At 48.1% G+C, this 57,671-nt stretch carries 64 protein-coding genes and 1 riboswitch (1 of these 65 running past the window's edge); of the genes, 9 read left to right on the plus strand and 55 right to left on the minus strand.

What is annotated here, in order from left to right:
* Nucleotides 1–127: 127 nt before the first annotated feature.
* From mglC to PLA01S_RS18960, 9 genes are all read right to left on the minus strand, one after another.
* On the minus strand, nt 128–1,147 hold the full coding sequence (gene mglC, locus PLA01S_RS18920; protein WP_127593530.1) for a galactose/methyl galactoside ABC transporter permease MglC: 1,020 nt from the start codon (nt 1,145–1,147) through the stop codon (nt 128–130).
* On the minus strand, nt 1,125–2,681 hold the full coding sequence (locus tag PLA01S_RS18925; RefSeq protein WP_127593531.1) for a sugar ABC transporter ATP-binding protein: 1,557 nt from the start codon (nt 2,679–2,681) through the stop codon (nt 1,125–1,127). The genes mglC and PLA01S_RS18925 overlap by 23 nt, the downstream gene beginning before the upstream one ends.
* Before the next feature lie 96 nt (nt 2,682–2,777).
* Entirely contained in the window at nt 2,778–3,803 is a 1,026-nt protein-coding gene (locus tag PLA01S_RS18930; protein WP_371860435.1) for a galactose ABC transporter substrate-binding protein, read from the minus strand.
* A 199-nt stretch (nt 3,804–4,002) separates the two neighbouring features.
* Nucleotides 4,003–5,004 carry a substrate-binding domain-containing protein gene (locus tag PLA01S_RS18935; protein WP_127593533.1) on the minus strand — a complete coding sequence of 334 codons (1,002 nt, stop codon included), beginning with the start codon at nt 5,002–5,004 and terminating at the stop codon, nt 4,003–4,005.
* Nucleotides 4,997–6,826 carry a cache domain-containing sensor histidine kinase gene (locus PLA01S_RS18940; protein ID WP_127593534.1) on the minus strand — a complete coding sequence of 610 codons (1,830 nt, stop codon included), beginning with the start codon at nt 6,824–6,826 and terminating at the stop codon, nt 4,997–4,999. The genes PLA01S_RS18935 and PLA01S_RS18940 overlap by 8 nt, the downstream gene beginning before the upstream one ends.
* Before the next feature lie 5 nt (nt 6,827–6,831).
* Entirely contained in the window at nt 6,832–8,466 is a 1,635-nt protein-coding gene (locus PLA01S_RS18945) for a response regulator (RefSeq protein WP_127593535.1), read from the minus strand.
* Between the two features lie 197 nt (nt 8,467–8,663).
* Nucleotides 8,664–10,022 carry an MATE family efflux transporter gene (locus tag PLA01S_RS18950; RefSeq protein ID WP_127593536.1) on the minus strand — a complete coding sequence of 453 codons (1,359 nt, stop codon included), beginning with the start codon at nt 10,020–10,022 and terminating at the stop codon, nt 8,664–8,666.
* A gap of 321 nt (nt 10,023–10,343) precedes the next feature.
* A complete protein-coding gene (purT, locus tag PLA01S_RS18955) occupies nt 10,344–11,504 on the minus strand; it encodes a phosphoribosylglycinamide formyltransferase 2 (protein WP_127593537.1) in 1,161 nt (386 codons plus the stop codon).
* 82 nt (nt 11,505–11,586) lie between these two features.
* A riboswitch (ZMP/ZTP riboswitch) is annotated at nt 11,587–11,667 on the minus strand.
* 62 nt (nt 11,668–11,729) lie between these two features.
* Entirely contained in the window at nt 11,730–12,605 is an 876-nt protein-coding gene (locus PLA01S_RS18960; RefSeq protein WP_127593538.1) for a LysR family transcriptional regulator, read from the minus strand.
* Nucleotides 12,606–12,716: 111 nt separating this feature from the next.
* Between PLA01S_RS18960 and dapA the strand changes: the two genes are divergently transcribed.
* The 3 genes from dapA to PLA01S_RS18975 all read left to right on the plus strand — a co-directional run bounded on the left by dapA (nt 12,717) and on the right by PLA01S_RS18975 (nt 15,782).
* Entirely contained in the window at nt 12,717–13,616 is a 900-nt protein-coding gene (gene dapA, locus PLA01S_RS18965) for a 4-hydroxy-tetrahydrodipicolinate synthase (protein ID WP_127593539.1), read from the plus strand.
* 243 nt (nt 13,617–13,859) lie between these two features.
* Nucleotides 13,860–15,302: a PAS domain-containing sensor histidine kinase gene (locus PLA01S_RS18970; RefSeq protein WP_127593540.1), complete on the plus strand. Its 1,443-nt coding sequence runs from the start codon at nt 13,860–13,862 to the stop codon at nt 15,300–15,302.
* Nucleotides 15,303–15,329: 27 nt separating this feature from the next.
* The gene (locus tag PLA01S_RS18975) at nt 15,330–15,782 is read left to right on the plus strand and encodes a hypothetical protein (RefSeq protein ID WP_127593541.1); all 453 of its coding nucleotides are present in this window, start codon (nt 15,330–15,332) and stop codon (nt 15,780–15,782) included.
* 30 nt (nt 15,783–15,812) lie between these two features.
* On the opposite strand, the gene PLA01S_RS18980 is transcribed toward PLA01S_RS18975, so the two are convergent.
* From PLA01S_RS18980 to PLA01S_RS18995, 4 genes are all read right to left on the minus strand, one after another.
* Complete coding sequence (locus tag PLA01S_RS18980; RefSeq protein ID WP_127593542.1) at nt 15,813–16,445, minus strand: YdcF family protein; 633 nt, start codon at nt 16,443–16,445, stop codon at nt 15,813–15,815.
* A 255-nt stretch (nt 16,446–16,700) separates the two neighbouring features.
* A complete protein-coding gene (locus PLA01S_RS18985) occupies nt 16,701–17,222 on the minus strand; it encodes a GNAT family N-acetyltransferase (protein WP_127593543.1) in 522 nt (173 codons plus the stop codon).
* A gap of 174 nt (nt 17,223–17,396) precedes the next feature.
* Nucleotides 17,397–17,879 (minus strand): DinB family protein, encoded by a 483-nt coding sequence (locus PLA01S_RS18990; RefSeq protein ID WP_127593544.1) that lies wholly within the window; start codon nt 17,877–17,879, stop codon nt 17,397–17,399.
* Between the two features lie 129 nt (nt 17,880–18,008).
* Nucleotides 18,009–18,923 (minus strand): LysR family transcriptional regulator, encoded by a 915-nt coding sequence (locus tag PLA01S_RS18995; RefSeq protein WP_127593545.1) that lies wholly within the window; start codon nt 18,921–18,923, stop codon nt 18,009–18,011.
* Nucleotides 18,924–19,259: 336 nt separating this feature from the next.
* Between PLA01S_RS18995 and PLA01S_RS19000 the strand changes: the two genes are divergently transcribed.
* The gene (locus tag PLA01S_RS19000) at nt 19,260–20,339 is read left to right on the plus strand and encodes a peptidase (RefSeq protein WP_246059661.1); all 1,080 of its coding nucleotides are present in this window, start codon (nt 19,260–19,262) and stop codon (nt 20,337–20,339) included.
* Nucleotides 20,336–20,467 carry a hypothetical protein gene (locus tag PLA01S_RS32845; protein ID WP_272868155.1) on the plus strand — a complete coding sequence of 44 codons (132 nt, stop codon included), beginning with the start codon at nt 20,336–20,338 and terminating at the stop codon, nt 20,465–20,467. The genes PLA01S_RS19000 and PLA01S_RS32845 overlap by 4 nt, the downstream gene beginning before the upstream one ends.
* A 120-nt stretch (nt 20,468–20,587) precedes the next feature.
* On the opposite strand, the gene PLA01S_RS19005 is transcribed toward PLA01S_RS32845, so the two are convergent.
* Both PLA01S_RS19005 and PLA01S_RS19010 read right to left on the minus strand, forming a co-directional pair.
* Complete coding sequence (locus PLA01S_RS19005) at nt 20,588–21,307, minus strand: YebC/PmpR family DNA-binding transcriptional regulator (protein ID WP_127593546.1); 720 nt, start codon at nt 21,305–21,307, stop codon at nt 20,588–20,590.
* Nucleotides 21,308–21,444: 137 nt separating this feature from the next.
* Nucleotides 21,445–21,585 (minus strand): zinc-binding dehydrogenase, encoded by a 141-nt coding sequence (locus PLA01S_RS19010; RefSeq protein ID WP_272868156.1) that lies wholly within the window; start codon nt 21,583–21,585, stop codon nt 21,445–21,447.
* Between the two features lie 164 nt (nt 21,586–21,749).
* On the opposite strand from PLA01S_RS19010, the gene PLA01S_RS19015 reads away from it, so the two are divergent.
* Nucleotides 21,750–22,958 carry an MFS transporter gene (locus tag PLA01S_RS19015; protein WP_246059689.1) on the plus strand — a complete coding sequence of 403 codons (1,209 nt, stop codon included), beginning with the start codon at nt 21,750–21,752 and terminating at the stop codon, nt 22,956–22,958.
* 62 nt (nt 22,959–23,020) lie between these two features.
* Here the strand turns inward: PLA01S_RS19015 and cysI are convergent, their stop codons facing one another.
* Together cysI and PLA01S_RS19025 are read right to left on the minus strand one after the other, a co-directional pair.
* Nucleotides 23,021–24,745 (minus strand): assimilatory sulfite reductase (NADPH) hemoprotein subunit, encoded by a 1,725-nt coding sequence (gene cysI, locus PLA01S_RS19020; protein ID WP_127593549.1) that lies wholly within the window; start codon nt 24,743–24,745, stop codon nt 23,021–23,023.
* Nucleotides 24,746–24,781: 36 nt separating this feature from the next.
* Nucleotides 24,782–26,620: an assimilatory sulfite reductase (NADPH) flavoprotein subunit gene (locus PLA01S_RS19025; RefSeq protein WP_127593550.1), complete on the minus strand. Its 1,839-nt coding sequence runs from the start codon at nt 26,618–26,620 to the stop codon at nt 24,782–24,784.
* Between the two features lie 244 nt (nt 26,621–26,864).
* On the opposite strand from PLA01S_RS19025, the gene cdaS reads away from it, so the two are divergent.
* Nucleotides 26,865–27,482 carry a sporulation-specific diadenylate cyclase CdaS gene (cdaS, locus tag PLA01S_RS19030; protein WP_127593551.1) on the plus strand — a complete coding sequence of 206 codons (618 nt, stop codon included), beginning with the start codon at nt 26,865–26,867 and terminating at the stop codon, nt 27,480–27,482.
* Nucleotides 27,483–27,587: 105 nt separating this feature from the next.
* On the plus strand, nt 27,588–28,190 hold the full coding sequence (locus PLA01S_RS19035; protein ID WP_127593552.1) for a dihydrofolate reductase family protein: 603 nt from the start codon (nt 27,588–27,590) through the stop codon (nt 28,188–28,190).
* Between the two features lie 77 nt (nt 28,191–28,267).
* Here the strand turns inward: PLA01S_RS19035 and bshB2 are convergent, their stop codons facing one another.
* The 9 genes from bshB2 to PLA01S_RS19080 form a co-directional block, all read right to left on the minus strand.
* Nucleotides 28,268–28,924, minus strand: a complete 657-nt coding sequence (bshB2, locus tag PLA01S_RS19040) for a bacillithiol biosynthesis deacetylase BshB2 (protein WP_127593553.1) — start codon at nt 28,922–28,924, stop codon at nt 28,268–28,270.
* A 22-nt stretch (nt 28,925–28,946) separates the two neighbouring features.
* Nucleotides 28,947–29,291 carry a YojF family protein gene (locus tag PLA01S_RS19045; RefSeq protein WP_100537696.1) on the minus strand — a complete coding sequence of 115 codons (345 nt, stop codon included), beginning with the start codon at nt 29,289–29,291 and terminating at the stop codon, nt 28,947–28,949.
* Nucleotides 29,292–29,392: 101 nt separating this feature from the next.
* Entirely contained in the window at nt 29,393–29,884 is a 492-nt protein-coding gene (locus PLA01S_RS19050; RefSeq protein WP_127593554.1) for a 2-thiouracil desulfurase family protein, read from the minus strand.
* A 185-nt stretch (nt 29,885–30,069) separates the two neighbouring features.
* On the minus strand, nt 30,070–30,864 hold the full coding sequence (locus PLA01S_RS19055) for a helix-turn-helix transcriptional regulator (RefSeq protein WP_127593555.1): 795 nt from the start codon (nt 30,862–30,864) through the stop codon (nt 30,070–30,072).
* A gap of 188 nt (nt 30,865–31,052) precedes the next feature.
* Nucleotides 31,053–32,141, minus strand: coding sequence for a Gfo/Idh/MocA family protein (locus tag PLA01S_RS19060; protein WP_127593556.1), 1,089 nt, complete (start codon nt 32,139–32,141; stop codon nt 31,053–31,055).
* Nucleotides 32,142–32,155: 14 nt separating this feature from the next.
* Complete coding sequence (locus PLA01S_RS19065; RefSeq protein WP_100537698.1) at nt 32,156–33,103, minus strand: AraC family transcriptional regulator; 948 nt, start codon at nt 33,101–33,103, stop codon at nt 32,156–32,158.
* A gap of 22 nt (nt 33,104–33,125) precedes the next feature.
* Complete coding sequence (locus PLA01S_RS19070) at nt 33,126–34,127, minus strand: Gfo/Idh/MocA family protein (RefSeq protein WP_127593557.1); 1,002 nt, start codon at nt 34,125–34,127, stop codon at nt 33,126–33,128.
* Nucleotides 34,128–34,284: 157 nt separating this feature from the next.
* The gene (locus PLA01S_RS19075; RefSeq protein WP_127593558.1) at nt 34,285–34,809 is read right to left on the minus strand and encodes a YfiT family bacillithiol transferase; all 525 of its coding nucleotides are present in this window, start codon (nt 34,807–34,809) and stop codon (nt 34,285–34,287) included.
* A 59-nt stretch (nt 34,810–34,868) separates the two neighbouring features.
* Nucleotides 34,869–35,849: an aldo/keto reductase gene (locus PLA01S_RS19080; protein ID WP_127593559.1), complete on the minus strand. Its 981-nt coding sequence runs from the start codon at nt 35,847–35,849 to the stop codon at nt 34,869–34,871.
* A gap of 114 nt (nt 35,850–35,963) precedes the next feature.
* On the opposite strand from PLA01S_RS19080, the gene pdxR reads away from it, so the two are divergent.
* Nucleotides 35,964–37,388, plus strand: a complete 1,425-nt coding sequence (gene pdxR, locus PLA01S_RS19085) for a MocR-like pyridoxine biosynthesis transcription factor PdxR (RefSeq protein WP_127593560.1) — start codon at nt 35,964–35,966, stop codon at nt 37,386–37,388.
* A 111-nt stretch (nt 37,389–37,499) separates the two neighbouring features.
* Here the strand turns inward: pdxR and PLA01S_RS19090 are convergent, their stop codons facing one another.
* The 29 genes from PLA01S_RS19090 to PLA01S_RS19230 form a co-directional block, all read right to left on the minus strand.
* Nucleotides 37,500–38,408: a hypothetical protein gene (locus PLA01S_RS19090; RefSeq protein WP_127593561.1), complete on the minus strand. Its 909-nt coding sequence runs from the start codon at nt 38,406–38,408 to the stop codon at nt 37,500–37,502.
* A complete protein-coding gene (locus tag PLA01S_RS19095) occupies nt 38,405–38,770 on the minus strand; it encodes a glyoxalase superfamily protein (protein WP_127593562.1) in 366 nt (121 codons plus the stop codon). The genes PLA01S_RS19090 and PLA01S_RS19095 overlap by 4 nt, the downstream gene beginning before the upstream one ends.
* 172 nt (nt 38,771–38,942) lie before the next feature.
* A complete protein-coding gene (locus PLA01S_RS19100; protein WP_127593563.1) occupies nt 38,943–39,578 on the minus strand; it encodes a DedA family protein in 636 nt (211 codons plus the stop codon).
* Nucleotides 39,579–39,596: 18 nt separating this feature from the next.
* Complete coding sequence (locus PLA01S_RS19105; protein WP_127593564.1) at nt 39,597–40,838, minus strand: MGDG synthase family glycosyltransferase; 1,242 nt, start codon at nt 40,836–40,838, stop codon at nt 39,597–39,599.
* Nucleotides 40,839–40,860: 22 nt separating this feature from the next.
* Nucleotides 40,861–41,397 carry a phosphatase PAP2 family protein gene (locus tag PLA01S_RS19110; RefSeq protein ID WP_127593565.1) on the minus strand — a complete coding sequence of 179 codons (537 nt, stop codon included), beginning with the start codon at nt 41,395–41,397 and terminating at the stop codon, nt 40,861–40,863.
* A complete protein-coding gene (locus PLA01S_RS19115; protein WP_100537708.1) occupies nt 41,398–42,015 on the minus strand; it encodes a YqaA family protein in 618 nt (205 codons plus the stop codon).
* Nucleotides 42,016–42,347: 332 nt separating this feature from the next.
* On the minus strand, nt 42,348–42,995 hold the full coding sequence (locus PLA01S_RS19120) for an HAD family hydrolase (protein WP_127593566.1): 648 nt from the start codon (nt 42,993–42,995) through the stop codon (nt 42,348–42,350).
* Between the two features lie 142 nt (nt 42,996–43,137).
* Nucleotides 43,138–43,836 carry a YjjG family noncanonical pyrimidine nucleotidase gene (locus PLA01S_RS19130; RefSeq protein ID WP_127593567.1) on the minus strand — a complete coding sequence of 233 codons (699 nt, stop codon included), beginning with the start codon at nt 43,834–43,836 and terminating at the stop codon, nt 43,138–43,140.
* Nucleotides 43,837–43,863: 27 nt separating this feature from the next.
* A complete protein-coding gene (locus PLA01S_RS19135; RefSeq protein ID WP_127593568.1) occupies nt 43,864–44,097 on the minus strand; it encodes a hypothetical protein in 234 nt (77 codons plus the stop codon).
* 9 nt (nt 44,098–44,106) lie between these two features.
* Nucleotides 44,107–44,691 carry a GNAT family N-acetyltransferase gene (locus PLA01S_RS19140; protein WP_246059665.1) on the minus strand — a complete coding sequence of 195 codons (585 nt, stop codon included), beginning with the start codon at nt 44,689–44,691 and terminating at the stop codon, nt 44,107–44,109.
* A 25-nt stretch (nt 44,692–44,716) separates the two neighbouring features.
* Nucleotides 44,717–45,373, minus strand: a complete 657-nt coding sequence (locus PLA01S_RS19145) for an HAD family hydrolase (protein WP_127593569.1) — start codon at nt 45,371–45,373, stop codon at nt 44,717–44,719.
* A 53-nt stretch (nt 45,374–45,426) separates the two neighbouring features.
* Nucleotides 45,427–45,906: a GNAT family N-acetyltransferase gene (locus PLA01S_RS19150; protein ID WP_127593570.1), complete on the minus strand. Its 480-nt coding sequence runs from the start codon at nt 45,904–45,906 to the stop codon at nt 45,427–45,429.
* A 3-nt stretch (nt 45,907–45,909) separates the two neighbouring features.
* Nucleotides 45,910–46,623 carry a class I SAM-dependent DNA methyltransferase gene (locus PLA01S_RS19155; protein ID WP_164817469.1) on the minus strand — a complete coding sequence of 238 codons (714 nt, stop codon included), beginning with the start codon at nt 46,621–46,623 and terminating at the stop codon, nt 45,910–45,912.
* Nucleotides 46,624–46,842: 219 nt separating this feature from the next.
* Nucleotides 46,843–47,589: a GNAT family N-acetyltransferase gene (locus PLA01S_RS19160; RefSeq protein ID WP_127593572.1), complete on the minus strand. Its 747-nt coding sequence runs from the start codon at nt 47,587–47,589 to the stop codon at nt 46,843–46,845.
* A gap of 11 nt (nt 47,590–47,600) precedes the next feature.
* Entirely contained in the window at nt 47,601–48,158 is a 558-nt protein-coding gene (locus tag PLA01S_RS19165) for a GNAT family N-acetyltransferase (RefSeq protein ID WP_127593573.1), read from the minus strand.
* A gap of 35 nt (nt 48,159–48,193) precedes the next feature.
* Entirely contained in the window at nt 48,194–48,730 is a 537-nt protein-coding gene (locus tag PLA01S_RS19170; protein WP_164817470.1) for a ribonuclease FAU-1 family protein, read from the minus strand.
* Between the two features lies 1 nt (nt 48,731).
* The gene (locus PLA01S_RS19175; RefSeq protein WP_127593575.1) at nt 48,732–49,376 is read right to left on the minus strand and encodes a hypothetical protein; all 645 of its coding nucleotides are present in this window, start codon (nt 49,374–49,376) and stop codon (nt 48,732–48,734) included.
* 133 nt (nt 49,377–49,509) lie between these two features.
* Entirely contained in the window at nt 49,510–50,055 is a 546-nt protein-coding gene (locus PLA01S_RS19180; protein WP_127593576.1) for a GNAT family N-acetyltransferase, read from the minus strand.
* Nucleotides 50,056–50,103: 48 nt separating this feature from the next.
* Entirely contained in the window at nt 50,104–50,445 is a 342-nt protein-coding gene (locus PLA01S_RS19185; RefSeq protein ID WP_127593577.1) for a DUF3139 domain-containing protein, read from the minus strand.
* Nucleotides 50,446–50,462: 17 nt separating this feature from the next.
* Nucleotides 50,463–51,092 (minus strand): P-loop NTPase family protein, encoded by a 630-nt coding sequence (locus PLA01S_RS19190; RefSeq protein ID WP_127593578.1) that lies wholly within the window; start codon nt 51,090–51,092, stop codon nt 50,463–50,465.
* A 4-nt stretch (nt 51,093–51,096) separates the two neighbouring features.
* A complete protein-coding gene (locus PLA01S_RS32850; protein WP_272868157.1) occupies nt 51,097–51,222 on the minus strand; it encodes a hypothetical protein in 126 nt (41 codons plus the stop codon).
* Between the two features lie 272 nt (nt 51,223–51,494).
* Nucleotides 51,495–51,896 carry a NusG domain II-containing protein gene (locus tag PLA01S_RS19195; RefSeq protein WP_127593678.1) on the minus strand — a complete coding sequence of 134 codons (402 nt, stop codon included), beginning with the start codon at nt 51,894–51,896 and terminating at the stop codon, nt 51,495–51,497.
* 144 nt (nt 51,897–52,040) lie between these two features.
* Nucleotides 52,041–52,511, minus strand: coding sequence for a hypothetical protein (locus PLA01S_RS19200; RefSeq protein ID WP_127593579.1), 471 nt, complete (start codon nt 52,509–52,511; stop codon nt 52,041–52,043).
* 14 nt (nt 52,512–52,525) lie between these two features.
* On the minus strand, nt 52,526–53,065 hold the full coding sequence (locus PLA01S_RS19205) for a thioredoxin domain-containing protein (RefSeq protein ID WP_127593580.1): 540 nt from the start codon (nt 53,063–53,065) through the stop codon (nt 52,526–52,528).
* 10 nt (nt 53,066–53,075) lie between these two features.
* Nucleotides 53,076–53,603, minus strand: a complete 528-nt coding sequence (locus PLA01S_RS19210; RefSeq protein ID WP_127593581.1) for a MauE/DoxX family redox-associated membrane protein — start codon at nt 53,601–53,603, stop codon at nt 53,076–53,078.
* 22 nt (nt 53,604–53,625) lie between these two features.
* Nucleotides 53,626–54,261 (minus strand): hypothetical protein, encoded by a 636-nt coding sequence (locus PLA01S_RS19215; protein ID WP_246059691.1) that lies wholly within the window; start codon nt 54,259–54,261, stop codon nt 53,626–53,628.
* Between the two features lie 210 nt (nt 54,262–54,471).
* Nucleotides 54,472–55,923 (minus strand): carbon starvation CstA family protein, encoded by a 1,452-nt coding sequence (locus PLA01S_RS19220; RefSeq protein ID WP_127593583.1) that lies wholly within the window; start codon nt 55,921–55,923, stop codon nt 54,472–54,474.
* 195 nt (nt 55,924–56,118) lie between these two features.
* Nucleotides 56,119–56,856 carry a LytR/AlgR family response regulator transcription factor gene (locus tag PLA01S_RS19225; RefSeq protein ID WP_127593584.1) on the minus strand — a complete coding sequence of 246 codons (738 nt, stop codon included), beginning with the start codon at nt 56,854–56,856 and terminating at the stop codon, nt 56,119–56,121.
* Nucleotides 56,857–56,875: 19 nt separating this feature from the next.
* On the minus strand, nt 56,876–57,671 hold the final stretch of the coding sequence (locus PLA01S_RS19230) for a sensor histidine kinase (RefSeq protein ID WP_127593585.1). Its footprint extends 956 nt past the window's final position; 796 of the gene's 1,752 nt are visible here — the last part of the coding sequence; its start codon lies off the right edge, out of view; the stop codon is at nt 56,876–56,878.

Here is a 57,671-nt window from a genome sequence, read left to right on the forward strand (position 1 = left end):
GAAGACAGACCGCGCTTAGAGGAAGTTTTTCTTGCGATTATTGAATTGTTCAGCTCCGCTGAAAACTAATAAATTCTATAATCTATTACAAAAGCCGCAGGATATATTCCAGCGGCTTCTTTTCCTTTTATTTTTTTGCCATGTATTTACGAATGTCAAATGCAACCGCTGCTACGATAATAAGCCCTTTAATGATCAATTGCCAGTATGGGCTGACGCCGATAAAGGTTAATCCGTAATTGATGACACCGAAGATAAGCACACCGGCCATCACGCCCGGCACCGTGCCGATGCCTCCCGCAGTGGATACCCCGCCAACCACGCATGCGGCAATCGCATCCAGTTCATACATGTTGCCGTAGTTATTCGTCGCCCCCCCGGTTCTCGCAGCCTCCAGCACACCGGCGATGCCGTACAACGCACCCGAAATAGCGTAGATCGCTATGAGATTACGGGCTACATTAATCCCCGATACATGCGCCGCTTGCACGTTGCCGCCGATAGCATACATATTTTTGCCGAGCCGGGTTTTGTTGAATATCACCCAGCAGATGAACGCAACAAAGACGGCGATAATGACGATGTAGGGGAGAGAATATCCGCCGCCGAAGTCGATGTAGCCGCTGCCCCACACGGTAAAGTCCGGTCTCAACCCGCCAATCGGCTGGGATTGGTTCGGCTCCATATCAAAATAGATGGAATTGACGCCGTAAATGCCGACCATCGTACCGAGCGTCGCTATGAATGGCGGCACATGCAGTTTAGCTACAATGAAACCATTGATTAAACCAACGATAAGCCCCGCTAATATACCGATAAGGATCGGCAATACAACCGATACTTGGGGCAGGTCCGGGAAGAAGCGGTTTGCGTATACTTCCGTTTGCAGCATGGAAGCCGATACGACCGCCGTTAAACCGACAACGCGTCCTGCGGAGAGGTCAACCCCACCGGTGATCAGAATAAATGCCGCGCCAAGCGCGATAATTAATCGGGTGGAGGATTGCTGCAAAATATCCCGCAGCGTGGAGAAGGCCAGAAAGTTTGGGTCTGCGACGGCAATCCCGATAACAAGCAATATCAATACTACGAATATGGCGCGCTGCGCCAAATAATCTTTTACCTTACCGATGGTTTGCGTATTCATCGACTTCCCCTCCCGAATCAGCTGACCGCTGCTGTGCGGCAAGCCGCATGATTTCCTCTTCGCTTGCTTCCTGCCCTGCGAGTATTCCCGTCAGCCGTCCTTCGCTCATCACCATGATTCGGTCGGACATTCCGAGCAGCTCGGGCATTTCGGAAGAAATCATAATAATGCTCTTTCCTTGCTTGGCTAACTCTGTAATGATCGAATAAATCTCGAACTTGGCGCCGACATCGATTCCACGGGTCGGTTCATCCAGCAGAAGGATTTCAGGCTCAGTCAGAAGCCATCTCGCCAGCAGCACCTTCTGCTGGTTGCCGCCCGACAGGTTCCGAATCTGGGTATGGACTGAGGGAGTTTTGGTTCTCAGCTGCTCCACGTTCGTTCGCGCATCCTCGATTCCTCTGCGTTCATTTAACAGGAACGCGAAGTTCTGATACCTTCGAAGATTGGCAATGACGGTATTCTCATAGACCGAGAGAACCGGAAATATGCCGGTCACTCTGCGCTCTTCCGTCAGCAGCGCCATATTATTTTTCTTGGCATCCGAGGGTGATTTGATCTTTACTGGCTTCCCGTTTATCGATATGGTTCCGGAAGCCACTGGACGAAGCCCGAATATAGCTTCAACCAATTCCGTTCGCTGTGCGCCGACAAGGCCGCCAATGCCCAGAATCTCTCCCCGTCTTAGCTCGAAGGACACATTCTGAAACGATTTCGGATTCGTGGAGCTTAATTGGTGGACCTGCATCCGGGTTTCGCCGGGAACGTTCGTCCGTTCCGGATAGCGCTCCGTCAAGTCCCGCCCCACCATGCGGGTGATAATCAAATCGGTTGTCAGCTCGCCGGCTTGCCATGTGCCCACATACTTCCCATCGCGCATGATCGTCACGTCATCGGATATGCGCAAAATCTCTTCCATTTTGTGCGAGATGTAGACGATGGACACGCCTTGCGAACGCAGCCTGTTCATCATGCTGAACAGATGCTCCACTTCATTGCCTGTCAGCGATGAGGTCGGTTCGTCCATGACAATGACCTTGGAGCGATAGGATACCGCTTTGACGATTTCCAGCGATTGGATTTTGGACACAGAGAGCGCACCTGTTCTTGCCCTGGGATCCATATCGATATCGAGCTCGCGGAACAGGCGGAGCGTATCTTCTGCCATCTGTTTCTCATTCACGAATTTCAAAGGCCAGAAGCCCGTCACCGGAAATCTTCCCAGCCATATATTCTCCATCACGTTGCGGTGCGGCACGGGATGAAGTTCCTGATGGATCATGGAAATTCCGTGATTCAGTGCATCCTTGGAGCTGTTGATGGTTACCTTGCTGCCGTTCAAATAAATATCGCCTTCATCAGGCTTGTATATGCCGAATAAACATTTCATCAATGTTGATTTACCTGCCCCGTTCTCACCCATAAGAGCATGAACGGTGCCTGGTCTCACCTTAAATGTTACGTCGCTTAGCGCCTGAACACCGGGAAACGCCTTCGATATATTCCGCATCTCCAGCACATACGGTTCCGTCACCTTGGGGGATACCTCCTTCGCTGGCCGAGTCGAAAAGAGCCGAATATAAAGGGACAACGCTACGAATAGCCGCTGCCCCTTCCTATAACCCTGCTATTATTTCGCGTCGGCGATGTTGTCCTTCGTTATTTTTTTGTAAGCGATCCATACGTATTTGCCGTCGGTAATATCAAATCCGGTGTTGTCCTTGTTTGGCGTTTCTCCTTTGGATAGTGCTGCGGCGATCGCGACGGAAGCTTTGCCCTGGCTCTTGGCATCATTAAGCACGGTGCCGAGAAGCGTTCCGTCTTCCAGTGCCTGAATGGCCGGAGCTGTCGCATCTACGCCCACAACCGGCATATATTTGTCGCCGCTGAAGTAACCCGCTGCTTTCAATGCTTCAATGGCACCGAGCGCCATATCGTCATTGTTGGCCAGAACCGCTTCAATCTTGTCACCATGGGATGCAAGGAAGGCCTGCATCTTCTCCTGTCCCTTCACGCGGTCCCACATGGCGGTATCCACCGCAAGCGCTTCGACCTCGATCCCGGCATCTTGAATCGCCTGCACGGAGAATTTGGTTCGCAGCTCGGCATCCTGATGTCCCGGCTCGCCCTGCAGCAATACATACTGCAGCTTGCCATCCCCGTTCTTATCCGCCTTCGGATTGGCCTTCCAATAATCGACGATAAGCTGACCCGAAATCGTTCCGGATTCCTCGGCTTTCGCCCCTACGTAATACACCTTATCCCATTTGTTCATATCTTCCGCGATCGGCTCCCGGTTCAAGAAGACCACCGGCGTATTCGCAGTTTTAGCCTTATCGATAATGACGCCGGCGGCCGTCCGATCCACCGGGTTGATGATCATGGAGCTGTATTTCTTCGAAATAAACAGATCGATTTTCTCATTTTGGGTGGGCTGCGCATTTTGGCTATCCACGATATCCAGTTTGGCTACGCCATTCGCTGCATCGGTCATCGCGTTCCGAACGCCCGTCATGAACGTATCGTCGAACTTGTAAATCGCCACCCCGACTTGAGGTGTGCTGCCGCTCGCCGCTTCACCTTCCTTGCTTTCGCTGCCGGTTGAACTGCTCCCGCCGTTATTGCATGCCGCCGTGATCAGCATCATGCCGGCCATAAGGATTAACAGCCATTTTTTCTTCACCTGGGTTGACCTCCCTGTTTCATTCGAATTTTCAGTGACGGGTTCGGCAATTTATATGCCATATCTCACTGTCTACCGCCATTATGCCGCAATGCTTCTGACATTCGAATTCAAAATCCTCATGCTTTCTAGCAAAATTCTCATCACTTTGCCTCTAAGGGTCGGGACTTCGTTACTTCACAAATGGAAACAGCACCTTCTGATTATCCATCCAGAACATATTGTCAGCATCAATCACCTTGGTCTCAAGCACAATCGGCTTGTCATATTTCGAACCATCCAAGACCTTCACGGCCTGTTCTACTCCCAGATAACCCGTGCTGAACCCGTTCTGCACAACCAGCTTATGAAGGATGCCATCCTGCAGAAGCTGAAGCTGCTCCAGATCGCTTCCGAAGGTGACAATCTTGATCTTCCCCTGAACTTTCCTTCTCGCGACTTCTTTGGCCGCTCCCAAGGAGGCCTGAATATCGAGTGCCAGAATCCCGTCGACGGATCCCCGGTCCAGCAGCTGCTTGGCCGCCTGCCAGCATGCATCTTCGCGTTTGCCGCACGCAGCTCCGTCCGTTAATTGAATCCCGCTCATTTCCGACAATACGCTTTTGGCGCCCTCTTCGCGGGCAATTAAGTCGGGATCCTCCCTGTCGGATCGAAGTATGGCGACAACACCCCGACCTTCAAGCAACTCGGCCAGCTGCTCCCCCGCCTTGCGTCCGGCCACCTCATTATTGATGGCAATGGCGGAGAGGACGCCTGTCGTCATTCGTTGATCATTCAAAGCAATGACGGGCACCTCAGCTGCTGATGCTTGATCACCTAATTTCTGCAGTACAGCTTCGGATGCCGGATCGATCAAAATCGCGGAGGAGCCTTTCTCCAGCACCTTCAATGCTGCTTGCAACTGCTCCGCTTCATCGTCACTTGGCTCCAGGGAGATATAATCAAGCGCCAATCCGTATTCCTTGGCAGCTGCCTCGGCGCCTAATCGGATGGCATCACCCTGCTCTTCGGCGTGTATGGGCGCTACGAGGGCAATATGCCGAAATTCGGGCTCATTCTCATCCTTGGTTGGGCCTGATGAACACGAGGTTAAGAGGATCAAGGATAGGATAAGTACAACGAGATAGCCCTTGGGTACAGCCGGTATCCGTACCACACGATGAATTCTAATCATTCTCCAGCCCCTCCTCCATGTCGTGAATGACCGGAATCCGTATGCGAACGGTAGTGCCCACTTCGAGCTCACTCTCAAACTCCAGACCGAAACGATGCCCATAATACAATTGGATGCGGTCATGAACATTTCGAACGGCCACGCCGGAGCCTGCCGTATTGATAAATGGAGCCGGATTATGACGCAGCGCTTCAACCTCTAATATCCTTTCAACCATCGCGGGAGACATCCCGACTCCATTGTCCGTCACCGTCATCTCCAATAGGTCGCCTTTGATAGCAGCCGTTATGTGAATATGTCCCTGATCCACCATATACTCAATGCCATGTACGATGGCATTCTCGATTAAGGGCTGCAGCACCAGCTTTAGCGTGTAACAAGACTGCGCCGCTTCATCCGCTTCGATCATAAAATCGAATTTCTGTTTATACCTCATCTGTTGGATGGTCAAATAATGCCTTGCATGTTCCAGCTCTTCACGGACGCTTATGGATGTCTTCCCTTTGCTCAAGCTCAAACGAAACAGCTTTGACAAGGAAGTAATCATCGTAATGACCTCCTCCTTCTTGCTCATGCCCACCATACGGACAACCGAATTCAACGTGTTATATAAAAAATGCGGGTTGATCTGAGCCTGCAAAGCTTCCAGCTCGTATCTACGCTTCGATTCCTGCTCTTTCACAATCTGTTTCATGAGCTGCCTGATCTTATCCAGCATCAGATTGAACCGGCTGGACAGCTGTACTACTTCCAGTGGCCCCCGCATCGGGAGCTTCACATTAAAATCGCCACGTTCCACCGCCTTCATCGTTCTGCCCATCCGGCGGATGGGGCGGGTGAGCATGGCCGAGAGAATCAGGGAAACCACGATGGCAAGCACCAGAACAATCGCCACGACCTGAATCAGATAACGATTGACCTCTTCTCTTGTCGTCATGATTTCATCCAAATAAGAAACCCCAACGATTTTCCATCCTATGTTGACGACCGATTTCACCGTATTCAGCCGCTTGACTCCATCCGATTCATCAATGTAGCTGTCCGAGGAAGTAAGCGCCCGCTCTACGCTCTCATTCCGAAGTCCCATGTAAATTAACTGCTGCTGGGGATGGTATACGATGTTTCCCGCTCCTTCATCGATGATGTACGCATACCCCCGCTTACCCAGGCTAATACGGCTGCTTAGCTCATCGATTTTCTTGAAGTTGATATCCACCAGCAAAATGACATAGGTCGGCTCCCCGTTATGAACAACCGTAATTCCTTTGCTCATCGTAACCACCCATTCAAATGTATGGTCGTACAAATTCTGCACATGCGGCAGTGAGAAGCTCAGATGGTTGGAGACTCTCATGGCCGAGTGAAACCAGCTCTGCTCCGTCACCCGGGCGCTGGGTTTAACCGGAATGGCCGGGTGGTTCCTCAGCATATCGCCTTGTTCATTAAATAAAGCGATGGAGACGATGTCATCCCGACTTCGCATGATGGTGTTCAGCTGTTGAGTGACCTGATCATCGTCCCATTGCCCGTCCGCGAGCATGTTTTCCTCAATGGCCCGATACAGCTGTGCCATCCCGTCCACATAATCCTCGAGATTATAGCTTACCTGATCTACAATTTGCTGGGCATTCAGAAATACGCTCTGCTCAGCCGATCGCGAGAATTTATTGAACAACAGAACAGCTACCACGATCACGATAAGCAGAATAAATGCCGAGAAGGACCACATGATGATCGATTGAATGCTGTGTGCGCGTACCCGCCTAACCCATCGCTGAATGGTTGGTTTAATTGAGCCCCGCTTGGCATACGTGATTTTCAACCGTTCTACCTCCTTGCTTGTGTCCGGTATTCCTTGGGTGAGATGCCTACCTGCTTCTTGAAGCAAAAGCTGAAATAATTCGGATCGGCATATCCGACACGCTCCGCGATTTCGAAAGCTTTAAGATCCGATGATCGAAGAAGCTCTTTGGCCGTTTCCATCCGAAGCTGCATCAAATACTGCACGTAAGTCATTTTAACTTCTCTTTTGAACACAGCGCTAAAATAACCTGTACTGATATGAAGCTGCATACACAGCTTCTGCAGCGATAGCTCCGAATCTCCGTAATGCTCCCGGGTATATTGGAGTGCCTTCTCCACGATGTCTTTGTACGCATGCTGCCTGGAGCTGGCGATATGCTTGCGTATAGTCAAACTAATGTCCAGAAGCCAAGCTTTAGCCTCCTGCAATCCGGAAAACTTGAAGATCTCCGCATGCAGCTGAAATCCTGCGCCGAACAATGCCTCTATCTCAATCCCGGATTCTTTGGCCGATCGCAATACAGCCGTTACAACCTCCAGAAGGTATACCTGAACGTCCTGAATGGTACAGGAGGCACCGATCAGTTCATCAAATATGTGCGAGATTGCTTCAGTCACTTCCTCTTCGGTTCCGAGCTTTAGACTGCGGATCAGCGCTTGCTCCTTTAGTTCATCCAGACGGACCCCTTCCGGTCTCGGACGCTCGACATCATCAATGAAGATGACTTTCTCGGCACCAAGAATCAATCGGTAGTCGAGCGCCAGCAGCGCACCCTGATAGGAAAGCTTAAGGTCAGACAGATTCCGCACCATGGAGCCCACGCCAATCGTAACCGGAAGCTTCAAATAATGAAGAATGCTTTTTAACAAGCGCTCAAGAGTCATCGACAGCTCGCTAAACCACGCTTCGTTTTCGCTCTCGTCATTCGTAATCAACAGCACAATGCTGTCCTGATATATGAATACGCTTACAAAAAATTCGGGATCCAGAAGCTCCTTAGCAATGTTCAGCATGGCATGCAGCATTAAATCCAAGTCTCCCGAATGGCGAAGGGAAGTTGAGGACGTATGCTCCTTATCTACAGAAGCGGGATATAATGCCATAACGGCAGCCAGGTAACTCCCCCCATTCAAAGACAAACCGTAATTTCGAGTCTTCTCCTCAATGATCGAGCGGGGCAATTTCCGGGTTAGCAGGGATGCAAGAAAGGATTCCCGAAGCAAAGGCAGACTCGTGCGGTAATGCTCCTTCAACTGGCGCACATCCTCTCGCTCCGCAACCTCCATATCAATCTTGTCTTTGATCTTCCCCAATAGCTCCATGAAGCTTTCGGCAGAGAATGGCTTAAGCAAATACTCGTCCACGCTGAGCGTAATCGCTTGACGGGCATAATCAAATTCATCGTATCCGGTTAAGATCACGATTTTGCACAGCGGCTGAAACTCTCTGAGCCAAGAGGCCAGCTGGAGCCCATCCTGAAACGGCATACTGATATCGGTAATGACAACATCCGGCTCCAATCGCTCCGCAAGCTCCACGGCCTCTCTCCCGTTCTCCGCCGTTCCCTCGATCGTGAATCCGCAGGCTCCCCACTGGATTTCCTGCACGAGTCCCTCTCTTACGTCGGCTTCGTCGTCCACTAACAGCACTTTATACAAGGCAACCCCTCCTGTTCTATTCTGTCAAATTAGTTAAAAGAATCTAATGTGATCTTACCGCGGCGCATCCAAATTTGGAATGTATCATTTTCACGCTTTTTAAAAGAAAAAAAAGAACGAATGCATGGCTCTTGAGCAACAGAGTGATTTCTGTTCTTTAAGTCATGATTCGTTCTGAATTCGATTGTGTAAAGTCCTTACGCCTGAACCGGTATGGAGAGGGGTTTAGCAGGCGTGCTTAATCTTTTAATGCTCAGGTAGTAGGCAATACCGAGCGGAATGACGGCTCCGAGCCAAGCCAAGGGATTCGCCAGGCTTGCGCCGAGGAACCCGATCTGCGCGGTCAGGAAGATGGCAGCCAATACCCGCATGATCAGTTCCATGATGCCGGCTACGGTTGGGATAAAGCTCTGTCCCAGCCCCTGCAGCGTGAAACGGTAGATGAACAACAGCGACAGAAGCAAATAGGTGCTACCGTTCGATAAGAAATACAGCCTGCTAAGGGACAGCAATTCTTCCTGTCCTTGACCGACAAAGAGGCTGACGGCTGCAGGACCCGCGAATATAACCAGCAAGCCCACGGCGATGCTGAATGATCCCGAGACCCAAATGCATTGTTTAACTCCGAGCTTAATTCGGTCTATGCGATTCGCTCCGAAGTTCTGGGCGGCAAAAGTCGCCATCGTAATGCCAAAGGAACTCATGGGCTGCGTAGCGAGCATGTCAATCTTCTGAGCCGCAGTATATGCGGCTACGGCTGTTGCCCCGAGACCGTTAAGCGTAATCTGTAAGATGATGGCTCCGATCGCAATGATAGAGGCTTGGAAGCCCATCGGGAAACCGACCCACATATGCTGGCGTATAAATTTCCAATCGATGGACCAATCGGCATTCTTGAACTGCAGAAGCGGAACCTTTTTATGAATGTATAATAAGCAGAGCAGACAGGAGAACAGCTGCGAGACCACCGTGGCCAGCCCTGCTCCGGCTACGCCCATCTTGAATACGAGAATAAATAACAGATCAAGAACAATGTTCAGAATACTTGCGACCACCAGGAAGAGAAGCGGCGTCCGGCTGTCCCCGAGCGCTCTAAGCAGGTTAGCCAGCAAGTTGAACAGAACGGCTGCGCCAACGCCCCAGTTAATGACGATTAAATACGAATAAGCATCATCCAAAATTTCTGCCGGCGTGTTCATCATGACGAGGACGGGCCTCGTAAATATGACACTCACAATGGTGAGGAAAACCGTGAATACAAGACTAATCCATATACTCGTTCCCACGCTTTTGCGAACGCCCGCGATATCCTTGGCGCCAAAGCGCTGGGCCGTTATGATGGACAAACCTGCCGTCAAGCCTTGGGCAAAGCCAATGACAAAAAACAAAATACTGCCCGTCGAGCCAACAGCCGCAAGAGCGTTCACACCAATGGTCCGCCCCACGATAAGGGTATCCGCCATATTATAAAATTGTTGAAAAATATTTCCGATCAAAAGCGGGATCGTAAACATGATAATCAGCTTGATCGGACTTCCTTGCGTCATGTCTCTCATGTAGATTCTCCTATGCCGTCATAAACGTTCCTCTATATATTTATTTGGTATGATAATGCTTTAAACCGTACCTATAAAGCATCGCATTGAAAACATTATAATGGGTGAGTGTCGTTTGTATTCTTGTGTATCTTATCATGAAAGAACATAAATTTCTGCATATTTATCATCAAAACTTAAACGAAAACAAGACATGATGATCAGGACGGTTCATACCCGTTCTAATCCATGAATTAACGTCAATGAAAAAAGATCAACCGGTTCATCGGTTGATCTTTTTTTATATGATTATGGAAGCACCACCCTAAGAATCGAGAATGATTATGCTTCTTCAACAGCAAGCTTATCCAAAGCCTGCTTCGCACGCGAACGCGCTTCCTCTACTGCGCCGGCGGTTGATAACGCAACTGCGACCCGTCTTCCGACCTTGGTCACCGGTTTCCCAAAAATACGCAGCTGCGTATTCGGAATAGCCAGTGCTTGCTCGGCGCCGGTAATTGTGTAATTCTCCAGCTCTCGCGCCGCTTTCAGCGGACGGCTGGCTCCCGGCGTTATCAATTCGATCTCCGGGATCGGAAACCCTAGAATGGCACGGATGTGAAGTGCAAATTCAGATAAATTTTGCGTGACCAGCGTAACCAATCCGGTATCGTGCGGTCGCGGAGATACCTCGCTAAAATACACTTTATCCTCCGCCAGGAACAATTCAACACCAAACAATCCATAACCGCCAAGCTCGTCGGTAATCGTCCTTGCAATATACTTAGCTTCCTCGATCTGCTCTTCCGACATGCTGTGCGGCTGCCAGGATTCGATGTAATCCCCGCTCTCCTGAATATGCCCGATCGGCGCACAGAAGTTTGTTCCATTGACGGAGCGGACGGTCAGAAGCGTGATCTCCGATTGGAACGTAATGAATTCTTCAATGATCACTCTTCCGTTCTGCACACGGCCGCCTTCCATGGCGATGTTCCAGCAGGGCTCAATATCCCCTTCGGAGCGACATACACTCTGGCCTTTGCCAGAGGAACTCATCAGAGGTTTAATCACGCACGGGAACCCCATGTCCAAGACAGCCTGTTTAAATTCCTCATACGTATCGGCAAATCGATAGTCTGCAGTAGGAAGTCCCAACGCCTCTGAAGCTAACCGGCGAATCCCTTCACGGTCCATCGTAAGCTTCGCAGCTCTGGCAGTAGGTATAACCCGATACCCCTCTTTCTCCAGCTTAACCAGCTCCGAGGTAGCCAGTGCCTCGATTTCGGGCACGATCAGGTCCGGTTTCTCCTGCTCAATAATTGCGCGCAATTTCTCCCCATCCAGCATATCGATGACATGGCTATGATCGGCAACATGCATGGCAGGAGCGTCGGCATAACGATCGACGGCTACGGTTTCAACCCCCAGTCTCTGGGCCTCAATGATGACTTCTTTCCCCAGTTCTCCCGAACCTAGCAGCAGTATTTTCTTCGTTTTTAACATCGTTGTTTTATCCCCTTTTCGTAGTTTCAGAGACTTATAAAAGCAGAAAATAATAAAAGAGGTAAGGGAAATAAACTCCCCTTACCTCTGCCCAGGCGTACGGCCGTCGTCATCTATGTGCTCCCTCATGGTCCCCCATGCTACGCCAGTCACACATAAACCTATACATTGTTATTTAAATCATACTGAATCTTTCCGTTAATTGCAATATCACCCAAGGCGACATTAGGATTTAGACTTCAGCATATCGATTGCATCCTTCAGCGATTGTGAAAGCCACTTCTTGGGGTGAATGACCAACTGAATGTCCAAACGAATGTCAGAATGCGCAAAAGGAAGAATCACAAGCTCACCACGCTTGATTTCCTCCTCTGCTACCATCCTCGGCAATAATGAGATACCCGTACCGGACATCACATATCTCTTGATTGCCTCGGGATTGCCCAATTCCAGTCCTATTCGCATTGGAACTCCGCTGGCACGCAGCACCTTTTCCAACATCATGCGGTAATTACAACTATCCTCGGGCATAATCCATTCGGCATCAGCCAGATGTTCTAGCTCTATGACAGGTTCAACATGAAGCGGATGATCCGGATGGGCAATCAGCAGGAGGGGCTCTTCCCGAACGGGGATCCAATTCAAGGAGGAATCCTCCGGTTTTTCATCCAAAATAAGACCGAGATCGTACTCGCCCTCTCTCACCTTACTGATGATGTTATCTTCACGATCCGGTTGTAAACGGATGACAAGATCCTCATGCCTTAGTTTCAGTTGGTGAATGACGGACGGAAGAAAATAAGCGGCCAACGAGTCTATCGTTCCGATCGATAAGGTGCCTCCACCTTGCTTGGTCAGCTTTTCCTTCGACTGCTGAAACAGATCCAGCATTTGAACGGCATACTTGAACAGCTCCTCACCCGACTTCGTCAGGCGTAAGCCTCTGCCATACCGCTCAAACAGCTTGACGCCGTATTCCTTCTCCAGCTTCTGAATTTGGGTGGTTACGCTGGATTGGGCATAACCCAACTCATCCGCCGCTTTTGTAAAGCTCTGGCGAATCGCAACCTCCCTGAAGGTTTGCAGGTAGATAAGTTCCATCACTCTCTCCTTATCAATAATATTGATAATAACTATCTATTATTATAGATAACACCGATCTTAATTCCCATGATAAAGTATAGCCATCACTCATGAATTGGAGGAAAGATTATGCTGACTCAGCAAGAACTGCATGGCATTTATGTTCCTGTGATCACTCCCTTTTCACAGGATTACGAACTGGATCGTCCCTCTTATCAGCGTTATTTAAAGAATTTGTTATCCTATGATATTCAGGGATTGGTCATCAACGGAACGACCGGTGAAGCGCCGACCGTAGCTTGGGAGGAAGTCGTGCAGGTTGTGGAGGAAACGCGTGGGAGTCTGGACGGACGGCTATTGCCGCTCATCATAGGTACCGGTACGAATGATACGGTGTCCAGTATGAAGCGAACGGAACTGGCAGGTCATATCGGTGCTGATGCGGTATTGGTGGTCACGCCGTATTACAGTCGCCCTTCGATCGATGGTATCCTGCAGCATTTCCGAAAGGTGGCCGAGGTCGGGATCCCGGTCATTCTGTACGAGGTTCCTTCGCGTACTGGAATCCGGTTACCGGTTGATGCCATAAGAAGAATCATGGAGATCCCCGGGGTGATCGGGGTGAAAGACAGCACCGCGAGTACGGAGCTTACGAGAAGTTTATCCCAATACGATACAAAGCCCGTTCTATGCGGCAACGATGTCCTCTTTCATGAGATGCTGTGTCATGGAGCTTCTGGGGGAATTCTGGCATCGGCCAATGTGAATACCGAGGCTCTCATTCGGGTATTTCAATTAGCTGCCCTGGGAGATTACTCTCGATCCGAAATGGAGTTTGAAGTCCTGCTTCCCTACATTCATAAGCTGTTCGAAGAATCCAATCCCGCTCCGCTAAAATGGCTGCTTGCCCAGCAAGGCCTGATCTCATCGGATACCCTTCGTCTGCCTATGGGGCCCATTACGGAAAAGCTTAAGCTATCTTTAGATCACGCAATTCAACAACTGACAAACACCGACTTCTCGGTGTAACCTGCTTTCTCCTCGAGAACGGCTAGGCGTACTCGCTGCCTTGCCATTCTTAAGCTGAAAGATTCATGTTATGGGGCATGCACACTTTCAATTCAAGACAAATGTGATGGATGATGCAGATTTTTATGCGAAAGTATGAAATTCCTGCTTAGATCTATCGCTTTAAAGGATTGATGAATGATTTCGACCCACTTATAATATGGGTACATTCAATCCTCCCAGAATTTTGAAAGGAGATTTGCAGTGCTGCCCTATTCCAGCCCTAATCATGATTTTGCCTTTGAACAATCTGTAATCGGAATGGCAATGGTATCGCTTGAAGGAACGATTCTCAAGGTCAATTCGGCACTATGTGATCTATTGGGATACACACAGCAGGAGTTAACTGCCGGGGCGCCGCAAGAAGAAAACAGCTTCCGCGAGTTACTGAATCGAGTGGTTCAGAACGCAAGAGCTGCGCATGGCCTTCAGCAATCCGTAACCCCGTTTGAATATGCTTATCGCCATCCGTCCGATCGCGAGTTATACCTTCATGCACGTTGCAGCGTTGAGCAGGATCCGGAGCGGGGTCCCAAGGGATATTTGGTACAATTCGAGGATCGAACGCTGCTGAGACAGCTCATGAAACAGCTGGAGCAGAAGGAAGAGAAGCTCAACGAGAAGGAACATTCTTTTCTGCAGCTGCTGGAAGGACTTCCCCTCTCCGTACTCATCACAAAAAAAGGCATTGTCCACTATGTTAATCCTGCCGGGCTCAGACTTGTTAACGCTACGCATCCCCGTGACGTCCTTGGAATTTCAACCGATGTGATCGTCGACGCATCGTACCATAACGCATTGATGAAACGCAGGGCAAAATATGCGGAGAGCGGAGAGATCGGAAGCGTCGATTATTTGATACGCTGTCTGGACGGGCAAGAGAAAATGGTCAACGGGTTCACGTTCATCATCAATTATGATGGCGAGAAAGCAGCGGTCGGGATCTTCAGAGATATCACAGAACAGCAGATGGAAGAGGATCGCGTGATGCAATCCGAGAAGCTGACCACCGCCGGTCAGTTGGCCGCCGGCATTGCCCATGAAATTCGAAATCCATTAACTTCGATTAATGGATTCGTGAAGTTGCTGCGATCAGCGGAACGCAGCAACGAGCTCTATTTTGAAATCATTGAATCGGAGCTCAAACGCATCGAGCTCATTGTCAATGAACTTCTGGTACTTTCGAAACCGCAGGGCGTTCACGTCAGCGGACCCATCGACGTGTATGCCATTATGGAACAGATCATTACGCTTATGAAGGTTCAAGCAGCCCTCAAAAATATCGAGATCATCCCTCATTATCCGAGGGTACCGGTCTTCGTCCAGGGTGAAGTCAACCAGCTCAAGCAAGTATTCATCAATCTGCTGAAAAATGCCATGGAAGCGATGAATCAAGGCGGCACCATTACCCTGGACATTCTGCACAACGCTCAAGAGGTTCAAATTATCGTGCAGGATGAAGGGGTTGGAATGACGCAGGAGCAAATCCAATCCCTGGGGCAGCCTTTTGTTACAACCAAAGACACCGGGACGGGACTCGGACTGATGATTACCAAGAACATTATTCATAATCATGGCGGAACGATGAACGTAGAGAGCATACCTGATCATGGGACAACCTTTACGATCCATTTACCGGCTTTATAACGCATACATATTATCGGAGGCAAAGGCATGGACAATCAGGAACCAAAAACACATAAACAATTTGCGATGGACTGCTTCAATCAAGTATGGGATATCTTGGAGAACAAACAGCGTACACCGGAAGACGAAGAAAACATGATTCACATATGTCACAGCTCCTTCTGGCACTGGACACAGGTTGAAGATCATACTCAGCGCAACCTTTCCATTGGATATTGGCAGCTCTCCAGAGTGTATGCGGTAGTGGGGCAAGGCGATCAAGCACTGCGTTATGCCAAGCGCTGCGTCATTGTCGGATCCTCGGCAAGCCTCGAGCCATTCTATATAGGTTACGGGTATGAAGCGGAAGCCCGAGCCTATCTGGTCCTGGGAAACAAGGAGCAAGCTATGGCGTCCAAAGAAAACGCGATAAGGTATCTCGATAAGGTCACCGACAAGGAGAGCCATCAGATGCTTGCGAACGATCTCCAGAATCTGTAATCGGACACGGCCTTCCTCTGGGCAGACCCTTTATCGGAATGGTGCAACCAATTGATAACCGATATAATAAAAGACTTCTCTGATTAAAAAAGGGACTTTGCTTCTCAGGCTCTGGTACGCGCCCCGGGATGCGGGTGAAGGATTGGCTTTAAGCCCCATATCTTCTGCCATCATCATCGCCCGTTTCATATGCAGCGGGTCACTTACGATGAGATAGGAGGACAGCCCTGCTGTATCCCCTATCTCATTGGCATAATGCAGATTCTGCTCGGTGATCGTCGAAGTCGTCTCGACAAGGATATCGCTCTCTGGAACACCGTGCTCGATGGCATACTGCTTAGCAACTACCGATTCGGCAAGTTTATCCTCCGAACTTCGTCCCCCGGTAAATATCAACTTGTCTACGTACTGACGGTCATACAACCATAGTGCATGATCGATGCGGCCCTGAAAAACAGGCGAAGGCTCCCCCTCCCATACAGCAGCCCCCAGCACTATGGCTGCATCAGACGGGATATTTACTGTTCTTTGCGCGTAGTTCCAAATGGTGATGCTCACATATAGCGTATAAATTAGCAGGATTCCAATGAGTCCCGCCAAGACTTGTATCACGGTACGCTTTCTTCTGCCACGAGCTTCCCTTGCCGGCATATTTCGCGTCATGCTGCACCTCCAGCGCCCAATCTTAAATCTGTTTTGCGCATCCATTCTATCATTTTTAGCAAAGAAAGCCTGCTGCTCCTTTATTGAGCGTCAGGCTTCATATGTACGTTCGGGACTTTCATTTTTCAGCTTCAGGATGAAGGTCCCGCCACCTTCATCAACTTCCCTTAATTCAAAGATTTCAGAAAAAATAAAACCCAATGCATCTCATTGTTATAAGAGATACATTGGGCACAGCATATTATAACAACAAAACTATGAAATTGTACGCCATTCAGACTTCAGCATCGCATAGAAATACTCATCCCACCAAATATCTCCACGAGGGATACACTGTTGGAAATAGCCTTCTCTCCTCATGCCCAGCTTCTCCATCACCCGGTACGAAGGTGCATTCTCAGGCTGGCATGTCGCAATGATCCGATGCAACCCTAATACCTCGAAACCGTGCTGAAGCAAAGCTCTGGCGGCTTCCGTGGCGTACCCCCTACGGTGATAGGTCGAATTAAACACCCAGCCGATTTCATACGTATGTTCACCGAACCATGGATGAAACACCATGTGACCAATCACATGCTGTTCTGCCTGCAGCATAACCGCATAGTGATGGGCTGCATCCCCCTTGTTCTGCGCAAGAAATTGTTTTACTGTTTCTTCCGTATACACAGGTTCGGGCATGTAATGCATCACCTTAGGATCGGATGTATATTGAAGAACATCATGCCAATCACCTGGTTGAAACTCACGAATCATTAATCTTTCTGTAACGATATCCATTTGCCTGACTCCTCTTCAAGTTGTATTCAAGTGTTCTCTTCACGCCGCACACTTCAATACAGAGGCAAATGCGATTCGCCGTATATACAGATCTAACTTGATAACGCCGGGTCACCCTCTTTCACTTTACAGCCTACTCCAAATATATTCGCCATAAAGTACGAGAGTCCTTCATCATATGTCAAATTTCTGGATATTTTGGCTGAGAATCGATTTCATTTTATCAAAATGCATGCCTTCATGATATAAACAAAAGCTTAAAAATTCTTCAACCCGGGTTAGCTTTAAACCTTTGGAAGTTGTATAGGGAGATAAGACCGTATCGTGCAGATGCGCCCTGTACCTGTGTTCGATTCGATGGACCTGACCCTCAAGCAGTCCGAGTAGCTCGTGCATGGATGGCCATGCTGCGCTAATCTCCCTTGGCTTAGAACCCGATCGGAACAGCTCGGTATAATGACCGGGAAGGTTCATGGTTTCTCCATTCACGCCGAACGCAAACCGTTCCATTGTGAATAAGACATGTCCCATATTCCACTTTACGTGGTTATTCATTCCACTCGGAATCATCTCCGCTATATCATCCGGGACATCCCTTACAAGATTCAAGGTTTGTGTACGCACAAATTCCAAATGTTCAAACAGGTATGCACTCATGTAGCCCACTCCTTCTCAACTTTATTCAGCGTCCGCTTGAACCGAGTGTACTCCAAATGCTGATAAATAAATAATACGGTTTTCACTCCGTTTCATAAAAAAAATGGATGAATCAAAGGCAAGCCTTCATCATCCATGGATGTACTGGTTTTTTTCGCGGATATCCGCTTGAATATAGGAAATAAAAGAATGGACTTGCGCGAGTCCCGCTTCTTGTCTTTTGGTGCATATCCGAATAGGGTGCGGGAAAGTTACGCCTGTCACTTCAACCTTGCCAAGTTCGCCCGAAGCCAGTTCTTTCTTAATAGAAAGCGCAGGAACTAGTGCAACCCCGTATCCCGCTTTAACCGCTTCAATGGATTCCTTCAACCCCTCTATCGTTATGGAACAGCGAGGCTCGCGTGCATCCGAGGCCTCAATCAGCGACGATAACTGTTTCCGCGTATAACTTCCTTCTTCCCTCAGTATAAAGGGCTCCTCCATAAGCTCGAGGAAAGTCACTTCTCTGTTAGCTAGTCGATGTAGGGCAGGTACGGCAAAAATTAATTCATCTTCCATAATCGTAAAAAACTCAATATCTTCCGCTTCGATCGGCCAGCTGCCGCATACGATGGAGATATGCACCGAATCGTCCTGTAACCGCTGCAGTGCGGTTCGGGAATTTCCTTTAAACAGCTGCACATCCATCCTTGGATGCCGCTGCTTATATTCAACCAGCCACCCGGGCAGCAAAGTGCTCTCCGGCAGCTCCGTCGCACATATGCGCAAACTTCCCTGCTGACCGGATTTGATGGCCTCCATCATCTCTTCCATCTCGGCTTCCATCGCAAATAAGCGCTGGGAATGCCTGGCCAACGCTATACCAGCTTCCGTCAATTGAATATTGCGTCCGTTAGCCTCAATCAATTTCATACCGAGCTCCCGCTCCAGATTGCGGATTTGGGCCGTAACGGCTGGTTGACTTAACAGCAGATTGCCCGCGGATCTCGTAATGCTCCCTGTCTTGGACACATCATTAAAAATGCGTAGTGCATGAAGATTCATAGGTCATCCCTCAATTCTTGAACTATTCACGCAAGATGAAGTTGTTGTCATCATTTAGATCGTTTATATCCTAAATGAAGCTTATTGTAAACTGCAGAATCTTATTTATTACACATTAATGTAATGATGGAATGTTTATCGTTGATTCAATTCGTCCAATAGCTGAAGCAGCGTTTCTTCCTTCACAGGATCCGTCTTCATGATTTTTCATGGTGCTGCAACCTTTTATCCTATCTCCCGTCTATAGTGGTGCAGCAAGTACATTTTACCAATTCATCATACGGCTTGGCTGTATCCTGGCGTTCTAGGATAATTTACATTTGGAGGATACCTACCATGAAAAAAATCTACAAAGTACTAGCAACCGCTACGGTTCTCGCGATGGCGGCACTGCCGATAGCAGCGAATGCACAGGACGTCCCTCCTGCTTCAGCCCATACGGGACAGAACAACATCATGAACCAGGTGAAGAAGAGCGTACCTGGGACCATGGGTTACATAACAGACTTCTTAAATGACAAAACAGGCAAATGGATTACCGTAACCGGCCGTGGCTTAGCGGCAACCGATCAACAAGAAATCAAGCTCTCCATATCCAAAGATACTAAAATTATCGATGCCAAAGGGAACCAAGTCCAGCTGCAAACGATCGTGGATAAACACAAAGCGATAAAAGCTTTCTACAGCCCAAACATAACGAAGAGCCTACCCGCTCAAGGTTCGGCGCTTACGATCATCGTTCAGGATAACGACCTTGCCGGTATGGATGGAACCATCTCTGAGGTAACCAAACAAGGCATTCTGGTGGAGGGAATCAATCTGTACAACGACAGTGAAGAGACCATTCTGCTTCATCTGGATCCAAAAGCGAAAATCATCGATCAAAACGGCAGCACGCTGAAAGCAAGTGACCTGAAAGCCGGCATGAGCATTCGCGCTTTCTATGGACCTTATGTGGCGTTGAGCATGCCGCCTCAATCATCAACGAATTATATACGGGTCAACATGAATACCGAGAATAACGATCAGGAGCAGGTATCCGGCATTAACGGCATCCTTACAGAAATGAAGGATGGAAGAATTACGATTTCCGGTAAACCAGCTAAAGCAGGTGACCTTGAATACGTCGTGCTCGCTGTTGATGGCGACACAAAGATTGTAGATGCTGGAGGCAAATCATTAACAGCCGAAGCCTTGAAATCAGGTCTGCGAATCGAAGCTGAATACGTGTCCGTGATTTACCCTGCCCTGCCGCATGCAGATAAGATTGTGGTCTCCGACACCACAGCGCCCAAAGTCGAAGGTACGATAACTGCATCCGAACGCACATCAAAGGATCAACTGCATATCAATGTAGGTTCAGATCAATCCACGGACAACGACATCATCATCAACATCTCCAGGATACACAAGTGATTGGACTGAATCCCGACGAGAAGCTGGAACCCGGCATGAAAATCGTGGTCTTCCACTCCCCGATCATGACCATGTCCATACCAGCATTCACTTCTGCCGAAGTGATTATGGTTCAAGCTGACAAATAAGCTGCTTTTCCTGGTCGTTTGCCTGAGCTAAAATTAATCGCTAAAAAACAAAAACCATCGTACTCAGGATTCCTGAATACGATGGTTTTTTTAATGAATTAAGATATCAATCGTTACGGACTATTCCTCAAATTCCACGTTGTGATACACCTGCTGAACATCCTCGAGGTCTTCCAGTGCATCGATCAGCTTCTCGAAAAGTACCTGTCCTTCTTCCGGTAAGGTGACAAAATTCTGAGCCAGCATGGTAAGCTCGGCAACGGTAAATTCCGTAATTCCAGCGGCTTTGAATGCTTCCTGAACCGCATGGAACTGGTCGGGTTCAGCATAGACGATCACAGCTTCTTCCTCTTCCAGGATGTCACGTACATCCAGGTCGGCTTCAAGCAGCAGATCCATGACTTCCTCAGCCGACTTGCCTTCGACGCCGATGACAGCGGTTGGATCAAACATATAAGATACCGAACCACTGACGCCCATATTACCGCCGTTCTTATTAAAGGCAGAACGTACAGCAGGCGCGGTACGATTGACGTTGTTGGTTAAAGCGTCAACAATGATCATCGAACCATTCGGACCAAAACCTTCATAGCGCAGCTCTTCATAATTCTCATCCCCGCTGCCTTTGGCTTTATCCAAGGCGCGGTCAATAATGGCTTTCGGCACGTTGTATGTTTTGGCACGCTCAAGAACAACCTTCAGCGCACGGTTGGACTCGGGATCCGGCTCGCCTTTTTTGGCAGCAACATAGATTTCCACACCGAATTTCGCGTATACGCGACTTGTATTAGCATCCTTGGATGCTTTCTTTTCCTTAATATTATTCCATTTACGGCCCATACGTTTCCGCTCTCTTTCATCATTGAATCTGTAGCCGGTATTCAATAAATACCCCTGTCCATTATATCTCTATTAAGTCCCTTGAACAAGGTTAAGAGCGTAGATCCGTTAAATAGACACATGCCCTTAATAATCAATCAGGGCTGATCGCCGACTAGTAAGATCACCTTTCCCCTGCCATGACCTGTTTCAATAAGGCGATGCGCTTCCGGCGCCTCGTGCAGCGTATACACCTCTCGAATATGAATTCGAATGTAACCCTTCATATACAAATCCACCAGCTCCTTCTTTTTTGCGACATAAAACTAGACGAGATAAAAAAACAATTGAAATTTTGTAGACAAAATTATATTATGTCTATGTATTAAACAACGAAATGCGCATTCGCTTGTTTTGTACGATATCCGATCTGTTATGTACAGATCCCGAAAGGAGACACCTTATTTTGCTTAACAATCCCTATGTTCGAACGATTGTCTTGTCACGCGTTCTCTTGAATCTTGGCATTTGGGTTCGTAACTTTGCCATTCTGCTATACGTTACCGACATGACAGGCAACAACCCTGTGTATGTGTCCCTCATATCCGTCGTTGAATTTGCACCCATTTTCTTGTTCGCCTTCATCGGCGGTACTTTCGCGGACCGCTGGCGACCTAAGCGTACCATGGTCAGCTCTGATGTTTTGTCTGCGGTATCGGTATTTCTCGTGTTGATCGCCGTTCATAACGGATCTTGGCAGGCATTGCTGGTACTCACATTTTTCTCAGCCGTTATGTCACAATTCTCTCAGCCCTCAGCGATGAAGCTGTTCAAACAGCATGTACCCGCTGATCAGCTGCAATCCGTGATGGCCATGTTTCAATCCATGGTTGCCTTCTTTACAGTCATCGGCCCGATCGCAGGTGCATTTGTATATCAAAAGTTCGGCATTGAAACATCGCTGATCGCAACAGGCGTGTTATTCTTGGGTTCTGGATTGATCCTGATTTTGCTGCCCCGTGATTTGCAGAAAGAGACACAATCCCAGCAGCAGAACCTGAAACAAGAGCTTATCGAAGGCCTTCGCTATGTATGGAATAATCAAGCGCTCCGAACACTTGGTGCGACCTTCGCCGCGGCTGGCTTGGCAGCGGGACTTATTCAGCCGCTCGCGATATTTGTGACGATTGAGAACCTCGGTCAGGATAAGTCATTTTTGCAATGGCTGTTAACGGTCAATGGGGCGGCGATGCTCGTCGGAGGAGGCTTCGTCATAGCATTTGCCAAGATAATAACCCCTCAAACCTTGCTAGCTCTCGGTCTCACCGTTAGTGCTATCGGGAACGTCGGTATCGGCTGGTCAACCAGCATCATCTTTACGATGCTGCTTCTAGTGCTTAACGGATTCTTTTATCCCACCATCCACATTGGAATCAACACCTTGATCCTAAACCATACGGAGGGGCCATACATTGGTCGGGTGGGCGGCACCCTAACCCCGATTTTTATGGGAATGATGGTGCTGGGCATGTCGCTGGGGGGATTGCTCAAAGACCAGCTGTCCCTGTTCACCGTTTATACGGTCAGCTCCCTCTTGTTCCTGACAGGTTCGGCGATGCTGATCCCATTGTTTAAAAAGAAAACGAGCAAAGCCGCCGTATTGGAGCAATGAACAACAAAATAAACCGGAGCTCTCCTCAAGAGAAACTCCGGTTTGTTTTGTACCGAGTATCATTATGCGTGAAATTGTTGTCCGTCCAATACTTCCTTCACGTAGCCGGCGCGAATGACAAAGTCACCGAAATGCTCGCCTTGTTCGCGTTCTTGTGCATATTGCTTCATGATCGGACGAAGGGAATCCAAAATCTCGGCCTCACCGATGTTTTCCTTATAAAGCTTGTTAAGCCGGTGACCGGAGAAGCCTCCACCCAGGTACATATTATATTTGCCAGGCGCCTTTCCGATAAATGCGATTTCGGCCAGCATCGGTCTGGCACATCCATTCGGGCACCCGGTCATTCGAATGACGATATCCTCTTCGCGAAGTCCGTTCTCTTCCAGAATGACATCGATTTTATCCAATAATGTCGGCAGATATCGCTCAGATTCTGCCATCGCCAATCCACAGGTCGGTAGGGCTACACATGCCATGGAATTTTTTCTCAGGGCAGAATAATGATTACCGTCCGTAAGCCCGTAACGCTTGATGAGTTCTTCAATCTTTTTCTTCTTGTGGCTGCTGACATTGGCAACGATCAGATTCTGATTGGCCGTCAGACGAAAATCTCCATTATGAACTTGAGCGATTTCGCGCAGGCCAGTCATCAGCAGGTAATCGGCTTCGTCTTTCACACGCCCGTTCTGGATGAACAGTGTAAAATGCCATTTGCCGTTGCTCCCTTTTACCCAGCCGTACCGATCGCCGTTATGGTCGAAATGGAACGGCTTTGCCTCCTCCAGCTTCCATCCCAGACGACTGGTGAGCTCGTTGACAAACCAGTCAATCCCACGGTCATCAATCGTATATTTGAAACGAGCATGCTTGCGCACCGCACGGTCTCCGTAATCACGTTGAATCATCACCGTCTTCTCGGCCAAATCAACGATCTGCTCGGGTTTGCAGAAACCAATGACTTTTGCCACTTGAGGATAGGTCAACGTATCACCGTGCGTCATCCCCATACCACCGCCTACAGAGACGTTAAAACCTTTCAATTCGCCGTCCTCAATGATCGCAATGAAGCCAAGGTCTTGGGAAAATACATCAATATCATTGGAAGGCGGCACGGCCATCCCAATCTTGAATTTCCGCGGCAGGTACACCGGACCGTAGATCGGCTCCTGTTCCTCCCCATCCTGCAGGCTGTCTACGATCTTCTCGCCGTCCAGCCAAATCTCATGATACGCACGCGTCCGCGGATCGAGATGACTGCTAAGCATGCGTGCCCATTCGTATACCTCCGAATGAATTTCCGATTGATAAGGGTTCGGATTGCACATCACGTTACGATTCACGTCGCCGCAAGCAGCCAATGTGCTAAGCATGGCTTCATTAACTTCCTGAATGGTGCTCTTCATATTCCACTTCAATACACCGTGAAGCTGGAAAGACTGACGCGTTGTCAATCGAATCGTCCCGTTTGCATACTTCTGGGCTACGCGGTCCATCATCAGCCATTGCTCCGGCGTCACGACCCCGCCCGCGGCCCGAACACGAAGCATGAACTGGTATGCAGGCTCCAGCTTTTGCTTGTGTCGTTCGTTACGCAAATCCCGGTCATCCTGCATATAACTGCCGTGGAATTTCATCAGCCGGTTATCGTCTTCGGGAATCGATGCCGTAATGCGATCCTCTAACGTCTCTACAAGACTGCCCCGCAGATAATTGCTTCGACGCTTGATGTCCTCGACATCGCTATGCGGCGCACTATTTGGTGATACAAGGTTATTATCAGACATGTTTCTTTTCTCCTCTCGAAAACCACAGGGATGATCTTAATACACATCCCGCTGATAACGTTTCTGTTGCTGCATGAGCGTCAGATATTCCGCAGCTTCTTCCGGACTCATGCCGCCCTCTTGCTCGAGAATGGACCCGAGTGCGGAATGCACGTCATGAGCCATCTTCTTCTCATCGCCGCAGACATATACGCAAGCCCCTTCTTGGAGCCACTGATATAGATCCTTGCTCTTCTCCAGCATTCGGTGCTGTACGTACACTTTTTTGTCCGTATCCCGAGAGAAAGCAACATCCATGCGCGTCAGTACTCCATCCTTCAACCAACGCTGCCATTCAATCTGGTAGAGGAAGTCCGTCGAGAAATGCTGATCTCCGTAGAACAACCATGATTTCCCTTCTGCCCCCGTCTCTTCCCGTTCCCCCAGAAAGGCTCTGAAAGGTGCCACGCCTGTACCAGGTCCGATCATAATGATCGGGGTGTCCGGATTCTCGGGCAGCTTAAAGTTCGGGTTATGCTGAATGTATACCGGCAGCGAATCGCCAGCTTCCAGACGCTCTGCCAATTGTACGGAGCATACACCATAGCGGTGGCGGCCATGTGCTTCATAACGGACCGTCCGAACGGTAACGTGGACTTCATCGGGGAAGGCTTTGGAGCTGCTGGCAATCGAGTACAGTCTGGCAGGAATTTTGCGCAGTATGGATACAAATTCGCCTGCCGGCAATTGCTGCAGACCATAATCCTGTACCAGGTCGAGCAAATCCCGTTCTTCGATATAGGTGCGCAATTCCTGCTCATGACCTGGCTCCAGCAATGTTCGAAGTCCTTCATTCCCTGAGACCTTAACCACTTGCTCGATCAGAGGTTTCGTGAGAACCGTAATTTCGTAGTGACGGAGCAAAGCATCCCGAAGCGCTCGCGCTTCACCATGTTTATTAATGACGACCACTTCATCAGCATTCCATCCCATAGCAGCGATAAGATCATCCACAAGCTGCGGATGATTTTCCGGATAGATTCCTAAGCTATCGCCCGGCTCATACTGCAAATTCGATCCTTCAAGAGAAATTTCGATATGACGTGTTTCACGGTCGGATCCTCTTCCGTTCAAATTCAAATTCTCGAGGATTTCCGCTTGAAATGGATTGCTTCTTGAAAATTCCGATTCCGTACTATCGCTCAGGGCTACCGCACTCCCATTTTCAACAACGAGTGATCCCGTTCCAGCCTCATTCAACGATAGAAGAACCTGGTTCATCCATTCAGCAGCCGACTCATCAAAGTCTACATCGCAGTCAACTCTTGGTGTCAGCCGCTTGCCGCCCAATTCCTCAAGCCGCTTGTCGAAATCTTTACCCGTTTGGCAAAAAAATTCATACGAGGTATCCCCCAGCGCCAGTACGGAATATTGAAGATGGTCTACCTGAGGTGCCCGCTTGCTGTGCAGAAATTCATAGAATGGTATGGCGTTATCCGGCGGTTCGCCCTCTCCATGCGTACTGACGATAATAAGGAGATTCTGTAACTTTTTCAGGTTGTTCGGTTTAAAATCGCTCATAGAAGACATTGTGACCTGCAGGCCAACCTCTTCCAGCTTCTTCGATAACTTTTTCGATAATCCATGACCATTGCCTGTCTGGGATCCGTACAGGACTGTGACTTCTTTAGCAGCCGTTGCCACCGGTGCCGATACAGCGGCTGACGTGTTCGCTTGTGTTACAGCCGCGACTGCTGCTGCGGCTGCCGTTCCCTGCAATGCAGCGATATATCCGCTAAGCCAGGTCCGCTGGGATTCCGTCAAAGTGGGCAGAAGGCGATTCAGCAGTTCCACCTGTTCCTGATTAAAAGGACTGTTCATAACTTGAAGTTCCAACAATATCCACCTCTCAAAAGCGCACATTATTAATTCCTACTATTACGATACAATTAATTTTATTACTCCTCTGAACCTATCACAGCTTACCTAGACCGGTCAATTACAATGTTCTTATAGCATTTATCAGTTTTACTAATAAATCGATTTTTCTGGTTTAACTATAGGAGAAACCCAGCCTGCTTTAGAGAATATCGGTATCACCGAATGGTAATGATACCAATGATAAGGAGGAAGATGTCGGATGCAAAATCAGGATTGCAATTTTACGCCGCTGAAAAACAAATTGAAGGAACAGCTCACGGATATCACGAGACAATTGCAGCATATCATCGTCAATTTGGACCAGGACAGTTCATGTCTGCTGGGCGAGCTGGATCTTGTCAGAACTAAATTTTTGGAAGCTGAATCGATTTCATCAACGTATTATCTCAATTGTTTTCTCTTCCCCTTCACCAGCAAATATCAAGAAATCGCTAAATCCATATATCATCTCAGTCAAAAAAATCTGGGTGCATTAATTGTGATTCAACGGGAAGACGGCCTGGATTCGTTAATAACGCCCGGCATTCCCTTGTCCGCAGAAATCACAAGCCCCCTGCTTGAATCCATATTCGTTCCAGGGAGCCCGCTTCACGACGGAGCTGTGCTCGTACGCAAAGAGATGATTATTTCTGCCGCGAACGTGCTGCCTTTAACAGCCAAAACCTACGGGGATCGCAAGCTCGGAACCCGTCATCGTGCAGCCATTGGCCTGTCGGAAATCAGCGATGCCCTGGTACTCGTTGTATCGGAGGAGACGGGTAAAACCTCCTTCTGCATGAAGGGCACTCTTTATCCTTTATCGATAAGCAGCCCCTAGTATTTGCTGTTGATTCGTACAGCCTCCTAGATAGCAAATGATGAGAAACCTTCCCAGAAGGCTTATGCTATCGTTGTCCTATAAAGACAAGGAAGGTGATTATCGATGAATTCATTTAAAGAAGGGACCGAAGCGTTTTCCCCAAGAAAAGTAATCTATTCCATGATGGTATCGCTTGACGGTTTCATCGAAACCGAGGATCATCTTATCGATTGGTCCACGCCCGATGAGGAGCTGCACCGATACTTTAATGAGGCGGAGAACGAAATCGATATTCATTTATACGGCCGGCGCCTCTACACCAATATGGCATCGTATTGGCCAACCGCAGATCTTAATCCGGAGGCACCCGACTACGAAATTGAATATGCTCGAAGATGGAAGAATCGAAAGAAAATTGTTTTTTCCACAACGCTTGATCATGTGGATTGGAATTCTACTTTAATCAGGGGTAATATTAAAGAGTTCATGGAGGAGCTGAAGCTCCAGCCTGGCCTGCACATGGATCTCGGGGGAGCCGGAATCGCTGCATCCTTCATGGAGCAAGATTTAATTGATGAATACCGTCTTTATATCCATCCGATTGTTCTGGGAGGCGGCACGCCGATGTTCCATTCTCTCCGCAACCGGATTCATCTTCAGCTTGTTGAATCTCGAACCTTTGGTTCGGGTGTTGTCCTCCTTCGATATCAACCGAAACCGTCATAACGAATTAGACCAAACCATGCAAAAAAGAGCCACAGATCCTGTGGCTCTTCTTCATTAATCCATCGAAAGATAGCTAATTATGCAAACGTATAGGTCCAGAAACGTTCCGTTCCGAAGCGCTGCTCCACTTCCTTGGCTTTCATCTGTTTCTTGCCCAGCAGCTCTGCGGCCTGGAATTGAGAGCGATGGGCTTGAATGGAGTTCAGCTTCTGTACCATAAACATGGATACATCTTGATAAACATCCGGTTTACCCAATTCTTGCTCACAATTGTTGGAGAACGCCAGACATTGAACGACAGGTCTATCACCGGCCGGCATCCGCTGAATCGTCCGGATTACGGCTGCGCCCGTTGCGTCATGGTCAGGGTGAACGCTATATCCAGGGTAGAACGTGAACACCAGCGATGGCTTTTTCTCCTGAAGCAGAGAGGCGATCGCGCTATCCAGCTTATTTTGATCCTCGAATTCAATCGTTTTATCATGGAAACCAAGCAATCTCAAATCCTGTATGCCTATCGCTTTGCAGGATTCCTCCAGCTCTGCTTTGCGAATGGTCGGTAATGTGATACGGTTCGCAAACGGAGGAATGCCCATATTGCGGCCCATCTCCCCAAGCGTTAAGCAGGCATAGGTAACATGAGCGCCTTCCATAATATATTTAGCCAACGTTCCGGATAAACCAAATGCTTCATCATCCGGGTGCGGCAATACGACCAGTATGTTTTGCTCCATCAATCCTCGTCTCCTCTCTCTATTAAAAAGGCTCCCGGCTCAGCTGCAAAGCGACAACCAGTTTACCCTGACTGTCATGCCCCGCCATGATCAGCCGATCTGTATCAGTCTGTTCGAAGTGGGTAAGTCCTTCCGTATACACCCAGCCTTGGCTCATTTTCAATCCAACCCGATAGGGTCCATTGCCGGATATCGAACCGTGGCTGTAACGAATCGTTGCATTTGTAATAAAGTTAGCCGCGGGGTGCTTCGAGCTGTCATAATGGGCAGCGTAAGCGCCTGTCGTCATCTCAAGATGAATATATAAATCCTGATCCTTCAATTTATCAATCATTTGTTGTACTTCAGTTTGATTTATGAGTTCCATAATTCCCTCCAATATAAAGAATCACAACATGTAAGAAGTCGATATGATAATTCTATCATAATTTTAGAGCAGGACGAAATTACACGAACCCGATGAGCATATTAACTCACAGCAAAAAGAGAAGCGTATTCCGGCTGTGCTGCATAGGTTCTAAGGTCGTGCTCCGAAATAACCGTATAACCTTCCCTGCGGAGCAGAGCCGTAGTTACCCCATAACCTGCTATCTTCTCATTGGCAAATTCTCCGTTATAGATCATGGCACTGCCGCAAGAAGGACTGCTCTCTTTCAGTACGATCAGCAATGCTCCGAGCTCTTGTGCCACTCGAAGCGCTTGGTGGGCACCTTTTACATACATCTCGGTCACGTCTTTACCGGATAACTCAACCACTCTAGCTTTCCCTGCCAGTACATCATCGCCGTTTCCTCCAACGATCTCCGCAGGCTCCCGTGGAGTTGAGAATCCACCAAGCAGTTCGGGACATACGGTCACAGCTTTCTTCTCTTCAACCAGCTGCTGAATATTCGCATCCAAGCTGTCCGTAGCGTTATAACGAACCTTCAAACCGGCTAAACATGAGCTTACAACAATCACAGGGGCCACCTCAAATCTATCGTTCTTACTTACATACTGCAGACTACTGCCTAAGCCGTACGCCCTCATTCAAGTATCAGGAATCGGAACACAAATGTCAACGAAATGCAATGAAGAGCTGCCAGGTGTGCGGTCCCCTTCGATGCCAAAAGTGTATCAATATACGAACGGATCCTCTCCATCGCTCAACGCAGCATGGGAGCAACCCTCTTGAGGAAGTGATTCATTAATAATGGCAAAGAAATCAGAATCGGCGGATCATCCAGCCGGGGAACATGCAGAGTTACATGAAGATGCGGGGTCTTAGAATTTGGGGTAACGATAATGGGTTCCTTCGAACGGGTACGCAGCGTGGTCGACTTAGGAAGCAAGAAATCAACCGCCTGCATGCCCCATGGGACCGAAGTAGCCATCAGATAATATGTTCCGGGTCTGACGTCGCCGAACCGGAACGAGCCGACGGAAGATAACAAAGTTCCGTATAACGGAAGCCCTTCGGGAATCGGCTTGGCGAACAGCCCGATCAAGATGACGCCCTGAAAGGGAGCCATTGCCTCTACCGTGCCTTCAACTGTCAGATTGGGATTCTCGACTGGTATGGAGTCACGCCAGCTGTTCAGTTTCTGCAGGGATGACAGATGCTCGTCCGCCTCATCCTTCGAATTCCGAAACTGGGAAGGGGTCACGCCTACTCTTTCCGTGAAGCGTGTCGTAAATGTGCCCAGACTCTGCTGACCGATCTCCATGGCGATATCCCGGATACTCAGATGGGTATGTAAGAGCAAGTCCTTCGCTTTCTCCAAACGAAGGGAGGACACGTAATATAACGGTGGCAGTCCGATTCGATCTTTAAATATACGTGAAAAATGATATGGGCTGTATCCTATGTAATCCGCCAGTGTCGATAACGGAAGAGGCTCATAAATATTTTTGTGAATATACGCGATTACTTCATCGATTTCAGCATATCGATCAGTCATCAGGTCTGCACCAACCTTCAATTCGGATATATGTATGGGTCCAATCCAACTCTTCCGAGGAACAATTGTTCGCATTCATACTATCATATCCATCTAAAAAATGGAAGCTTTTAAATGTTAAAAATATCACCATCCAAGTATAATAAAGCACGTAAAAAAGCCGCGCTGCAAGCGCGGCCTTTTTACCATTAATCCAAGTCCGGAATATGAATCTCAACCTCTTTTTTACTTTGGGAAGACCGCAAAATGCCGTCCAGAATCGCTTGATTCCGAAGCACCTGCTCGCCCGGGATCGGCGCCGGCTTGCCTTCGCGCACAGCGCTTACGAAATCCTTGATTTTCTCCTCAAATACGTTAAGCTCATGGCTGATCAGCGGTATGGCGCTTTCGGTATGATGACCTTGGATATCGTGGAACAAGGAGATCGATCCTACCTTCCCGTCCCACACACCGCTCCAAGGGCCTGAGCCTGCAGGTGTAATCTTCATGCCCGCATCCGTTCCAAGGAACATGGTCGCCCCCAGCGTATCCATATGCATAGCCCACGAAGTTTTAAAGTTAAGCACAAGATCTCCTTCGAATCGAATCATCGCTACGCCGAAATCCTCAACGTTGAACGCTCCGGATTCGGAGTGGTATTTGGGGTTCGTTCCAAAATAATTCGATGTATACGCGGTGACCGTCAACGGCTTGGGATATCCCAGCGCGTTCAGGGCCATGTCCAAGGAATAACAGCCAATGTCCGCCATGGCGCCTGCCCCTGAAATCTCCTGCCGGACAAACGTGCCGCCCGGCATTCCACGGCGGCGACCGCCCCCGGTTTCCACATAATACACTTTTCCAAGCTCGCCGTTTTGAATCAGATTCTTAATGATGCCCATGTTCGGATCATAACGCGGCTGGAAACCCACATTGAGCATGTTGCCGGTTTTCTTCGAGATCTGGACCATCTCGATAGCTTCATCCAAAGTGACCGACATCGGTTTTTCGAGCATTACGTGTTTGCCCGCTGACAGCGCATCAACCGTGGTGCTGTAATGAGCGACGTTGGGCGTACAAATGCTTACGCCATCCAGGTCGAGATCTAACAATCTGCGGTGATCATCAAATCCGATTGCCCCCTGCAGTCCCCAGCGCTCAATAAATTGATCGGCTCTGCCGGGTAAAATATCAGCTACGGCGACAATCTGTACATCGTCGATTTGTTTATAATATTTTGCATGCTCCCCCGCAATGCCGCCGCTTCCAATAATTCCAATTCGAATGGTTTTGCCCATGGCTGATACTCCCCCTACAATTTCACATTCATGGCTCGATATGTTGATGGCGTATATCCATATCTCTTTCGAAACACGGTATGCAAATAACTTCCGCTTGAGAAGCCTTCGTGGATGGCGATTTTATCAATCGACCAATTGGTATCAATTAGCTTCCTGCATACGGCTTCAAGGCGGACGTGTTCCAGTATTTCGCTGAAAGACTGCCCTTCCGCTTGCTCCTTGAATATTCGCTGCAGCTGCCTCGAGCTGATATGCAGCTTCTCCGCCACGTCATCCAGTACAACCTCTCCCGAAGAGTTCGCATGAATATACTCCAGCGCCAATTGATAGCGGTAAGCCTTCATATCCCGTGAAGGCAGCTCCGCTTCCGATGGCTCGGATTCATATGCACGTACAGCGCGCAGCAATATTTGAATAATGCACTGCTTAATCGTTGTATACAGACCCGAATACTTCTCTTGAGAAGCCTGATAAGCCTCAAGGAAATAAGGCATCGCACGATGGATATCCATCGTTGGCTTCAGCGGTAATCCCCTCAGCTTCTCCATACAATCATCGGCTTCCGCCATTTCCCATGGATCCGAAACAGGCAATGCCGGGCTCTCATGATCGGATACCTCATCGCGTGAAATAATGTCCACGTGCAGACATAATTCGTCCATCGGCTCTGCTGTATCCGCCTCCTGATAATGAAGCACATTCGGACCCGTTAAATAAAACATGCCTTCCCGCAGCGGATAAGGCTCCTCTTCCATAATAACGGTCCCCTTGCCGCGGGGTATGAAATGAAACTCATACTCCGCATGCTTGTGGAAGGAGACAATCTTTCCTGGCGGAAAGGTGGTGAGATGGAACCGAAGAACCCGGATCTCATAACGTCCCCAATAAACTCTCAGATCAAGTCGCTCCAAGGCATCCTGCCGATCTTTCATCAATTCGTATGGAAAATGGTTATTCATCCTGATGCATCATCCCTGTATCTTATGCTTGCAGTTCATCCAGACGAATGGCGCGATGCTCTTTGGCCGAACGGTTGGATGCTTCCATCAGTTTGGTTAGTTCAACCGCATATGCGATATTTTCCTCTGCAATGGTATCTTCTTGAATGTGGAAAATCCATTGTTCAAATGCACTTGCACGATTCGCCGGTACCGGCAGCTCAACCCAAGCATCCTTGTACTCTTCTTTTTTCGTTGAACGAATCAGAAGTTTGCTATCCGGCGTACCGTACAGGATCGTACCATCCGTACCATGAATTTCAATCGTAAATGGTGAGAAGCTGTTAACAAATCCGGCTTCTACCACACCGACAGCCCCTGTAGCCGTAGAGAGGGTAGCAACGGCGTTGTCTTCCACCTCTTTACCCGTGATGTATCCGAAATTCGCATGGACATCAACCGCTTCTTCACCGAGGAACAAGCGTGTCAAATACATCGGATGGCAGCCCAGATCGATCAGGGCGCCTCCGCGGCACTCCTCCAAGCTGTAGAAATGCTCAGGCAGCCAACCGGCAGTCGCGCCATTATGAGATAAGCGAACGCGAACGAGTGTTACGGTGCCGAGCAGCTCCTGCTGCAATACCTCACGGATCGCCAAGGTGTAGCCGTCATTCAGTCGCGGTAGCGATACCGTGAATTTGACTTGGTTCTCATTCACGGCATTGATGATATCGTTGACCTCTTGAAGGGTGGCGGCAATTACTTTTTCCGTGAAAATGTGTTTGCCTGCTGCCGCTGCTTTCAACATCACTTCTCTATGCATGGATGTCGGTGCATCCACGATCACGGCATCGATCTCGTCACTTTGCAGCATGTCATCCAGGGACTCATAAAAAGGTACGCCTTGCTTCTCCGCAGCTTCTCTTCCGCGCTCCGGGTTCTCATCCCATACCGCTACGATTTGGGCATCCGGATGCTCCTGTGCTTGTTTCGTATAATCCCAAGCGTGCACATGCCAATAACTAATTTTTCCGATTCTAATCATTCTCGTCACCTCAGTATCTAATATTAAGACATCATGCCATTAATCTATCACACGAACCGCCCGATTCACAGTGTAAAATTGCGACAATCAAGTTAGATATCACGACATGGTGACACATAAAAAACTCCGCCAGGTGACGGAGTAGGATGTGTAACAACTACAATTTCAATCGTTCTCTTGCCGATGTGATATGTGCAGTATGGTGCTTCCCATGCCAGGCGTACATGCCCGTGGCGTATTCCAGGCTGGTTTTTTGCTGGTTCTCGGGGTGATAGAACGTTCTGAGATAGTCTTCGTTACTCATGATGTCTAATAAAGCGGCCCATCTGGCGTGTATGCCATCAATCAATACAAGCGATGCGTCAACTTCCAGTGTCAATGAATCCTGGAGGGCTGCCCACTTCTGCTCGTCATACGGTTTAATCGTCGGATTGTCTTCCGTTAAAGCAAGTTTGAACCGGATATAGCTGTTCATATGACTGTCTGCCAGATGGTGAACGACCTGTCGGATGCTCCAGCCTCCATCTCGATAAGACAAACTCAGCTGCTCCTGGCTCAGTCCCTGGACTGCCGCCCTCAGTTTCTCCGGCAGGCTCTTAATCTCTTGAATCCAGATCTCCCTTTGTTCAGGCGTCGATTGCCCTTCCCATTCAAATTGTCCTATCGGGTATCTCAAATCCATGCTCCCTCACTCCTTGACCATCATTTTTTGCATAACTCGTATGTAATGATATTAGCATTTTACAACGAGCCCAATAATTCTTCAATTTCGTTCATTTGTCCGTTCGATAACGGTCCGAAAGCAACGGCTCCAGTTATTTCCTCTACTTGCTTCCTCGTTTTAAAACCTGGAATCGGGATCGCCGCGTGGCTTCTTCCCCAAATCCATGCCAGCGCCCCTTGAACCAAAGTCCGATCTTCACTGGTTAAAATCTCCCGGACCGCCTCAAGTTTAGTCAGGAACGACGGTACGGGTTTACCGTCCTTGAAGTAGGAAACCCAATCGTGACCGCTCCCCCTGACATCTTGATCACTGAATCTGGAGTCATGATTAAACTTCCCGCTTAACAGTCCCATAGCCAAAGGTGTATTATTGATGCTTGCTAAACCGTATCGCTCGCAAAGGGCAAGCATTTCCTTGTCGTCACTGAGAACATTCAGCACGTGTTGGATTGCCGCTGCTTCCGACTTTTGAGCGAATAATTCGGCATTGGCCACATCCCATGTACTCCAGCCATACGCACGGATCAGTCCTTCTTGACGAAGACCGTTCAAGGTATCAATCACTGATTCTACCTCGCCAAGACTTAATCCGCCTACATGAATTTGATAGACATCAATATAATCGGTATCCAGGCGTTGAAGTGATCGCTCGCACGCGCTGCGAACATAATCCGCTGTTACATTGTGACGAGTGAAAACTTCCTTTGTTGACTCATCATACGTATAACCGAATTTGGTGGCTATCACCGCTTCCTGCCGTCTTCCCTTTAGCGCTTGGCCCAAGACCCGTTCACTATGCCCCGTTCCGTACACATCTGCCGTATCAAAAAAGTTAACGCCTCTTTCCAATGCGGCATGAATTCCCGCCATAGATTCGCGTTCGTCCACCTCTCCCCATCCATCCGCCAAGCCGTCCAATGTAAATTTACCGCCTATGGCCCAGCAGCCCAAACCGAGCGGACTTACCGATATTTGCGATCTGCCTAACATTCTGTTCATTGTTATTTCCTCCCTTTTCTTATCGCTTCGTCCACCATTATAATAAGGAAAATGGCTCGTGATGAGATCCAATGATTCCTGTTTTGGAGGAACCAATGTTAGAGGAGGGATACGATGTACGGCATTTATATCAACCGTGAATCTAATCTGCCCGTAACCCGTCAGATCTGTCAGCAGCTGCGAAGGATCATCGAAGCGGGACAGCTGACAGCCGGAACACGTCTGCTTCCGACACGCGTTCTGGCAAAAGAATGGGGGATTGCGCGTAATGTCGTCATTGAGGTATACGAGCAGCTGACGGCTGAAGGATATCTGGAAGGACGGATAGGATCAGGCACCTATGTAGCGGAAGGTATCCTCCCCTCTCCCAATCCGCGTACCGCTCCACCTTCGAGCACGCAGTCGATCCAGAGGCAGATCACAACTGGACATGAACACGTTATTGATTTTGCGACGGGTGTTCCCGATCAGAACATGTTTCCAAGACACATCTGGGCCAAGTATTTGAAAGAAGCAGCTGAATCTTCCGAATATGAAGACCCTGATTACGGTCACATCAAAGGTGATCTGGCTCTTCGCTCTGCGATTTGCGACTATGTATTCCGGGCTAAAGGCATTCAATGCTCACCCGAACAAATTGTGATTGTGTCCGGTGCCACTGAAGGCTTCTCCCTTCTTGCCAGATCGTTATCTTCCAGATTTCATTCCATTTATATCGAAGACCCGACAATCGATATTACCCGGGATATTTTTCAGACGATGAACTATAATCTTATTCCGGTTGAGGTTGATCACAGCGGAATGCGCGTCGATACCTTGGCAAGTATCACACCAAGTCATCTGGTTTTATTAACCCCATCACATCAGTTTCCAACCGGCAGCGTATTATCCATTCAGCGCAGACATCAGGTCATTCGGATGCTGGAGGAAGCCGACTCTTTCGCTATTGAAGATGATTATGACAGCGAGTTCCGGCTTCGAGGAATTCCTGTGCCTCCTCTACAGACGCTGTCCCCTTTAAGAGTGATCTATGTGGGAACGTTCAGCAAAACGCTGTCGCCCAGCCTTCGGATCGGATTCATGATTGTTCCGCCGAGTCTAACCGATACCATTGCCGAAATGAAAGATAAACTGAATTTACATACCCCATACATCATTCAAAAAGCATTAAGCCAATATATGTTGGACGGGCATCTGGAACGACATATCCATACGATGAAGAAAATGTATAAAAAACGACGTAATGCATTGACGGAGCGGCTTCAGTACTTATTTGGACAGGATATTTCCATTCTCGGCGATGATGCGGGAATGCATCTTCAGATTATTTTCCATCCGGAACCCTACGCCCTTCTTCCATGGAATGACACGGCTTCTTACGGGTTCCGTGTTGAGCCTGTATCGAATTACAGGATCTCATCCTCTAGCCCCCACCGTTCAAGTATCGTGTTAGGATATGGAAACCTGTCTTTAGAAGAGATCGAGGAAGGATTACGCCGGCTTTATTTATTTGCTTCCTCTTGCAGGACTTCTACGTGAATGGACACATTATGGATTTTAGACAGATTCATTCTTCCATCTACTAATTAAGAATGGCTCGTCCGCTGTATGCGAACCGAGCCATTTCTGTTTTATCCAGGAAATCCGCTGTCAATCTCCCGCAATCCTTTCAAAATTACGCAGCGTCCGAAGTGCATTCAATGTCAGAACGCCCTTCCATTCCTCCTTGGCCAACGGCCATACCTCTTCGTATTGATACCAGCTCCAATTGGGCTCCCAGGCACCATCTTCCCCTTGATCCTCTATGAGCAAATCCAGTTCCAGCGGCAGAAGCTCCTGGTATTTAGCAAAATAAGGTGAAATCGGAGAATCTATAATACTGAGAGGCGTTGCTCCGTATCCCTCGCGGCTGCCAGGATCCCTGCTTATACAGTTATCCATGAAGGCCTCAAGTGTTTCTCCGATCTCGGACGCCTGCTCTTTCGGCAATCTTTCGTTCAAGCGCAAATAACAAAACAATTCATGCATTTCTTTAAGATCGCTGGATTGTTTCAGGTAGTTCACAGCATATTCAATCCTTGATTCCAATGATTCCAAAGGGTATAACTCCCGCTCGTCGATAAAATAGGCCATGATATCCGCATTGGGATTTCCCCAATGATCCTTGAAGGCACCGTACTGCCACCATATCGCCCTGGGAGACTGCTCCGCTTCCTTAGGGATAATGTCCCACCCTGACCGTTCTGGCATATAAGAATGCTCAAGATACTTTAACGCGGATATAACCTGTTCGTTCCGCTCCGGGTGATCTGGATTCAACCGAAGAATCTCAAGCGCTCTGGTTGTTGCCAGAGCAGATGACTCTTTGCAGCGAAGATCGGGCTCAAGTCCATGGCCAAATCCACCGTCCTCGTTCTGATAGCTGGCAAGCTCAGTTAACACGTCCGTAAATGCCCCGTCCTCGAATTCGTACCGGAACAATGCCCGTTCAAGGTCCCTGGCCTGGTGCAGCATATATTGCCTGGCTTGTTCAAATCGAATCTGGTTTAGCTTCTTCACTTGGATTCCAACTCCTCGTAGAAAGTGATTCGGTTGCCGAATGGATCCGTAACACATACCTCTTTGCTGTTCCATGGGGCGATCTCGATTCCAGGCCTGGAATACGGATAGTTCTGGTTTAACAGCTGTTTGTGAAAATCTTCAATCCCTGCCATCTCCACGCGAATGGCTGCTCCTGGGGAACAGTCACCGTAATGCTCCGTCAAATGAATCGTTAACGAATCCTTTGTTATTTGCATGTAGAGTGGTGCCGAATCATCAAACCGATGTTCCCAATCCAAGGTAAAACCAAGATATTGAATATAGAACTCCCTTGCCTTCGTTTCATCGAATACCCTGAATAATGGTATGATTTTGCTCATCATCTGCCCCCTACTACATCCCGTATTTTTTCAAACTCATTATGTATGTGCTGCTGACTTATTTAGAATATATCATAAACTCTGCAAGGCTTGTTCAAATCATAAAAACCCAGCACAGATACCATAACCACGCTGCCGGGCCCTCTTTGACAAATATTCATTTCATTTATAACTATTCATTCCGGGTCACTTTGGACAGCTTCTTGGCTTTCTCGCGTTTAACACGACTCCACACCAGCAAAACGAGAAATGAGCTAGCCAGACAAATAAAAATCACCTTCAAATAATGTTCAACCACATTCAGAATGTACTGCCATTGTTCTCCGAATATGAAACCTATGCTGAAAAAGACCAGCACCCATGCAGCCACGCCTGTGTATCCATACAGCCACACCGTTCGATAGGGAACCCGAATCATGCCGATAAAATACCCGATAAATTGCCTGACCCCGGGGATGAAAAAACAAATAATGAGCAGCTTATTTCCATACTTGTTGTAATAAGCCTGCGTCTTCTCTACAAGGGACGGCTTGATAAACAGCCATTTTCCATAGCGCTCTATAAGCGGCATCCCCAGCTTGTATCCCAGGATATAGGTAATGGTCAACCCCATGGCCGCTCCCATAAAAGCAGATCCAACTGCCGGAACCATATCGATGATTCCTTTATAGGTTAAAAACCCGGTATAGGTTAAGGTACTGTTTCCAGGAGGAATTGGAAGAGCAATAAAATCAAGGGGGAGCCCAATCAATAACACCAGGTAACCGTATTGTTCAAACAACCGCTCAACCAATTCAAACAAATTCATGGGGAAAACTCCTTCGTCTTACCGATAACTGTCATAGTAGTGTTGTAGAGCATCATTTACATAAACTTCTCTGTTCAGCACTTCGTAGGGCACTAGATTCATATCTTCAGACCATTCACCAGAAATGCGCTGATTCTGTTGAATATCCATCAATCTTGTCAGGACCAGCAAAGCCGAATCTTTATGCGTGTTTATGGCCGCCCGCCGTTTCATCTCTTGCAGCAAGGACGGGCTCGTAATTAATGTCAGCAGTTGGTGTTTCAATTCACCGGCCATGGCTTGACGTGCCACGCCTATTCCAACCAGGTAGTCCGCATTATCCTGCTCTTGGCCTGGCAGGGGGTTCACTAGCAGCATCGGGCGCTCCATCGTTAATGCCTCGGAAATCGTGAGTCCTCCCGGCTTTGTTACCATTAGATCCGCTATCGCCATCAATTCATGCATACGATCCACATAACCCATGACAGTGATCTGCGGATGATCTAAAAATTCTACGAGCAGCGCTTGATATAACTTCACGTTGCGGCCGCACACGACTATAAACCGAACACCCTGCGGGTATGCCCTTGATTTTAAGAGCTCGATAATTTCTTTATCGATCATCCCTTCTCCACCGCCCATGATCAGCACGACCTGCTCGGATGGACGCAAGCCATAATTAGCTCGGAGCCGTTCCGGATCGACCGGTTGACTATACATGGGATTGACGGGTATGCCGGTCACGGAGATCTTTTCGCTTGGCACGCCTTTGCGCTCCAATGCAACCTGTACCACATCGGAACCAACCATGTAATAATCCGTATGAGAGTGTATCCAGTAACTGTGATCTGTATGGTCCGTCATGACGGTTGCCGTCGGCACATTTGTGAAGCCCATCGCTTTCAGCAGAGACATGCCCGCTGCTGCCGGCGGAAACGTACTGACCACGATAGCCGGATTTTCCGTTTCCAGCATCGTGCTGAGCTTGTGAAGACTGAAGGTGCTGAAGCGTTTCAGCATCTGGATGAGCGTGTTTTCCTCGCGCGTTTTTTGGAATAAATAGCCGTAAACGGATGGAAAATGCTTCATCCATTGCACAAAGAAAAACTGACCGGCCACATGCAGCCGTGGATGGGTTAACTCCATGTAATCAACGACCTTAACGCGCAGATGAGGGTAGTTTCTTTTAGCTGATTCCACAATGGCCTTTGATGCCTGGTTGTGACCCTCTCCCAGACTTCCGGTTAATATGATGATTTTTTGCTCATATATGGATCTCATGAATATGACTCCTTATCTAACGTTATGTGATTCCAATGACATGCATCAGGTATACGACCAGCCATCCAGAACCGAATCCAATCAGACTGCCTGCCAGGCAATCGGTTGGGTAATGATATCCCCAATATACACGGGATAAACCGACCAGCACAGCCAAGATAAGCAGCAGTATCGTCGGCAGCGGAGATACCAGAAACAACAGCGGTGTAATGACGGCAAAGATCGCCGTGGTATGTCCTGACGGGAAGGAGTAGTCCTTCAATGGAAAATTTCCGATCTTCACCTGCTCCAGAACCCGGAACGGACGATCTCTTCTGACGATCTTCTTGATGAGGACAACAATCAGATGGCTAACGGTTAATGCTATGGCACTCTGATATGCCGTTATATCCCATGCTTCAAATGCAGCCCACGCGATGAGCAGGGCGGTCAGAATCGTAAAGGTGGCTCCACCGAGATGGGTGATTCCGCCGAACAACCGATCAAAGGCTCTGTTGCTGATCGTCTGGTTGCACCAGACGAATACCCGGTGATCAAATCTTCGTAATCGCTCTATCATTCATTCTTCACCTGCCGTTACATCAATTGAATCTTTTGAACCCTGCACGACAGGGACCTCCGAACGTTTCTTCCTGCGGTTCTTGATAAAGCGAACCGTCAGCCAGACTCCTCCAATCAAGGCACCTACGGACAACAAAATAATCGTAAGTACGCTGTCCACCATATTCTCTGCCGCACGGCCATATACGTAGAACAGCACACCTACGGTATAGAACTTCACGGCGCGTCCGATCGCAGCGTAGCTGAGAAGTTTCCATAAGGGATAACTCATGCAGCCGGATAGAATGGTGAAAATTTTGAAGGGTATCGGTGTAAACGCACCGACAAGGATAGCAGCTTCGCCATGCTTGGTAAACAACGCCGTGGCGGAATCGTACCATTTTTTCTTCATGATCTTGGTTAAGACCAAATTTCCGGAAACCTTGCCGATTCCATAACCGATCGGCGTCCCGATCAGGCAGCCGACAAATCCGATCGTGGCGAGCCAGATCGCACGGTCCGGACTCAATGCACTTAAAGACAATTGCGAGAAAAGCGCCGGAATCGGAAAAATAATCGCATCGATCATAGCATGAATAAATAATCCGATATCGCCCAAATTACGTAAAAAATCCATCAGGCCTTGTCTCCTCTGCTAGGCTACACACTTGGCAGCCCGTATATTGTGCGATATCGTTGGTCAAATTCAATTTCGAAATCATCCGTTCACATTCCTCTCCCACATCATGTTAAAGCAAGGATATCATGATCGGAGAAGGATGCCTTCCGTCTTCAGACGATAATTAACCTAGACTTAGGTCTAGATACTAATAGTAGATATAATATAGTAGATATAGTATAAACGAGTTTTATGATCAATAAGTTGAGTTTATAACCATTTGGATCAAAAACAAAAAAACAGCTTAGCCGCAATGTGCGGCCAAACTGCCCTGCTCCAAGACCATGAAACTATTCAAATTCACAAATTTTCGCGACTTCTCGGATCGAGTTTACCACATGATCGGCCTGCGATAAGTCCTGATTCCCCGAATTCGGGTTCACGAAGCCGATGCATGTCATGCCAGCCGCCTTCGCTGCGGCCACGCCATGCCGGGCATCCTCAAGCACCATGCAATGCTCCGGATCCACACCGAGCAATTCAGCCGCCTTAAGATATACATCCGGGGCCGGTTTTCCCTTCTCCACCTCTTCACCGCTCACTACGCATTCAAAATGTTCCAAGAGATCGAACTTACGCAAGACGGCCGAAATAAATACAGGTGGCGATGATGATGCAATAGCTGCCGGTATGTTACGTGCCTTAAGCTCCGCAAGGAGCTCCCGTATCCCATCAATAGGCTCCATTTCCCGTGAGGTAAGTATTTCGATTTTATTGGACAATTGGTATTCAATGATTTCCGAAACGGATTGGGTAAGCTGATGTTCGTCTTTAATGGTTGCCCACATCTCCGGATTGGTCATGCCTACATATTTCTCCAGCTGTTCATGAGTTATCGCCGATCCGTAGTCGTTCATCACCTGAATATCGACTTCAAAGTGAAGCGGTTCGCTGTCAATAATGACTCCATCCATGTCAAAGATAAATGCCTGTATCATGTTCAAACTCCTTTGTTGAAATGTTTTTTGTTAACGCCAGATTATATCGAGTACCGTTCCCAGCACTCCGGATTTATGGCCTCTGAGCACATCGGGATTGAATACTTCGACGAAGCCGCATCGGGTACAGGATACAAAGCGATCACTCAAATGAAATAATATCGTACAGTTCCATAAGCGAATGAATCTCATACTTAGGTTGAATAGATGTCGGGTTTGCCTTGCGCAGCGGATTATACCAGCAGGTATCAATCCCGTAATGGATGCCTCCTTGTATATCGGAAGTTAACGAATCGCCGACAATGAGAACCTCCTTCTTGTCGGGGTGATTCAACTTATCGAAGGCATAATCGAATATCCCTTTGTGAGGTTTTTGGGACCCGGCATCCTCCGAAACAATGATGCATTCAAAGGAGTTGCATAACGGCGACCGGCTGATTCGGTTAAACTGCACTTCCTTAATTCCGTTCGTGATGATAGCCATTCGTTGGCCGCGTTCGGCCAGTTGACTGCACAGCTCTTCCGCCCCGTCCATCAGAAAGGAGCCTTGCCCTAAATATTTTATGTAAACATCGCTAAAGGCATCAGCGTCCAAGGCGCACTTAATGCCGTGTTCTGCCAACAGCCGGTCAAACCTGGCAGTACGCAATTCACGTTGTGTAACCTCCCCCTGCTCGAAATCACTCCACAACTGCTGATTAATGCGTCTATAGCTGTCTACGATGGCATCCGTGCACTCCTGATCAATCTCGCCAAAAACACCGGATAACGCAAAAGCCTCCGACTTGGCGTAGTCGTATAATGTTTCATCTGCATCAAATAAAATAACGTTGTAACGCACGGCTGCCCTCCTTACATGCTGCTTAACTCATTGCAAACTGGATTGTTGATTCAATTCCCTAATCTTCTGCCTTCTTTTGTCCTCTAGATGATCCCTGTTGCTCTTTACCAGCTCCGTTAGACGAACGAGTATTAACACCAACAACGTAATGATTGCCCCTGCTGTTAATATCATCATGATCCATTCATTTACTGCAAACAGCATAGTTAGAAGCAATTCAATCAAAATGAAGATTCCCGCACCCAAGGCAAGCTGTTTCATAATACCTCCTTAACTCTCTCTGCGGAGTTTATAGAGATGATGCCGCTCCTGCTCAAGCTCGATTTCGCCCATATATGTAAACCCGCATTTTTGGATCACTTTATTGGAGGCATGATTATGAACGACGGCTACAGCACTTAGCTCGAGCTCTTTTGTATTCCGGAACAAGAACTGAATTAATGCCCGTACAGCTTGCGTTGTGTATCCCTTATTGTAATACCGATTGGAAATTCCGTACATGATCTCTCTATTAGGCGGGGGCAGTTCTTCCTTAGGACCTGTATTGCACCAGCCGATACATTCGCCTGTTTCTTTCAAGACTATGGCTAGCCGCAGACGCAGCTGCCCCACATCCCCGCCGTCATGAACGGCCTGCAAGAACTGCCGATTCTCCACAATCTCATAGTTAGTTAACCATTCAAGTCGTTGTTCCCTCGATACATCCCAACCGGGGAGGAACTGTCTGATCTCCGGTTCGTGCGTGATCTTAAAGATCGCATCAAGGTCTTCCACCTTATACTCCCTGAGCAGGATGTCCTCACATTCAATGGTGAAGGGCATTCCTTGAGAATCGATATTTGTCTTATTGTTCAATTTAGTCCTCCTGCATTCATTCGGCTCAATTCTCCTGCCCCATGACGAGAGCTATCAGCTGATCGGGCCGAGTATAAATATCATCGGGCTCAACGCCAAATTGTGCGTTCTGCACGGTATCAAACCAATGCGCTCCAATGGTGAGCACCTGAGCGGATTTACCTGCCGCTATATCGGCATCGCTGTCGCCGACAAAAACCACGTCCGATGTGCTCAAACCCAACAATTGAACGGCTTTGAATATCCCTTCCGGGTCCGGCTTGGAACGTTCAACCTCATCACCCGTGATGGTCGCGGTAAAAAAACCGTCCAACTCCAGATTTCTAAGACATATATCCAGGCACCTTCTGCTCTTGCCCGTAATAATGACCATGGGTATATGTAAATCCCACAACTTCGAGATTAGATTCTGGATCTCTGCCGACACCTGTACATGCTTCTGAAAATCCTTCTCAAACACTTCGTAATAATATTCTACGGCTTCGGCAACATGGGCTGGATTCGAGAGATATTTAGTTATAATCTCTTCCTCCGTTGGCCCAAAGGTCTCCACGATTTCCGCATCCGTCAACATTTTGTCTTCATATTTCAAGAAAACCGCCCGGAACGCTTTAAACGAAAGCGGCAACGTATCTGCTAAAGTCCCATCAAAATCAAACAGCACCGCCTGAATGGTGGACATACCTCGCTCCCCTTTCAACCTTTGCTTCAAGAACTCGACTATACCCGTCCCGCTCAGACCAAATTCATCCTCATCTGAATGGTAATCATTTTCCGATCATCATCTAACGTCGTAATACGGATATCGAAGGGCTCAAATCCAAGCTTATGATAAAACACAAGACCTCTGGAATTGGTATTATGGCAGCTAAGATAAAAGCAAGTCATTCCATACTTCTCTTTGGCTGTATCCATCATAGTCTGTAACAGCTTCTGCGCGGCTCCCATTCCCCTATGCGACGGAGCAACAATAACATTGCCGAGCCACAGAGATTGATCCATATCCTCATAAAAATTGGCGTAAGCGACAACCTGCCCTGTAGATTCTTCAACAATAACCGTGGGATCATATCGGTTTTCGAGCAAACTCAAGATTTGCTCTGGAGTCAAAGGAAACTCTGATTTGGGACTCATGTAAAACAGTTCTTCCGGCGTTTGAGGAAAGCTGCATATCGCTGACAAATCCTCGTCCGCCAGCGGCCTATGGATGTACATTTCTCAAGCTCCTCCTAACAACGTATTTCGTGCGATATACATGCCTCTTCCAATCAAGCCTTGCGGATCGTGCTCCACGTCCAGTCCCGCTTCCTGAAAAGCCTTGATCATCTCTTCCACGGTAAAGAGTCCCATATGATGCTCCTCCGTATAATGCTCGATTCCATGCTCGCTTCCAAACAAATACTCGAATCTCATGATCGAAATATCGCCTTCGCGGTCCGAATGGGACATCCTGCTCATGTGAATCCCGCGACACTCGGTCATGATCGTGTCCACTCTTCCGGTGGTCCAGACATCCGGTGTAAGCCACGGCTCAACCAGAATGACCCCCTCCTCGTTCAGATGCTCCTTAAACTGCTTAAGGGTTTGCACCAACAGATCCAGCGTTTTCACATATCCGATGGAGCTGAATAGACACAGGATCACATCATATTTCCGTTCCAAGCGAAAGCGGGTCATGTCGGCAACCGAATAATCACCCTCAGGATTTTTTGACTTCGCTATCGAGACGAATACGGGATTTAGATCGATACCATCAATCGCGTAGTACTGCTTTAAGAAAAAAGCATGTTCCGCGGTTCCACAGGCAACGTCAAGCAGGGTCCGGTAATCCCTACCCTGTCTTTTAATATATTCCCGGACCTGCTGCGCTTCCTGCTCATAATCCTTGAAGCTGTAGATCACGTCATAATATTTCGACGATAAATCAAACATGGGTTCACCAACCTCCTGCATCGTAAGCAACCTTCACGTCGTATCTGCAGCCAAATCATCGTTCGTTGACTAAAAAGAACCCACTTAGATAGCACCCTCTTATCGTCAGGTCATCCATGCAAGGCTTCTTCCATGATTATACAACTGTTCATCAGATTGAGTAACCCCTTGTCATGCAAGCGGCAGATCAACAACATCCATGGATTGGGTTATATGTCCTTACCCTTCGATACGCTTATGTCTGTACCAATAGGAATAAATCTCTTTGTACTGAAGACAATCATACAACCGGCTTGCCGCAAGATTATGCTGTACCACCTGCAAATAGCTGCGCGTGGCTCCATTCTTCTTAGCCCAATGCAGAATATGTAACAGTAACTGTTTGCCGAACCCGCGATTTCGATATGCCGGAGCGGTAGCCAAATCATATATTCCTACAAAGCCCTGCTCCAAAGCTCCGATCCCGCATGCTACAGGCTCAGCTTGATCATATAGAATGAAGAATCCATACTGTATCACGGAATAGTTAAACAGTTTTCTTTTCACAGCCTTGTTCCTGTCGGAAATTCCCGTTATGTCCGTAAGCACATCCAGCCATTCATCGGTCAGCTTTTCTTCGATCTTCACTTCCTCATGAGATGGAGGCTCAATATCATCCAGGTGATCCAACACTCTGAGGCTGGTAGGATCCAGTACGGTATATCCTCTGGATTCTAAAATAGGATCGAGTTCCTGCGGATTGAATGGTGTGATTTTAAATACGACGTCAAGCCCAGCTTTAACATATAAACGCTCACATTGTTCAATCTGGCCATAAAGGTCTATGGAAGGCTCCGTATAGAGAGCGTGAATGGAGTTGGATCTCTTTGTATAGCCGTCTGCAAATCGTAACAGCCATCCATGCTGTGTCAAGGTTTGGAGCGCTGGCCAAGCGTTTAAGGTAAGCTCTTCGATTCTCTTATGCACGTATACCACTCCTACAATCTGAATATAACAGGAACTTCCGCGAGCCTTCTTTTCCATATCATATGGTCTGCTCCACTCCCCCAATGGTCCTGAAGGATATAATCGGGTTCACCCAGCTTCTTCTTCCATATCTTCTGTGCACGAGAGTATCCGCTATCCAAACAAAATTCCGGCAGCCCCTTATTGTGAAGCGTAAGATACATGACATTTAACATTAGATTTCCGATCCCTTGCTGTTGGCAATCCGGATGAACAAATACCGTTCCGATTTCAACCACATCACGCAATTCGCCATGAGTAGCTTCCCGGATCAATGCATTGGATGGTCCAAACTCGATGCAGCTGACAATGTGGTTCTCTAGTAGTCCGATGAGAAAGTATCTCTGCTCTCCGTCCGTATCCAGATCTGCGTTCAAGCACCTTCTTTTGCTCTCAATCTCCAACTCAATGTCGTCCAGTAAATCTGCCAAGCCTTCTTTGGCAAAAGTGTCGGTAATCACGAGCCTGAAAAAATGCTCCATCGCCTCTATATCGCCGCGATTGGGTCGCCTAACTTCTACTTGAAGCATGAGAAGTCCTCCTTGTATCTTCAATTACAATAAGCTCAGAGGTTGATCAATTGCTGAAATTGCCTGATACTACTGTTGATTACGTGGTTTTCTCCAGACCGGATTTCCAATATGATCTTTGCCGCCGTTTCTTTAGCCAGCCTATAATCTTCGCGTTCAATATGCCCTTGGTGTAAGGCTTCCTCAAGCTCATCTTCATCTTGAATGAAAAAGTTTCCGTCTGGAAGCACAATAACATCCAGATAGAGATCATCCCAATAGGGGATTCCCTCGTCACTAACTCCATTCGACCTAGAAATATCGATATACCGTTGCAGCACTTCATGGTTTTGGTTCAACATCGTGGTCACACAGAAGTTGGAATTCACAGGAAACTGCTGAAGCCAAAAGTACCCGTCAGCTGCGATGCACAATTCTTCATCCTGATATTGAACGAATAACTTTTTCTCTACTTGATGAAGGGTAAGTAAAGTAACATATCCCTTGAAATCCTGCTCCTCAATGAATACACACTTGAAATTTCTGCTTACGACTCTTCGCCAATCGATCCGGTCAGCATATTTTCTTTTCAATTTAACCTCCTTGTGGATAAATCCCCGAAGGGATGAATAATGTAGCCAACTCGCCAGCTACATCCTGTATGAACATTTCCACTTTATCTAAGGTAAAATAAATCAGCTCAATCTTCGGCTCATTACGTTCATCCAACAGCCACTCTAATTTGATCGTGCGGTATTGCTCCACCTCTGACTTCTCAACAAAAGGAGGCATGGCATGCCCTTCCGAATCCTTAAGTTTATTCAACATGGAGCCTGTCCCATGCTGTGATCGTTTCAATTCGAATTCAAGCTGACTGACCTCTTGGTTATATGTATATCCTATGTTATCTTTGTCATCTATGTTTTCTTTCTTAAAATCAGCGTACAACGTCTGAACCCATCGCAGATCTGTGTAGATATGCGCAAAATAACCGTATATATATTCTTTCCATGCCTTCTCCGGCTTCAGATTTAGATAATGCAAATAGTTCTCCTTGATGAGGTTTGCATCAGGCAGCCTTCCGTCACGTACCAGATGCGTAATCCCTTTCTGTTCTCTCGTGATTTTGCCTCTAACATGAATGGCATCCGGAGCGATGCTCCCTATCAGCAAATGCGAGGACGGCTCCGGTCCGCCCAGCTTCTGGGCAACCCCGAAATGGACCATAGGCCACGGCATAGCGATAACCTCCTGAACTTATCGTAATTGTGAGAAAGACCCAGCACACCAAATGCTCCCATCTCAGATCTGGGTCTTGATGATCGGTTTGTCTTAGAAACCATTGAAGTATATACCTTTCGTTTCCATACGTTTACTCCATCCGTTCATTGCGGATAACCATATGGAGGTGGTCTTCCCAGACGCCGTTAATCTTCAGGTATTTGATGGCCAGTCCTTCTTCGTAGAAGCCTAGTCGTCTCACTACATTCAACGAAGCTTTATTCCTTGGCATGATGTTAGCTTCCAACCGGTGCAGCTCCAGCGTATCAAAACAATAGGCGACCACGGCCCGTAGCGCTTCGGTCATATACCCTTTTCCCGTATGTGCCTGAGCCAGCTTGTACCCCACAAGTGCCGATTGAAAAACGCCTCGAACGATATTGCTGATCGCAATCGAACCGATGATTTCATCATCTTTATGCAGCCATACTTTGAACAGAGATCCGTCAGCTATGCTTCGACTCTCCGCAGCCAGAATCTCCGCCTGCTTATCCATGGTATAGAACTCAGCTTCTCTAGCGGGCTCCCACACCTTCCAATGCTCATCGTTCCTGACTATAAAATCCACCACATCCGCTGCCCGGTCCCGATCCATGGTCTTCAACTGCAGACGTGATGTTTGTAGCGTAATGGACATGCTATGCTCCCCCCTGAACAACTTAAACTGAAATCAGATAATACCATATCAGTCCCTTGGGATATAATGCTTTAGCTTTGATCGGGTAATTCCACGGGCTTTCCCTTCTGGAGTCAATCGGTATTCAAACTGCATAATCGTATCATGGGCAAAATAAATATATTCGACATCAGGCTCGTTTTTGAACACCACGACGACATAAAAGGGAGGCAGCTTAACCCCCCAGACGCCTTGTACCGACTGTATCTCATCCTTGCTGTAACTTTCTTCTTCCAGCAGGTAGGCATTCACCTTCTTAGCGTAGATCATTTTGTTCGCCTGCACGTACACAAAGGGAGACAAAAGCACAAGAACTAACAAAACCAATAAGGCAATTCTGATTTTCTTCATTATATTCCCTGCTATTTTCATAGATTAAAATGCCGTTTAACCTCTTCGTAGTTCTCCTGAATGCTTCTGCTTCCGTCCACGAATATAACCTTGAATCCCCGTTCCATGGCGTCCTTGGCCACATATGCCGCAAAACCGATATCTCGTCCCATCCAATTCTGAAACGCGGTATCGGGATCATCGCATTGATTCAGAATATCGTGGATCCATTCCCGCTTCGCATAATGCTCCTTTTGGAAATCCGGTACCGGCGCGAGCCATATCGCCTGATGAGGGCTGGATACCAGCTGCGCTACTTTTTCCGGCAAAAGGGCTGCGCCCTCAACAATGATAGGGCTCGTGTCCGGCATGGCCGATACATCATCCACAATCATCCGGAATTCCTCGCGATAAAACTCCAGTTCTTCATGGACCTGCTGCTCTACAGGTCGTGACCACAACGCATTCCAGGTCATATCCTTCAATCGGAACATCGTGGGATGCTCAGACGGATTGGATGCGTTCACATGCTTCTCGTTGAACAAATCACATTGATAGTAGGTATAGCCGTACTCTTTCGCGATCTTATCGGCAATCGTGGATTTGCCTGAACAGGGGGAGCCTCCGATCCAGTATACGTGGGAATAGTCTTTTTTCTCGTTCATCATCTAATCATGCCCCTCTATCACTATCGTTTCTTAACTCGTTTCGAATGTCCAGCAATACGTTCCAGATCGCCCTCAAATATACCACAACGAATAAAAAGCCTACAATCAATATCAGCGCGATCATATCCATCTTCTCCCCACCTTTACCGCTATGACTGCAGACCTTCAATCGACCATAACGCTTCTACATGTAATCCCTCTTGCCTTTAGCGCTTTTCTTATCCGCAGCGTATCAATAATTATTACATGGCTTCATTTCCTCTCTAATTATAACTATCCTTTCAGCTAAAAAGTTACGCTAGCCTTGCATTCACGCCTATTGTCTTAAATAACGAAAAGAACCGGCAAAAACCCCCGGTTCTTTATAAAATTTATGAAAGTCATCCCTCTCTTAACCAGAATTTAGCCCACCACGGCATCCAGTTCCGTCTCACGCTGTTCATGCTCGGGAACTAACACCTCGACCACGACTCTGGTCGGTACGCAGATGATCTGCTGATAGGGTTCCGAGATAAATCCCATATCCAGTGCAATTCTCTTCGGGGCATCCGAGTAGATCATCTGGATCCCGTAGTCATACACTTTCAGCGTATTGTGTCCAAACTTCGTCTTAATATCAATGATACGCTCGTCTCCGGTCAGCGGGACGGTTTCGTATTCTTTGCCATTCACCGTAATCAAGGCCTGCAGTTGTCCTTGCTGATAATCCACATGGCTATGTTTCCACCATTGCAGACCCGTGAAGGATCCAAGGATCAGGATCAAGGCAAATAGGATCATATCTCCGCGTCTTATTCTGGACAACATGCTCCCTCCTGACATGCACAGTCTTTCGAACCTAAGTATGAACGATGCACGAAACCATCGAAATGAATTTTGTCACATTCGACTTATGTTGACTCCCAATGAATTGCATTAATCCATTAATCACATACCTTTTTTCTTCTATCAATACAGCTCCGTTGACCTGCATGCACAGATCACATACCGCCCATAGACCCGGGCTCCCTGATAACACCAATTCCTTCCGACATACGGATGTACATAGCGCGAGATACAATCCTGACACTTGGCCCGGTGTCCTGCTGGATCACTCGTATACCACCACCCGGAAGGATAAGGGCATAAACCTTTACAATCTTCGATCACCGTCTTGGGGGTGCAAATGATATAATCGGACGGACAGGAAGCATCTGCGCCGCAGCCCGAGCAATATTGTCCATGCGGAGGCCGGCAGGGCCCCGCAGCAAACGAGATTTTGACGATATCGTCATCATCGGGCCGGACCAATACTTTGGCAAGCGTCTCGGCCGTTTTTTGTGCAAATGTATTCAGTAGCGACCTCCGAGTCATCTTCCGGGTAACCCGGCTGATCAACTCCTGCGTCTCTTCGTCCTTATTCTCCGGCTTCCGCCACATACTCTCACCTCATCTTAAGAAGCCCTTGATGCTTTCGCGTACGCTTCAAGCTGTTCCCGGCTGTTGACCAAACCCTTATGCCTGATAACGCCGTTCATATCCACCGCATAGGCGTAGGGAGTGACCTGCACATCCAGATGATTCGCGAACTCCGAACTTACGATCAGCACCTCATCCTCATAAGCTATTTTTCGGACATAATCCGATGCTAAATCCACGGACGAGAATAGCAAAAGAATGGGTTTCACGTTATTCATTCTGGCGATCCGCCTAAAATCCGGCAAAATATCGGCACATTCCTTACACGTCGGCGATCCAAACAGCATGATGGAGGGCGTGCCAATCAGCTCGCTCGTGGACCACTCGGCTCCCTGCAGGGTCGTCGTTTTGGCTCCGGGTACTTTTTGGCCGACCGGAATGCCGGACTGATTCACGCCTCTCGCGGTACCCATCACCATAATCCCCAACTGGCGGAACAGGACCAGATTCAGAATGACCAACGGTACGACCAGAATCCACAGCATGGTATATGAGATCCAGAAGAACGTGTTCATCGCGGCCTCCTTACAACCTTTTTATTCTCGAAACATAAGGTGCGGCAATCTCGCGGTATATTCGGATCGCATGCAGCGCATCCGGAACCCCTATGATGATTAAGAGCGATAACAGCAGCATCATCCCCTCCATAAGCAGGCCGGTAACAGCGAAAGAATGACTGTGCGCAAACCAGACAGGATGGCTGTAAGCCAACCCCATGAGACCCATCGTCAGATTGAACCCGATCAATGGAAAACCAAGCTTGGAGCTGATCTGAGGCCCGAGACAGCCGCAGTCCACCCTTCCTTTTTTTCGGATGAAATAAGCAACACCCACACCCTGGATGAAATAGAGTAAAGAGATGCCCAAGAAGCTGAGCTGCGATGGAAAACAATATACTAAGGTCACCGACAGGACTTGCAGCAGGATGAGCAAAACATGCAGACGGGCACTTCCAGGGAAACGATCCGGATCACCGAACACACGGCTCCAGCCAAAACTCACCACCGACAACAACATCGGCAGCGTAACGGATATCGCAAGCAAATCATACATGGGTCCGTAAACTCCTTTCTCTTCAGTAGCTGATGATCCAGATGATGGAACCGATGATCAGCAGCATGGAGACCGTTTGCCGCACGGCTGTGAGCAGCGTGAGGTTGCGTACCCTCTTTTCAAGCATACGGTACACGATGGATCGGATCAGCGGGAGGCTGAACAAGGTACCGCGAACAACCCCAAACGTTGCCCCTGCCAGCAGACTCAGCCACCAAGGAGCGGCGAATAAGGAAACCAGGAGATAGGCGTGAAAGAGGACGCCCACCTGCAATGTGATGAAACCCAGGCCCAGAATTTGGCCCCATAATACCGCGGAGCGGTACCCTGCATGCTTGATCCATTCCGAGGGAACGATGAAATTGCCGGATGGAAGAATCCCCGTTTTATGAATGAACTCCAATCCCAGGAGTATGGCAAACAGCACGACAATAATATAGTTTTGATATAAACCAACCGGGGTTAATTTCAGCAAAAAATTGATGAACCCGATCACCAGTCCCGTCATAGCGCCGCCCAACGTACAGGACACGATATATACCAGCGCATATTTGGATTTACTGACCTTCGTGCTCTCCAGACTGCCTAACACATTCAGCCCACAAGTGGTATCCACGCTGGCCAGCGCGGCACCAACGGCAAATATAAAAAGCAACATCGATAACAAGTCATGCCACCTCCGCACCATTCCTAGAAATGAACCCTTCACTTCCTCATCTTATGAGTGACAGCCTGTCGATTATTTACACAAATATCCTATGCGCTTTGTATGCCTGCTACATGGCTATCTTATTGAGAAAAAAAGAAACCGTCCATGGACAATCTCCATAGACGGTTTAGATTTATGCATGCATGCTCGATGATCTCATTATGCGACCTTATGATAATCCGAGACATCCACCTCAAGCGGCATTTCGGCTGCGCGCGCTTTTTGAGCCGCTTTAAAGAATACGATGACCAATATGACGCTGATGACAGCACCCACGATGTAAGATACATTCATGGACTGCCTGAATCCGATCTGCGCGTTCAGAATGTATACCGTTGTTGTGTAAAGCATAAATGCACCGGGAATCAGCGCTACCCAGTAATTTTTACGGGCTATGAAAAGGTACATCGCACAGACAAACAAAGCAATAACCGCGGTGGCCTGGTTCGCCCAGGAGAAATATCTCCAGAGAATATTAAAGTCAATCTGCGTTAAGGCAATGGAGATGACAAACAAAGGAATGGCAATGATAAGGCGCCGCTTCATGCTAAATTGAGGCAGCTTGATATAGTCGGCAATGATCATGCGAGCGCTTCGAAATGCGGTATCCCCCGAGGTAATCGGCAGCACGATCACTCCCAATACAGCCAGCGTGCCTACAACAGCACCTAATGTCACCTTCGCGACCTCGCTTACGACAAGACCTGTTCCACCGGTAGCAAGAAGCTCGTTCAAGCCATGGGGCCCCTGGAACAAACTCATCGCGGCCGCGGCCCATACCATGGCAATGATCCCCTCGGCAATCATCATTCCATAAAAGATCTTACGTCCCTGCTTCTCGGTTTGTGTTGTCCGGGAAATAATCGGCGTCTGGGTAGCATGGAATCCGGATAAAGCACCGCACGTAATCGTCAGAAACAGCAGCGGGAAAATCGGCATATGATCCGGATGTAAATTGGCTAAGGTCAATTCCGGTATCGGTACCTGCTGTATAATCAGCATCCCGCCGACACCAAGAGACGCTATGAGTAACAGCGCGCCGAATATCGGATAGAAGCGGCCAATGATTTTATCAATGGGCAGCAGCGTTGCCAGAATATAATAAGCGAAAATGAACAGGGTGATGATCCACAAACTGACTTTGCCGTTCATCAGATTGTGAAGCAGGCTGGCTGGTGAGGTCACAAAGACGGTACCTACCAAGACCAGCAGCAGAATCGCGAAAGCGTTCACAACATGCTTCATCACTTTACCCAGAAACTTGCCAGCAAGCTCCGGCAGATGCGCGCCACGGTTGCGGATGGAGATCATGCCCGTCAGGTAATCATGGACAGCTCCGGCAAAAATACACCCCAGCACAATCCAGATAAAAGCAACCGGTCCATAGAGCGCGCCCATAATGGGTCCGAAGATGGGGCCCACACCGGCTATATTGAGGAGCTGAATCAGCGAGTTTTTGTTTGAGCTCATGGGCAGATAATCGACGCCGTCCTGATTGACATAAGCAGGTGTGGCCCGTTCTTCTTTAACTCCGAACATTTTTTCAATGTACTTTCCATAAGTGAAATATCCAATAACCAGCAGAATGATCGATATGATGAAGGTATACATGCCTTCGCCCCCTTTTTCTTGAAATCGCTTACATCGATTATAAGAAAATTATCGAAGTCCGAGGGCGATTTTGAACCAACATGTCGTCTAGGCGCATTAAGATGTTCAAATTTAAGGTTATCATGCATATCCAAGGGCTCTCATGAAGTCTTCATCCGCATCATGAGCATTCCATCCTCATCGCATCTACGTTTACTAAAGCTCTAAAGCTTCTCGAAATGCCTTGGCATAATTTCGGCTTACGGCTAGTTTGTCGCTGCACCCCTTCAGCTCCAGCTGAAATGCGCCGTTAAACCAAGGAACCAGGCTTTTGACATAATCTAGATGTACCACATAGCTTTTATGAATCCGGAAGAACGGATACTGCCGAAGCTTCGTTTCCAGCTCCTTGAGCGGCGTTTTGACATGATATTGCTTATCGGCTGTGACAATCTTGGAGTATGCATCCTCCCGTGAGATATAAATAATATCATTCGGGTCTATGAACTTGATTTCCCCCTCCACATCCAACGACAGCTTGCCCGAAGATTTTACATGCCCGCGTTCTGCAAGGTCTTCCCTCCGTAATAATTGCTCAAGCCGCCTCACCGTTTCCGCCAGTCGATCTTCATCAATGGGCTTTAACAAATAGTCCAGCGCTTCAAACCGGAAGGCCTCTACACCGAATTTAGGGTATGCCGTGGCAAATACGATTTTCGGAGGAAGCTTCAGCTCGTTCATCGCTTTAGCCGTTTCAAGCCCGTTCATTAAGGGCATTTCAATATCCAGAAATACGGCTTCCGGCTTCAACTGCATGGTCTTTAACACCGCCTGTTCCCCGGAATCCGCTTCCCCAACGATCTCCAAACTAGGATGCTGCTTCAATAAATAAATCAGTTCTTCACGGCTGTACCGTTCATCATCCACGATGAGTGTTCGAATGCGTTCGATCATGTGTAAGAAATCCCTGCCTTCATGAATGGAGTTTTAGGTTAACGGCTGCGGGAATCTGAAATTGGATTTCTGTCCCGACCGCTTCATCACTTTGGATGTTTAATGACGCATGGGGCCCATACATCAAGGCCAATCTTCTGTTCACATTATACACAGCCATTCCCGTTCCCGATGAAGAATCGAGCATTTGGCGACCCAATAACTGAAGCCGTTCCGGCGTAATCCCCGTTCCGTTGTCCTTGATTGTAACGATTACACCAGCAGCCGGATCACCCTGAATTCGGATAAGTATGACACAATGGTCTGTTTTGTTTCTGAAACCGTGGCGTATGCTGTTCTCTATTAATGGCTGCAAGGTCAGCGGCGGCACAAGCGCCTGCAGCGCAGAATCCTCTACCTCATATTGGATTTGCAGTTTATCCTCGAATCTGGTTTGTTCAATGCTCATATAGGATCTTATATGCTGCAGTTCATCCTGTAGCGTGGCCTTTTCGGCGGTTGCGGCGGTCAAATTCTGGCGGATATAGTCCGATAGACTTCGCAGCAGCTTTCTTGCTTTCTCCGCATCAATCCGTGTCAAGGAGAGGATGGTGTTTAATGCATTAAACAAAAAGTGCGGATGAATTTGTGCTTGAAGCGTCTTGATCTCAGCTTCCCTGGCAAGTTCCTTGGTTTCCTCCAATTGAGCCGCCTCCAACTGGTAGCTTAACAGCATCGTAAGACCTGACATCAATTCTGTTGTAACATGGGTAATGTCCTTCGGACTTCGAAAATAGAACTTTAGGGTACCCACGGTCTGACCTCCCTGTTTCAAA

This window comes from Paenibacillus lautus NBRC 15380 (assembly GCF_004000945.1).
Lineage (GTDB): Bacteria > Bacillota > Bacilli > Paenibacillales > Paenibacillaceae > Paenibacillus_AQ > Paenibacillus_AQ lautus.

Coding starts and splice junctions, on each gene's coding strand:
- mglC (WP_127593530.1), bottom strand. CDS start 1,147: ATGAATACGCAAACCATCGGTAAGGTAAAAGATTATTTGGCGCAGCGC.
- PLA01S_RS18930 (WP_371860435.1), bottom strand. CDS start 3,803: ATGGCCGGCATGATGCTGATCACGGCGGCATGCAATAACGGCGGGAGC.
- PLA01S_RS18935 (WP_127593533.1), bottom strand. CDS start 5,004: ATGATTAGAATTCATCGTGTGGTACGGATACCGGCTGTACCCAAGGGC.
- PLA01S_RS18950 (WP_127593536.1), bottom strand. CDS start 10,022: ATGAGAGACATGACGCAAGGAAGTCCGATCAAGCTGATTATCATGTTT.
- purT (WP_127593537.1), bottom strand. CDS start 11,504: ATGTTAAAAACGAAGAAAATACTGCTGCTAGGTTCGGGAGAACTGGGG.
- PLA01S_RS18960 (WP_127593538.1), bottom strand. CDS start 12,605: ATGGAACTTATCTACCTGCAAACCTTCAGGGAGGTTGCGATTCGCCAG.
- dapA (WP_127593539.1), top strand. CDS start 12,717: ATGCTGACTCAGCAAGAACTGCATGGCATTTATGTTCCTGTGATCACT.
- PLA01S_RS18975 (WP_127593541.1), top strand. CDS start 15,330: ATGGACAATCAGGAACCAAAAACACATAAACAATTTGCGATGGACTGC.
- PLA01S_RS18980 (WP_127593542.1), bottom strand. CDS start 16,445: ATGACGCGAAATATGCCGGCAAGGGAAGCTCGTGGCAGAAGAAAGCGT.
- PLA01S_RS18985 (WP_127593543.1), bottom strand. CDS start 17,222: ATGGATATCGTTACAGAAAGATTAATGATTCGTGAGTTTCAACCAGGT.
- PLA01S_RS18990 (WP_127593544.1), bottom strand. CDS start 17,879: ATGAGTGCATACCTGTTTGAACATTTGGAATTTGTGCGTACACAAACC.
- PLA01S_RS18995 (WP_127593545.1), bottom strand. CDS start 18,923: ATGAATCTTCATGCACTACGCATTTTTAATGATGTGTCCAAGACAGGG.
- PLA01S_RS19000 (WP_246059661.1), top strand. CDS start 19,260: ATGAAAAAAATCTACAAAGTACTAGCAACCGCTACGGTTCTCGCGATG.
- PLA01S_RS19005 (WP_127593546.1), bottom strand. CDS start 21,307: ATGGGCCGTAAATGGAATAATATTAAGGAAAAGAAAGCATCCAAGGAT.
- cysI (WP_127593549.1), bottom strand. CDS start 24,745: ATGTCTGATAATAACCTTGTATCACCAAATAGTGCGCCGCATAGCGAT.
- cdaS (WP_127593551.1), top strand. CDS start 26,865: ATGCAAAATCAGGATTGCAATTTTACGCCGCTGAAAAACAAATTGAAG.
- PLA01S_RS19035 (WP_127593552.1), top strand. CDS start 27,588: ATGAATTCATTTAAAGAAGGGACCGAAGCGTTTTCCCCAAGAAAAGTA.
- bshB2 (WP_127593553.1), bottom strand. CDS start 28,924: ATGGAGCAAAACATACTGGTCGTATTGCCGCACCCGGATGATGAAGCA.
- PLA01S_RS19045 (WP_100537696.1), bottom strand. CDS start 29,291: ATGGAACTCATAAATCAAACTGAAGTACAACAAATGATTGATAAATTG.
- PLA01S_RS19055 (WP_127593555.1), bottom strand. CDS start 30,864: ATGACTGATCGATATGCTGAAATCGATGAAGTAATCGCGTATATTCAC.
- PLA01S_RS19060 (WP_127593556.1), bottom strand. CDS start 32,141: ATGGGCAAAACCATTCGAATTGGAATTATTGGAAGCGGCGGCATTGCG.
- PLA01S_RS19065 (WP_100537698.1), bottom strand. CDS start 33,103: ATGAATAACCATTTTCCATACGAATTGATGAAAGATCGGCAGGATGCC.
- PLA01S_RS19070 (WP_127593557.1), bottom strand. CDS start 34,127: ATGATTAGAATCGGAAAAATTAGTTATTGGCATGTGCACGCTTGGGAT.
- PLA01S_RS19075 (WP_127593558.1), bottom strand. CDS start 34,809: ATGGATTTGAGATACCCGATAGGACAATTTGAATGGGAAGGGCAATCG.
- PLA01S_RS19080 (WP_127593559.1), bottom strand. CDS start 35,849: ATGAACAGAATGTTAGGCAGATCGCAAATATCGGTAAGTCCGCTCGGT.
- pdxR (WP_127593560.1), top strand. CDS start 35,964: ATGTACGGCATTTATATCAACCGTGAATCTAATCTGCCCGTAACCCGT.
- PLA01S_RS19095 (WP_127593562.1), bottom strand. CDS start 38,770: ATGAGCAAAATCATACCATTATTCAGGGTATTCGATGAAACGAAGGCA.
- PLA01S_RS19100 (WP_127593563.1), bottom strand. CDS start 39,578: ATGAATTTGTTTGAATTGGTTGAGCGGTTGTTTGAACAATACGGTTAC.
- PLA01S_RS19105 (WP_127593564.1), bottom strand. CDS start 40,838: ATGAGATCCATATATGAGCAAAAAATCATCATATTAACCGGAAGTCTG.
- PLA01S_RS19110 (WP_127593565.1), bottom strand. CDS start 41,397: ATGATAGAGCGATTACGAAGATTTGATCACCGGGTATTCGTCTGGTGC.
- PLA01S_RS19115 (WP_100537708.1), bottom strand. CDS start 42,015: ATGGATTTTTTACGTAATTTGGGCGATATCGGATTATTTATTCATGCT.
- PLA01S_RS19120 (WP_127593566.1), bottom strand. CDS start 42,995: ATGATACAGGCATTTATCTTTGACATGGATGGAGTCATTATTGACAGC.
- PLA01S_RS19135 (WP_127593568.1), bottom strand. CDS start 44,097: ATGAAACAGCTTGCCTTGGGTGCGGGAATCTTCATTTTGATTGAATTG.
- PLA01S_RS19145 (WP_127593569.1), bottom strand. CDS start 45,373: ATGTCCACCATTCAGGCGGTGCTGTTTGATTTTGATGGGACTTTAGCA.
- PLA01S_RS19150 (WP_127593570.1), bottom strand. CDS start 45,906: ATGTACATCCATAGGCCGCTGGCGGACGAGGATTTGTCAGCGATATGC.
- PLA01S_RS19155 (WP_164817469.1), bottom strand. CDS start 46,623: ATGTTTGATTTATCGTCGAAATATTATGACGTGATCTACAGCTTCAAG.
- PLA01S_RS19165 (WP_127593573.1), bottom strand. CDS start 48,158: ATGCTTCAAGTAGAAGTTAGGCGACCCAATCGCGGCGATATAGAGGCG.
- PLA01S_RS19175 (WP_127593575.1), bottom strand. CDS start 49,376: ATGCCGTGGCCTATGGTCCATTTCGGGGTTGCCCAGAAGCTGGGCGGA.
- PLA01S_RS19180 (WP_127593576.1), bottom strand. CDS start 50,055: ATGTCCATTACGCTACAAACATCACGTCTGCAGTTGAAGACCATGGAT.
- PLA01S_RS19185 (WP_127593577.1), bottom strand. CDS start 50,445: ATGAAGAAAATCAGAATTGCCTTATTGGTTTTGTTAGTTCTTGTGCTT.
- PLA01S_RS19190 (WP_127593578.1), bottom strand. CDS start 51,092: ATGATGAACGAGAAAAAAGACTATTCCCACGTATACTGGATCGGAGGC.
- PLA01S_RS32850 (WP_272868157.1), bottom strand. CDS start 51,222: ATGGATATGATCGCGCTGATATTGATTGTAGGCTTTTTATTCGTTGTG.
- PLA01S_RS19200 (WP_127593579.1), bottom strand. CDS start 52,511: ATGTGGCGGAAGCCGGAGAATAAGGACGAAGAGACGCAGGAGTTGATC.
- PLA01S_RS19205 (WP_127593580.1), bottom strand. CDS start 53,065: ATGAACACGTTCTTCTGGATCTCATATACCATGCTGTGGATTCTGGTC.
- PLA01S_RS19210 (WP_127593581.1), bottom strand. CDS start 53,603: ATGTATGATTTGCTTGCGATATCCGTTACGCTGCCGATGTTGTTGTCG.
- PLA01S_RS19215 (WP_246059691.1), bottom strand. CDS start 54,261: ATGTTGCTTTTTATATTTGCCGTTGGTGCCGCGCTGGCCAGCGTGGAT.
- PLA01S_RS19220 (WP_127593583.1), bottom strand. CDS start 55,923: ATGTATACCTTCATCATATCGATCATTCTGCTGGTTATTGGATATTTC.
- PLA01S_RS19225 (WP_127593584.1), bottom strand. CDS start 56,856: ATGATCGAACGCATTCGAACACTCATCGTGGATGATGAACGGTACAGC.